Origin of the sequence: Novosphingobium clariflavum (assembly GCF_026420865.1) — a bacterium.
GTDB lineage: Bacteria > Pseudomonadota > Alphaproteobacteria > Sphingomonadales > Sphingomonadaceae > Novosphingobium > Novosphingobium clariflavum.
In genome coordinates this window covers 288358-346028 of sequence record NZ_JAPCWC010000001.1, presented here as the reverse complement: position 1 = coordinate 346028, position 57671 = coordinate 288358, and the positions used below count along the sequence as shown (strand labels likewise).

Annotated in this window: 47 protein-coding genes (2 of these 47 only partly in view); 19 read left to right on the top strand and 28 right to left on the bottom strand. The window is 66.7% G+C overall.

Features of this window, described 5'->3' with window-relative positions; genetic code table 11:
• The 4 genes from OKA11_RS01375 to OKA11_RS01360 form a co-directional block, all read right to left on the bottom strand.
• Positions 1 to 406, bottom strand: the 5' portion of a protein-coding gene (locus OKA11_RS01375) for a GNAT family N-acetyltransferase (protein WP_267218440.1). 131 nt of this gene lie to the left of the window's left edge; only the first 406 of its 537 coding nucleotides appear in the window; its start codon is at positions 404 to 406; the stop codon falls past the left edge of the window.
• Positions 403 to 816, bottom strand: coding sequence for an arsenate reductase (glutaredoxin) (arsC, locus tag OKA11_RS01370; protein ID WP_267218439.1), 414 nt, complete (start codon positions 814 to 816; stop codon positions 403 to 405). Before arsC ends, OKA11_RS01375 begins: the two co-directional genes overlap by 4 nt.
• A gap of 10 nt (positions 817 to 826) precedes the next feature.
• Positions 827 to 1156 carry an ArsR/SmtB family transcription factor gene (locus OKA11_RS01365; RefSeq protein WP_267218438.1) on the bottom strand — a complete coding sequence of 110 codons (330 nt, stop codon included), beginning with the start codon at positions 1154 to 1156 and terminating at the stop codon, positions 827 to 829.
• Positions 1157 to 1246: 90 nt separating this feature from the next.
• Positions 1247 to 2239 (bottom strand): LacI family DNA-binding transcriptional regulator, encoded by a 993-nt coding sequence (locus OKA11_RS01360; protein WP_267218437.1) that lies wholly within the window; start codon positions 2237 to 2239, stop codon positions 1247 to 1249.
• Positions 2240 to 2604: 365 nt separating this feature from the next.
• On the opposite strand from OKA11_RS01360, the gene OKA11_RS01355 reads away from it, so the two are divergent.
• On the top strand, positions 2605 to 3900 hold the full coding sequence (locus OKA11_RS01355; RefSeq protein ID WP_267218436.1) for a sugar MFS transporter: 1296 nt from the start codon (positions 2605 to 2607) through the stop codon (positions 3898 to 3900).
• A gap of 56 nt (positions 3901 to 3956) precedes the next feature.
• Here the strand turns inward: OKA11_RS01355 and OKA11_RS01350 are convergent, their stop codons facing one another.
• Positions 3957 to 5297, bottom strand: a complete 1341-nt coding sequence (locus OKA11_RS01350; protein WP_267218435.1) for a metal-dependent hydrolase family protein — start codon at positions 5295 to 5297, stop codon at positions 3957 to 3959.
• A 103-nt stretch (positions 5298 to 5400) separates the two neighbouring features.
• Positions 5401 to 7302, bottom strand: coding sequence for a putative bifunctional diguanylate cyclase/phosphodiesterase (locus OKA11_RS01345; protein ID WP_267218433.1), 1902 nt, complete (start codon positions 7300 to 7302; stop codon positions 5401 to 5403).
• Positions 7303 to 7672: 370 nt separating this feature from the next.
• On the opposite strand from OKA11_RS01345, the gene OKA11_RS01340 reads away from it, so the two are divergent.
• From OKA11_RS01340 to OKA11_RS01315, 6 genes are all read left to right on the top strand, one after another.
• Entirely contained in the window at positions 7673 to 8089 is a 417-nt protein-coding gene (locus OKA11_RS01340; protein WP_267218431.1) for a hypothetical protein, read from the top strand.
• Complete coding sequence (locus tag OKA11_RS01335) at positions 8089 to 8826, top strand: cellulose synthase operon protein YhjQ/BcsQ (protein ID WP_267218430.1); 738 nt, start codon at positions 8089 to 8091, stop codon at positions 8824 to 8826. Before OKA11_RS01340 ends, OKA11_RS01335 begins: the two co-directional genes overlap by 1 nt.
• Positions 8823 to 13307, top strand: coding sequence for a UDP-forming cellulose synthase catalytic subunit (gene bcsA, locus OKA11_RS01330; protein WP_267218429.1), 4485 nt, complete (start codon positions 8823 to 8825; stop codon positions 13305 to 13307). The genes OKA11_RS01335 and bcsA overlap by 4 nt, the downstream gene beginning before the upstream one ends.
• A complete protein-coding gene (locus OKA11_RS01325) occupies positions 13304 to 16759 on the top strand; it encodes a cellulose biosynthesis protein BcsC (RefSeq protein ID WP_267218428.1) in 3456 nt (1151 codons plus the stop codon). The genes bcsA and OKA11_RS01325 overlap by 4 nt, the downstream gene beginning before the upstream one ends.
• A complete protein-coding gene (gene bcsD, locus OKA11_RS01320; protein ID WP_267218427.1) occupies positions 16756 to 17217 on the top strand; it encodes a cellulose biosynthesis protein BcsD in 462 nt (153 codons plus the stop codon). The genes OKA11_RS01325 and bcsD overlap by 4 nt, the downstream gene beginning before the upstream one ends.
• Before the next feature lie 78 nt (positions 17218 to 17295).
• Positions 17296 to 18360, top strand: coding sequence for a glycosyl hydrolase family 8 (locus OKA11_RS01315; protein ID WP_267218426.1), 1065 nt, complete (start codon positions 17296 to 17298; stop codon positions 18358 to 18360).
• Between the two features lie 92 nt (positions 18361 to 18452).
• On the opposite strand, the gene OKA11_RS01310 is transcribed toward OKA11_RS01315, so the two are convergent.
• A complete protein-coding gene (locus tag OKA11_RS01310) occupies positions 18453 to 19091 on the bottom strand; it encodes a hypothetical protein (protein WP_267218425.1) in 639 nt (212 codons plus the stop codon).
• Here OKA11_RS01310 and OKA11_RS01305 point away from each other — a divergent pair.
• The gene (locus tag OKA11_RS01305; RefSeq protein WP_267218424.1) at positions 19090 to 19587 is read left to right on the top strand and encodes a TetR/AcrR family transcriptional regulator; all 498 of its coding nucleotides are present in this window, start codon (positions 19090 to 19092) and stop codon (positions 19585 to 19587) included. The two genes, OKA11_RS01310 and OKA11_RS01305, sit on opposite strands and share 2 nt — an antisense overlap.
• On the opposite strand, the gene OKA11_RS01300 is transcribed toward OKA11_RS01305, so the two are convergent.
• The 5 genes from OKA11_RS01300 to OKA11_RS01280 form a co-directional block, all read right to left on the bottom strand.
• A complete protein-coding gene (locus OKA11_RS01300) occupies positions 19571 to 20281 on the bottom strand; it encodes a TetR/AcrR family transcriptional regulator (RefSeq protein WP_267218423.1) in 711 nt (236 codons plus the stop codon). The genes OKA11_RS01305 and OKA11_RS01300 overlap by 17 nt on opposite strands.
• A gap of 172 nt (positions 20282 to 20453) precedes the next feature.
• Positions 20454 to 22988: a TonB-dependent receptor gene (locus OKA11_RS01295; RefSeq protein ID WP_267218421.1), complete on the bottom strand. Its 2535-nt coding sequence runs from the start codon at positions 22986 to 22988 to the stop codon at positions 20454 to 20456.
• A complete protein-coding gene (locus tag OKA11_RS01290; protein WP_267218420.1) occupies positions 22981 to 23133 on the bottom strand; it encodes a hypothetical protein in 153 nt (50 codons plus the stop codon). Before OKA11_RS01290 ends, OKA11_RS01295 begins: the two co-directional genes overlap by 8 nt.
• Positions 23134 to 23170: 37 nt before the next feature.
• On the bottom strand, positions 23171 to 24763 hold the full coding sequence (locus OKA11_RS01285) for a cytochrome P450 (RefSeq protein ID WP_267218419.1): 1593 nt from the start codon (positions 24761 to 24763) through the stop codon (positions 23171 to 23173).
• 55 nt (positions 24764 to 24818) lie between these two features.
• Complete coding sequence (locus tag OKA11_RS01280; RefSeq protein ID WP_267218418.1) at positions 24819 to 25136, bottom strand: 2Fe-2S iron-sulfur cluster-binding protein; 318 nt, start codon at positions 25134 to 25136, stop codon at positions 24819 to 24821.
• Positions 25137 to 25633: 497 nt separating this feature from the next.
• Here OKA11_RS01280 and OKA11_RS01275 point away from each other — a divergent pair, with 497 nt between their 5' ends.
• The 5 genes from OKA11_RS01275 to OKA11_RS01255 all read left to right on the top strand — a co-directional run bounded on the left by OKA11_RS01275 (position 25634) and on the right by OKA11_RS01255 (position 34317).
• Positions 25634 to 29110: a glycosyl hydrolase gene (locus OKA11_RS01275; RefSeq protein ID WP_267218417.1), complete on the top strand. Its 3477-nt coding sequence runs from the start codon at positions 25634 to 25636 to the stop codon at positions 29108 to 29110.
• 63 nt (positions 29111 to 29173) lie between these two features.
• Positions 29174 to 30274, top strand: a complete 1101-nt coding sequence (locus OKA11_RS01270; protein ID WP_267218416.1) for a glycoside hydrolase family 2 protein — start codon at positions 29174 to 29176, stop codon at positions 30272 to 30274.
• A gap of 14 nt (positions 30275 to 30288) precedes the next feature.
• Positions 30289 to 31902 carry a glycoside hydrolase family 2 TIM barrel-domain containing protein gene (locus OKA11_RS01265; protein ID WP_267218415.1) on the top strand — a complete coding sequence of 538 codons (1614 nt, stop codon included), beginning with the start codon at positions 30289 to 30291 and terminating at the stop codon, positions 31900 to 31902.
• 50 nt (positions 31903 to 31952) lie between these two features.
• Positions 31953 to 33458: a GH39 family glycosyl hydrolase gene (locus OKA11_RS01260; protein ID WP_267218414.1), complete on the top strand. Its 1506-nt coding sequence runs from the start codon at positions 31953 to 31955 to the stop codon at positions 33456 to 33458.
• 58 nt (positions 33459 to 33516) lie between these two features.
• The gene (locus OKA11_RS01255) at positions 33517 to 34317 is read left to right on the top strand and encodes a FadR/GntR family transcriptional regulator (RefSeq protein WP_267218412.1); all 801 of its coding nucleotides are present in this window, start codon (positions 33517 to 33519) and stop codon (positions 34315 to 34317) included.
• A 67-nt stretch (positions 34318 to 34384) separates the two neighbouring features.
• On the opposite strand, the gene OKA11_RS01250 is transcribed toward OKA11_RS01255, so the two are convergent.
• Positions 34385 to 35197, bottom strand: a complete 813-nt coding sequence (locus tag OKA11_RS01250) for an SDR family NAD(P)-dependent oxidoreductase (RefSeq protein WP_267218411.1) — start codon at positions 35195 to 35197, stop codon at positions 34385 to 34387.
• A gap of 211 nt (positions 35198 to 35408) precedes the next feature.
• Here OKA11_RS01250 and OKA11_RS01245 point away from each other — a divergent pair, with 211 nt between their 5' ends.
• From OKA11_RS01245 to OKA11_RS01220, 6 genes are all read left to right on the top strand, one after another.
• On the top strand, positions 35409 to 36161 hold the full coding sequence (locus OKA11_RS01245) for an SDR family NAD(P)-dependent oxidoreductase (RefSeq protein ID WP_267218410.1): 753 nt from the start codon (positions 35409 to 35411) through the stop codon (positions 36159 to 36161).
• A 61-nt stretch (positions 36162 to 36222) separates the two neighbouring features.
• A complete protein-coding gene (locus OKA11_RS01240; RefSeq protein WP_267218409.1) occupies positions 36223 to 37272 on the top strand; it encodes an NAD(P)H-dependent amine dehydrogenase family protein in 1050 nt (349 codons plus the stop codon).
• A gap of 108 nt (positions 37273 to 37380) precedes the next feature.
• Complete coding sequence (locus tag OKA11_RS01235; RefSeq protein ID WP_267218408.1) at positions 37381 to 39345, top strand: TolB family protein; 1965 nt, start codon at positions 37381 to 37383, stop codon at positions 39343 to 39345.
• A gap of 148 nt (positions 39346 to 39493) precedes the next feature.
• Positions 39494 to 40111 carry a YceI family protein gene (locus OKA11_RS01230; protein WP_267218407.1) on the top strand — a complete coding sequence of 206 codons (618 nt, stop codon included), beginning with the start codon at positions 39494 to 39496 and terminating at the stop codon, positions 40109 to 40111.
• 87 nt (positions 40112 to 40198) lie between these two features.
• Positions 40199 to 41200, top strand: a complete 1002-nt coding sequence (locus OKA11_RS01225; protein ID WP_267218406.1) for a glutathione S-transferase family protein — start codon at positions 40199 to 40201, stop codon at positions 41198 to 41200.
• Positions 41197 to 41811 carry an alpha/beta hydrolase gene (locus OKA11_RS01220; protein WP_267218405.1) on the top strand — a complete coding sequence of 205 codons (615 nt, stop codon included), beginning with the start codon at positions 41197 to 41199 and terminating at the stop codon, positions 41809 to 41811. The genes OKA11_RS01225 and OKA11_RS01220 overlap by 4 nt, the downstream gene beginning before the upstream one ends.
• 5 nt (positions 41812 to 41816) lie before the next feature.
• Here the strand turns inward: OKA11_RS01220 and OKA11_RS01215 are convergent, their stop codons facing one another.
• The 15 genes from OKA11_RS01215 to OKA11_RS01145 all read right to left on the bottom strand — a co-directional run.
• Positions 41817 to 42710: a bestrophin family protein gene (locus OKA11_RS01215; protein ID WP_267218404.1), complete on the bottom strand. Its 894-nt coding sequence runs from the start codon at positions 42708 to 42710 to the stop codon at positions 41817 to 41819.
• A 9-nt stretch (positions 42711 to 42719) separates the two neighbouring features.
• Positions 42720 to 43091, bottom strand: coding sequence for a gamma-glutamylcyclotransferase family protein (locus OKA11_RS01210; protein ID WP_267218403.1), 372 nt, complete (start codon positions 43089 to 43091; stop codon positions 42720 to 42722).
• A gap of 10 nt (positions 43092 to 43101) precedes the next feature.
• Positions 43102 to 44511 carry an aldehyde dehydrogenase family protein gene (locus OKA11_RS01205; RefSeq protein WP_267218402.1) on the bottom strand — a complete coding sequence of 470 codons (1410 nt, stop codon included), beginning with the start codon at positions 44509 to 44511 and terminating at the stop codon, positions 43102 to 43104.
• A 181-nt stretch (positions 44512 to 44692) separates the two neighbouring features.
• Positions 44693 to 45622 carry a Vgb family protein gene (locus tag OKA11_RS01200; protein ID WP_267218401.1) on the bottom strand — a complete coding sequence of 310 codons (930 nt, stop codon included), beginning with the start codon at positions 45620 to 45622 and terminating at the stop codon, positions 44693 to 44695.
• A 28-nt stretch (positions 45623 to 45650) separates the two neighbouring features.
• Positions 45651 to 47420: an allophanate hydrolase gene (gene atzF, locus OKA11_RS01195; RefSeq protein ID WP_267218400.1), complete on the bottom strand. Its 1770-nt coding sequence runs from the start codon at positions 47418 to 47420 to the stop codon at positions 45651 to 45653.
• Positions 47417 to 51013, bottom strand: coding sequence for an urea carboxylase (gene uca / locus OKA11_RS01190; RefSeq protein ID WP_267218399.1), 3597 nt, complete (start codon positions 51011 to 51013; stop codon positions 47417 to 47419). The genes atzF and uca overlap by 4 nt, the downstream gene beginning before the upstream one ends.
• Positions 51010 to 51645, bottom strand: a complete 636-nt coding sequence (locus OKA11_RS01185) for an urea amidolyase associated protein UAAP2 (protein ID WP_267218398.1) — start codon at positions 51643 to 51645, stop codon at positions 51010 to 51012. Before OKA11_RS01185 ends, uca begins: the two co-directional genes overlap by 4 nt.
• Positions 51646 to 51659: 14 nt before the next feature.
• Complete coding sequence (locus tag OKA11_RS01180) at positions 51660 to 52484, bottom strand: urea amidolyase associated protein UAAP1 (RefSeq protein ID WP_267218397.1); 825 nt, start codon at positions 52482 to 52484, stop codon at positions 51660 to 51662.
• Positions 52484 to 52957: a CopG family ribbon-helix-helix protein gene (locus OKA11_RS01175; protein ID WP_207080276.1), complete on the bottom strand. Its 474-nt coding sequence runs from the start codon at positions 52955 to 52957 to the stop codon at positions 52484 to 52486. The genes OKA11_RS01180 and OKA11_RS01175 overlap by 1 nt, the downstream gene beginning before the upstream one ends.
• Before the next feature lie 27 nt (positions 52958 to 52984).
• Entirely contained in the window at positions 52985 to 53752 is a 768-nt protein-coding gene (locus tag OKA11_RS01170) for an ATP-binding cassette domain-containing protein (RefSeq protein ID WP_267218396.1), read from the bottom strand.
• On the bottom strand, positions 53749 to 54564 hold the full coding sequence (locus tag OKA11_RS01165; protein WP_267218395.1) for an ABC transporter permease: 816 nt from the start codon (positions 54562 to 54564) through the stop codon (positions 53749 to 53751). Before OKA11_RS01165 ends, OKA11_RS01170 begins: the two co-directional genes overlap by 4 nt.
• Before the next feature lie 40 nt (positions 54565 to 54604).
• Positions 54605 to 55684 carry a putative urea ABC transporter substrate-binding protein gene (locus OKA11_RS01160; RefSeq protein WP_267218394.1) on the bottom strand — a complete coding sequence of 360 codons (1080 nt, stop codon included), beginning with the start codon at positions 55682 to 55684 and terminating at the stop codon, positions 54605 to 54607.
• A 121-nt stretch (positions 55685 to 55805) separates the two neighbouring features.
• Positions 55806 to 56279, bottom strand: coding sequence for a CopG family ribbon-helix-helix protein (locus OKA11_RS01155; protein ID WP_379489413.1), 474 nt, complete (start codon positions 56277 to 56279; stop codon positions 55806 to 55808).
• 259 nt (positions 56280 to 56538) lie between these two features.
• On the bottom strand, positions 56539 to 56835 hold the full coding sequence (locus tag OKA11_RS01150) for a putative quinol monooxygenase (protein ID WP_267218392.1): 297 nt from the start codon (positions 56833 to 56835) through the stop codon (positions 56539 to 56541).
• A gap of 79 nt (positions 56836 to 56914) precedes the next feature.
• Positions 56915 to 57671, bottom strand: partial view of a type 1 glutamine amidotransferase domain-containing protein gene (locus OKA11_RS01145; protein ID WP_267218391.1) — the 3' portion only. Its footprint extends 35 nt past the window's final position; the window shows 757 of its 792 coding nt (coding positions 36-792); its start codon lies beyond the right edge, outside the window; its stop codon occupies positions 56915 to 56917.

The window sequence follows — 57671 nt, the reverse complement described above, 5'->3', positions numbered from 1 at the left end:
ATGCCGCGTGCAGCGCGACCGAAGCAGGCTCGCCGCCGCCGATGACCGCGACCATGCAGCGAAAGCCGTGGGCCTCGGCCGCCGCCAGCAACCCTTTCAGCAAGGCCTTGCCGATACCGCCGCCACGCCGGTCATGGGCCACGTAGATGCTGTCCTCGCAGGCATAGGCATAAGCGGGCCGGTCACGGAACTGCGTGGCATAGGCATAGCCGACCAGTTCGGACCCGTAGCTGGCGACGAGAAAGGGCCAGCCGCGCGCGGTGATGGCCAGGATCTTCGCCTCGGTTTCGGCGACGCCCGGAGGCACCACGTCATACGTCGCAGTGCCATGACGGACGTGATGGGCGTAGATCTCGGCGATCGCCGCGGCGTCGGTGCGCCGTGCCGGGCGAAGCGACGGCGTCATTGCCCCGGGGTTCCCACGATCTCGCCGTCTTCCTTTACGAAAGCGGGTAGCGCCCCGGCGGGGAGCAGATCGAGCACCATTTCGGAAGGCCGGCACAGTTTCACCCCGAGCGGAGCGACAACCAGCGGGCGGTTGATCAGGATCGGATGCTCCATCATCGCATCGATGAGCGCGTCATCCGCAAGGCTCTCGTCGCCCAGCCCCAACTGCGCGAATGGCGTGCCCTTCTCGCGCAGCAGCGTGCGCGGGGTGATGCCGGCCCGCGCGATGAGCTGGACCAGCAGTTCGCGGCTCGGCGGTGTCTTCAGGTACTCGACGACATGCGGTTCGATACCGGCGCTGCGGATCATGGCGACGGTGTTTCGCGAGGTGCCGCAGTCGGGATTATGATAGATCACGATATCGGTCATGGTCGCCTCTTCAACAGCAGGTGAGTTCGGCCAGCAGCGGTGCGCAAAGCTCGGTGCGGCCCTCGCAGCAATCCCGGGCCAGGTAGACCAGCAAGGCCCGTAGCGCATCGATGTCGGCGCGCTGGATCTGTTGGCGCCCCTGCTTGCGTGATTGCACCAGACCGGCTTTCGCGAGGATCGCGAGATGGCTGGAAAAGGTGCTCTGGCTCAGCTGCGAAGCGTCAACCAGGGCGCCGGTCGCGAGGCCGTCCGGCTCATTGCGGACCAGCAGGCGAAAGGCCTCGAGCCGGGTCGGGTGAGCCAGCGCGGCCAGCATGGAGAGCGCGGATTCGGTATCCATGCATCGTGATTATTCGATGCATGGTGCAAGGTCAATAAACCATCGACTAATCTCGATGCCTTGTCTGCCCTCCGCCCGTCACCGTCACCGTCACCGTCGCGGTGCAGGGCCGGTGCTTTCGCGCCGCACGAGTTCGAAGCGGAACTCGGGGGCCTCGTCGACGTCACCCACCAGCGCATCGACCAGTGCCCTGCCCATCTCTTCCAGCGGCTGGCGCACCGTGGTGAGCGGCGGCCAGGTGGTGGCGCTGGCAGAGGTATCGTCAAAGCCGACGATCGAGAGATCCGCGGGTACTTTAAGTCCGCGCCGATGGGCGCAGGTCATCACCCCGAGCGCCATCGCATCGTTGGTGGCAAAGATCGCCGTGGGGGGCGGATCCTGGGCGAGCAGTTGTCCCGCCGCCTGCTCACCCGAGGCAAAGTCGAAATCGCCGGCGACAAACATCGGGTCGATCGCAAGCCCACTCGCGGCGCTCAACCCGTCGCGAAAACCCTCGACGCGGGCCTGTGCCGCCCGGTGACCGGCAGGCGGCGTGATCACGCCGATGCGGCGGTGCCCGAGTTCGATCAGATGGTCGGCGATCATGCGCCCGGCCGCCCGTTCCGGCGTCGGGATGTTGAAGCTTTGCGCCATGATCGAGCCGGCAAGCCGCGCACAGGACAGATTGAGTTCGGACAGATGCTGGAGCAGCGCCTTGTCGTCTGACAGCGGCGGGGCCAGGAACACGCCGTCGGGCCGCAACGCGGCGACGAGGCGGTCGAGAATCTCGAAGCGTTCCGGCCCGTCCAGCGGCATCGGCTCGACGACGAGGTGATAGCCAAGTTCGCGGCAGCGGTTGGCCGCACCGACCTGGAGGGCCGACGTATAGCCTGGGGTCGGATTGTTGTAGAGAAACGCCAGCATGAAGGAGCGCCCCCCCGCCAGCCGCCGCGCCGACTGATTGGGTCGATAGCCAAGACGTTCGATCGCCCCGGTCACCCGGCTGCGCAGGTCCTCGCTGACGTTCGGAGCCTTGTTGACAACGCGGGACACGGTCTTGATGGAAACGCCGGCTGCGGCGGCAACGTCACGAATACTGGCCATCCGCTACCTGTGGCACATTCGCGTCGTCCTGAGAATGGGCTCCGGTGATCGAGACGGGCTTGATCACCGTGCCGATGCAGGCTAGAAGCGCGGTACAACGTTGTCATCTCCTCCAAAACCGACAGCGTTGGCACCCGGGTGCAGGTCTCGCGCAAGCGATGCCTGCACCCGGATGACAACAACAAGAACGATATGGGAGAACGAAGCCGGACGCCGGCAAGGCAGCGCCTGGAGGGGCGATCCACGCGGCGGCTCATCCGGGGGCATCCGGCAGCGACGCAGGCTATCGGCCAATCCCATAAGTTCCTGAAACGTAGTCCTGAAACGCGCGTCCCACGCGCCCGGCAGCAACAGGTCGAGCCCTCATGGCCCTTACATCCGCTATCCCGCAGAGCGAATCGAACGACGAAGTGCCAGGTGGCTACGTCGATGCGCCTGAACTGCGCTATTTCGTCATGGCGCTGTTCTTCATTTTCGGCGGCATCACCAGCCTGAACGATGTCATCATCCCCAAGCTCAAGGAGCTGTTCACGCTGAGCTACACGCAGGCGATGCTGGTGCAGTTCTGCTTCTTCACCGCCTATGCGGTGATCGGCATTCCCGGCGCTATGCTGGTGCGCAAGGTCGGCTACATGCGCGGCGCGGTCGCCGGGCTGGCGATCATGATCCTGGGCTGCCTCGCCTTCATTCCGGCGTCGCAGACGGCAACCTACTGGCTGTTCCTGGCCGCCTATTTCGTGCTGGCGGCGGGCGTGGTCATCGTCCAAGTCGTCGCCAACCCGCTGATCAGCCTGCTGGGCAAGCCGGAAACGACCAGTTCGCGGCTGACCTTCGCGCAGGCCTTCAACTCGCTCGGCACGACGCTCTTCCCCATCGCCGGTTCGGTGCTGATCCTGGGCAGCCTTGCCAAGGTCTCCGCCCATGACCTCACCGGCGAAGCGCTGGATGCCTATCGCCGCGCGGAAAGCCAGGCGATCGTCCATGGTTACCTCGGCATTGCCCTTGCCCTCGCGCTGGTCGCCCTCGCGGTCTGGACCTTCCGCAATCGCCTGCCCCCCGAACAGCACGGCGATCACAACGGCTTTGCCGGTTTCGACCTGTTGAAGCGCCCGCGCTTTTCCTATGGCGCGCTTTGCATCTTCCTCTACGTCGGCGCCGAAGTCTCGATCGGTTCGCTGATCGTCAGCTATCTCATGCAGCCCCACGTCATGGCACTGCCCGAACAGTCCGCCGGCAAGCTGATCGGCCTCTACTGGGGCGGTGCGATGGTCGGGCGCTTTGTCGGCTCGGCGGTGCTGCGGGTGCTCAACCCGGCGCTGGTCCTAACCTTCAACGCGGCCATGGCGATCGTCCTGCTGGCGCTTTCGGTAACTACGGCGGGCCATGTCTCGGGCTACGCGCTGCTGGCGGTCGGCCTGATGAATTCGATCATGTTCCCGACGATCTTCAGCCTCGCCTGCGAAAAGCTGGGCGCCCGCGCGGCAGATGGCTCGGGCATCATCAATGTCGCGATCTGCGGCGGCGCGCTGGTGCCGCTGGCGACCGGCGCCATTGCCGACCTGACCGGCGGCAATCTCGGCATCGCGCTGCTGCTGCCCGCACTCTGCTACGGCGTGATTGCCGGTTTCGGTATCGTTGCCCGGCGTCCTGCCTCCGCCTGATCCGATAGCCTGTCCATCGATCCCCGGTCGCCGTGCGGCAACCGGGGATCCTGCGATCAGATCTGCGGCTGTCCGGCGGACTTGACGATCGCGCCGCCCTTCATGACGAAGCCGACGTGCTCCAGCACCTTCACATCGCTGAGCGGATCGCCGTCCACCGCGATGACGTCGGCATAGCGCCCCGCCTGAAGGGTGCCGACATCCGCGCTGCCCAGAAGGTCCGCGGCATTGCCGGTCGCGGTCTTGATCGCATCCATCGGCGTCATCCCGGCCGCGACCAGCAGCGCGAATTCCTGGGCATTCTCGCCGTGGCTCGAAAGACCGAAGGTATCCGTCCCGAACGCGATCCTGACACCGGCCGCGTAGGCATCGTGAAGGTTGCGGCGCAGCAGGGGCGCGATCGTCAGCGCCTTTTCGGCGGTCGAGGGGTTGAGCTGCTCGGGGTGCTCCCTGGCCCGCTGGTAGACCCGCTCGCCGACCAGCATCGTGGGCACCAGATAGGCCCCGTGCTGCTTGAACAGCTTGTAGCTGGCAGCATCGGCATAGGAACCGTGCTCGATGGAATCGACGCCCAGCGCGATGGTGTGATCGATGGCGTCCTTGCCGTGGGCATGGGCCGCGACCTTCATGCCCAGCGCATGGGCAGTATCGATCACCGCCTTGATCTCGTCGTCGGTCATCAGCTGGTGACGCGGGTCGTCGCCGATCGACATGACCCCGCCCGAGGGCATGATCTTGATGAAGTCCGCCCCTTCCCGCTTCAGCCGGCGCACGGCCAGGCGCGCGGCATCGGGACTGTCGATCACGTTGTCGCTGACATGCGGGATGTCGGCGAACTCGGGACGCAGGCCGTTGACCGCGTCGCCGTGGCCGCCGGTCGGGCCGAGCGGGGTTCCGGCCACCCACATGCGCGGGCCCGGCACCACTCCGTCCTCGATCGACTTCTTGAGCGCGACGACAACTTGCGTGTCGGCCCCGCAATCGCGAACCGAAGTGAACCCGGCCAGCAACGTGTTGCGGGTGAAGACGGTGGCCTCGATGGCGTCCTCGTAATTGGTCCGGGTGACGCTGTTGCGGATCGGGTCTCCGGCGTGCCAGCCAGCGGTGATGTGATCGTGCGTGTCGATCAGGCCGGGCAGGACGGTCTTGTCCGAGAGGTCAACCACGTCGGCGCCTGCGGGCGTGACAAAACCGGGCTGGATCGCGGTGATGCGCTGGTCGGTGATGAGGATCGACACGTTCTGGCGCGGCGCCGCGCCGGTGCCGTCGATCAGCCGCCCGGCGTGGATCACCACTTCGCGGGCATCGGCAGTGCCGATCGCGCAGGTTACGCAGGCCAGCGCCAGCAGACTGCACGAGAGTTTCGTCGCGCGGCTTGAGAGTGTTTTCCGATTCATCGTGCAGCCCCCTGAAATAGTGCGAAAACACGGTCGCCCGGCGCTTCGCTGCAGTCAATTCGTTTTCGGGCAACTGCCGTCGATCGTCCCCACTTTGTGTTCGTCAGGCGATCCGTGCGTCGATCTCGGCCAGTGCGGCGGGACGTGCCAGGCAATAGCCCTGCCCGTAGCGGAACCCCAGTTCGCGCGCCGCTTCCAGCTGGCCCTCGGTTTCCACCCCCTCGATCACGCATTCCAGCGACATCGAGTGCGCCAGCGACAGGATCCCCCGGACGACCCGCCGCCCCGCCGGATCCTCGATCCGTCCGGTGAAGGTCTTGTCGATCTTCAGGATGTCGAGCGGCAGTTCCTGCAGCGAATTGAAACTGGAAAAACCGGTGCCGAAATCATCCAGCGCGATCTTGGCGCCGGACGCGCGCAGGCGGTCGATCTCGCGCACTGCCGTTGCGAAGCTCGAGATCAGGGCTGTTTCGGTGATTTCGAAGATGAACCGCCTGCCCGGTTGCCCGCTGCTGGTCATGGCATCGAGGATGGCGTCGACCGTCTCCGGATTGGCAAGGTCTCCCGCGGAAAGGTTGAACGAAACCCTGAGGTGCGCGGGCAACTGCGCACAAGCGGCAATCGCGCGGTCGAACAGCGCGAGCGTGACGACGCGCAGGATGCCGAGCTTCTCGGCCGCCGCGACCAGGGTTTCCGGCGGAACCGGCCCTGCGACCGGAGAGGTCCAGCGGGCCAGCGCTTCGACGCAGACGGCGGCCTTGCTCTGGATGTCGTAGATCGGCTGGAATACCAGCGCGATCTCCTGAGCGAGATCGGCCGTTTGCAACGCGGATTCGACCAGCTGATCGGCGCGGATGAGCTGCTCGAACAGGTGGGAGAATTTCACGCAGTGGCCGCGTTGGTGCCGTTTGGCGTGATAGAGCGCAAAGTCGGCGCGGTCGAACAGCTTGTTGGCATCGCTCCCCGAGAGCGGATAGGCGGCGACGCCGCCGGAGGCGCCGACTGCGATCTGCATGCCGTCCAGCGGAACCGGCTCCTGCACCACGCGGCAGACCCCTTGCATGAAGTCGCAGGCCTCGTCGATTTCGGCCTGGATGATGAAGCCGAATTCATCGCCCCCCAGTCTTGCGACACTGACGCCCGGTTCGTGCGCCTTGCACAGGGCGACCAGACGATCCCCGATCATCGCCAGCAGCCTGTCCCCCTGGGCATGGCCGTGGGTGTCGTTGACGGGCTTGAAGCCATCCAGATCCAGCAATCCGATCGAAAAGCGGGTCTGCGATGTCGCCTCGCGCAGCAGGGCCTCGAGCTCCTCGAAGAACCGGCGCCGGTTCGGCAATTGGGTCAGTGCGTCGATACGTGCCAGGCGCGCACTTTCGGCTTCCAGGCGCTCCGCCCGGCGCTGGCCGATGATCAGGGCGCTGCGCGATTCCTCCAGACTGACGAACGAGGCGAAGCAATCGCGCACGACAAACAGGATAAGGATGGTGATCAGGCCGGTCGAACAGGCGATGGACAACCGCTCCTCGCTGCCCTGCTTCACGCAATAGAGCGTGAACATGCCGATCGCGAGCACCGAGATCGCCACCGCAGCCTGGGGCAGATAGGTGAGGCAGAAGATGCATCCCAGCAAAGTGGCGGCAATGAACAGCATCACGTGGCCCTGCTGGGCCGCCGTGCCGTACTGATCGAGTGCCAGTGCCCAGACCAGGAAGACCAGCGTCATGGTGATGCCGAGCACGGTCGTGCGGCGCATGATGGCGCGCGCCTGATCGCCGGTGATGGCGGCGGGGTCGATCGGACGGGTCCAGGCGTAGATCCGCTGAAGACAGGCGAGCACCAGCACGGATGCGACCACCACTGTCAGGTAGAGCGGTGCAACGTGACGGTGCGTATAGGCGAGCGCTGCCGCGTTTACCGCCAGCACGCCGTACAGCGGCGGGATATGTCGCCGAAGGCGCAGGAATTGCGCCACCGGCAGGTCGGGCAGGCCTTCCTTGTCCACGTCTTGATCCTCTGACGTCAAATCTTCGTTATAGGCAGATTGTTCCCGAATGCGGACGCGCTGCTGAATTTGATGCGTCCTTTCATAAAAATAAGACAACATCCCTAATCGCCGGACAAGCAAAGTGAACGAACACAGCAAATCTTCAAAAATAGCGGTGTATTTACTTGGAAATACAGGAATAAATCGCCGGAACTCACTCGAATTGGAGTGCTTGATTGACCGCCCCCGCGCACAATGCGATCGGCGGTGGAATGCCGCAATGCACCACGAAATGCGCGGATTTTGTCGAAAACGCTTTGCAGCGTGATTTTACAGTATATTAACCACTTTTAATCAGTATGGCGGAAGAGACTGGGGACCTGGCACCATGCGGATTGATGCAAGAAACCTTCTGGACCGGTTGGGCCGAAGCGATTTCAGTTACAAGGAATTCGAGGATCGGTTTACCGATCTGGAGCTCTGGCCGATCCTGGAGGCCTTGCTGCGCGATCCGCGCCTGCAGGCGCTGGATCAGCCCGCTCTGCAGGTTGCCAAGTCTGCCACGCGCGGCAACGGCGAAGCTCCTGCCCCGGACGAGCGGGTGCCGGAAGCGCCCAAGGAACAGATCCAGGTCCTCTTCAGCCGCTACGAACACGGCTCCGAACCGGCAGCGAAAGCCTCCGCCCCCGCGCCTCACCCCGCCGATTCGTCGGGCGACGTCCGGGCGCTGCTGCGCCGCCTCTCGGCCGCCGTCGAGACGGAAGGCGCCGCCACCGGCACTGCTCCGCGCGAAGGAGACGCCTGATGCCCGTCATTCTCTGCCACGGACCCAAGGGCGGCACCGGCACGACCTTTGTCGCCGCGCACCTCGCGATGGGGCTGTCCGCCGAAGGTGCCGACGTCACCGTGCTGACGTTTGCAGCGCGCGATACGATGCCGCTTCATTTCGGCCTGTCGCAGGCGATCAGCCTTCCTTCGCTGACCGCGCCTGCCGACGAGGCGGTGCTGGTCGGCGGCATCAACTTGCGCCACTGGACCCGTTCTGCCGACGATGCCGACCTGCTGCCGATGCTGAACGATCTCGGCTATCTCTCGCCCGGCAAGGACCGGGTCATGGTGCTGGACGTTCCGTCAGGCGACTGGCGCGCCGCACGGCGCATCGCCCAGGCTGCCTGCGCCCACGTCTGCCCCCTGACCGTGCAGCCCGACAGCCTGGCCCTGCTCCCGCAGATGTTCGACGAAGCCGGGACCGACGGCCTGTCGCGCACGGCCTTTGTCATCAACGCGCTTGACGAGACCCGCCGCCTGTCCCGCCACGGCGCCGCTTTCGTGCGCGAGCTGGCCGGCCAGCGGCTGGTGGGCCGCATCCGCTCCGACGAAGCGGTGCCCGAGGCGATGGCGATGCTGCAACCGCTGTCCCGCTACGCCCCGGCCAGTGCCGCGCTCAGCGATGTGCGCGCGATTTCGGGCAAGCTGGTCGACGCGCTTCATTCCACCGATCCGGTCTGGATCGCCCCCTCCGCGGCGAGCCGCGCTGCATGACGGGTAGGGTTCTGCAGCGGGGAGTACTGCGGTATCTCGTGATCGCACTGGTCGTGATGATCGCGGCGCTGGTCGTGAGCGTACCGCTCGACAACAACGCGCAGTGGATCTTCGCGGCCGTCGCGGTCGGCGGAACCTTGCTCATGCGGCGCTGGCCGGGCCGGAAGGGCGCGCTGGCGCTGGGTCTTCTGGCACTGCTGATGTCGACCCGCTACATGTTCTGGCGCACGACCCAGACCTTGGCCTTCGGCACCTTGCCCGAATTTCTGCTGGGCGGCGGGCTCTATCTCGCCGAACTCTACGCCTGGGTGATCCTGGCGCTTGGCTTCCTCCAGACCAGCTGGCCGCTCGACCGTCCGGTGATCGAGCCCAACGGCCCTTCCGAGGAATGGCCCACGGTCGATATCTACATCCCGACCTACAACGAAAGCCTCGACATCGTGCGCAACACGGTGTTCGCGGCGATGGATCTGGACTATCCGGCCGACCGCTACCGCGTCTTTATCCTCGATGACGGCAAGCGCGCGGAATTCCGCGCCTTTGCGCGTGAAGCAGGCTGCGGCTACATCACCCGCGACAACAACCTGCACGCCAAGGCGGGCAATCTCAACGCGGCGATGACGAAGACCGACGGCGAGCTCATCGCCATCTTCGACTGCGACCACGTGCCGACCCGCGCCTTCCTCCAGCTCACCGTCGGCTGGTTCCAGAAGGACCCGCGCCTGGCCCTGCTGCAGACGCCGCACCACATGTATTCGCCCGATCCGGTCCAGCGCAACCTCGCCGGGGTGATCGACGACATGGCAGGCGAAGGCGACTTGTTCTACGGCCCGGTGCAGGGCGGCAACGACTTGTGGAACGCGGCCTTCTTCTGCGGCTCCTGCGCGATCATCCGCCGCGAAGCGCTGATGGAAACCAATGGCTTCGCCGGCGAGACGGTGACCGAGGACGCCCACACCGCGCTCAAGCTGCAACGCACCGGCTGGAACACCGCCTACATCAGCGCGCGGCTTTCCGCCGGGCTCGCCACCGAGCGCCTCGTCCTGCACGTCGGCCAGCGCATCCGCTGGGCGCGCGGAATGACGCAGATCCTGCGCATCGACAATCCGCTGTTCGGCCCCGGCCTCACCTGGCAGCAGCGCCTCTGCTACCTCAACGCGATGCTGCACTTCCAGTATCCGCTGCCGCGCATCGCCTTCCTGACCAGTCCGCTTGCCTACCTGATCTTCGGCCTCAACATCATCCAGGCCTCGGCCTCGCTGATCTTCGCCTATGCCCTGCCGCACCTGTTCTGCGCCTCGGCCTCGAACTTGCGCACGCAAGGGGCGGACCGGCGACCGTTCTGGGGCGAGGTCTACGAGACCATTCTGGCCTTCCACCTCGTCAAGCCGACCTTGATGACATGGTTCCAGCCCCGCAAGGGCAAGTTCAACGTCACCGACAAGGGCAGCCTGCTCGATCGCACCTATTTCGACTGGGCGATCGTCAAGCCTCACCTCATCACCATCGGCCTGCTGCTCGCCGGGATCGCGCTGGCCGTGATCAAATGGGCGTTTTTCCCCTACATGTTCAACGTCCAGACCGACACGCTGGTGCTGAACATCTCGTGGGCCGTGTTCAGTCTCGTGATCCTGATCGCCGCCGTTTCGGTGGCGCGCGAAACCCGCCAGGCGCGCAAGGACATCCGCATTCCCGTGGAGCTGCCGGTAACGGCCTACCTCGCATCGGGGCACGTGCTGGAAACGCGCACCCTCGACATCTCGATGGGCGGCGCCGCCCTTGCCCTGCCGCAAGGACGACCGGCGGGAGACAATGCCGTGCGCCACATCACCATGGCGATGGGCGACGAAGTCCTGTCGATCCCGGTGGAAACCCTGCGCACGACCGGCGACCGCGCCTTCGTGCGCTTCCAGCAGCTTGACGTCCTGGCCGGACGCCACCTCGTGCGCGCCGTGATGGGCCGTGCCGATGCCTGGCAACCGGCCTCGCCGCACGTCCAGGTGACCGGCCTGCGTTCGCTGGCCGACATCATCATCGTCGACATGGTGACCATTAAACGTATGCTTCGCCTCAATTTTGCCGAACGCCGCGCCATGCGCCGGGAAGCCGAGCTTGCCGCCCTCATCGCGCCTTCGGCCTCCGTCGCGGCCACGCCCGCCGCCCCTGCCCCGGTTTCGCCGTCGCCAACCCGCAAGGCGCGGGTCATCAGCCTCGGCAAGGCAGCCGCGCTGGCCTGCGCACTCGCGCTCGGTCTGGCGACGATCGTGCTCGGCTCGCGCGAGGTGCATGCCGCGCCCGTTCCCGCAAAGCCAGCTGCCGCTGCGGCAGGCGATGAAGCCGGGGCCGCACCCGCGGCCGGCACCATCGCGGAGCGGCTGACGCTCAAGGACATGCGCATCACCAGCCCGATCCGCCTCCAGGGAACCCAGGGGGAAATCGGCATACCGTTCGGCATGCGTCAGGACCGTGTGGTGACTTCGGCGGCCATGACCCTGCAGATGGCCTGGTCGCCGATGATGCTCGACAACATGAGCCATCTTGTGGTGATCCTCAACGGCGAGGCGGTGCAGACAATTCCGCTCTCCCGTGCCGATGCGGGCGGCCGCGCGCTGCGCATCGCAATCAACCCCGCGCTGTTCCTGCCGGGCGACAACCAGCTCAACTTGCGCCTGGTCGGCCACTACGCGAGCGACTGCGAGGATCCGTTCAACTCGGTACTCTGGGCGAATATCAGCAACGTGCGCTCGTGGATCGATTTCCAGTATCAGCCGCTGCCCTTTGCGCCTGACCTTGCGCGCATGCCCCTGCCCTTCTTCGACAAGGGGCAGAACCTGCCGCTGACGGTGCCCTTCGTGTTTGCCGGCCAGCCCCGCAAGGGCGAACTGGAAGCGGCCGCGGCCACCGCCTCCTGGCTGGGCTCGCTCGCCAGCTACCGGGGCTTCTCGTTCAAGCCGGTCTTCGGCGCCTTGCCCAAGGGCAACGCCGTGGTCTTCCTCAAGCAGGGCCAGTCAATCCCCGGCCTCGCCATCGCACCGCCCAGCGGCGCTTCGGCCGCCGTCGTGCGCAACCCGGCCGATCCTTCGGGCACCCTGCTGGTCCTGATGGGCCGCAGCGACGGCGAATTGCGCCTCGCCGCCGGTGCCGTCGCGCTGGGGCGCGGCGTGTTCGGCGGCCAGCGCATGACCTTCGACGACGTGCGCATCCCGGCCTGGAAGCGCTACGGCGCGCTGCGCTGGATCACGACAGACCGGCCGGTGAAGCTGGGCGAGATCATGCCCGCCTACGCGCTTCAGGGCATGGGCTTCCGTCCCGGGCCGCTGAGCACCAGCTTCCGCGTCGCGCCCGACCTGTTCTTCTGGCCGCGCGAAGGCGGGAAGCTGAGCCTGGGCTATCGCTATCCGGTTGCCCAATGGCTCGACAAGCGCGCCTCGCGTCTCGACGTCTCGCTCAACGGCCAGTACCTCAAGTCGCTGCCGATGGGCTCCACCTGGTGGAGCGCGCTGCTCGGCGCCAACGGCGTGCGCAGCCAGGATTCCACGGCGACGCTGCCGCTGCCGCGCTACAACCTGTTCGGCCAGAACGAACTGACGTTCGACTACAACATGGTCATTGCCGACAAGAAGAAGTGCACCGGCACCCTGCCCGAAAACGTGCGCACTTCGCTTGATCCGGACAGCACGATCGACTTCTCCAGCGCCTACCACGCGATCATGATGCCCGATCTCGCCACGTTCGCGGGGGCCGGTTTCCCCTTTACGGTGGCGCCGGACCTTGCCGAGACGACCGTCGTGATGGCCGATGCCCCCTCGGCGGCAACGGTCGAGGCGTTCCTCGGGCTGATGGGCCGCTTCGGCGATTCCACCGGCGTGCCGGTAACGGCGATCACCATCACCTCCAGCGTCGATCCCTCGCGGCTCGACAGCCAGGACCTGCTGGTGATCGGCGGCTCGCAGCTCGCCGGCGGCAGCCTGTTCGACAGCGCCCCGGTGCGTTTCGTGAACGGTCATCTCCAGGTCTCGGAACGCTCGCCGCTGCAATACGTCACCTCGCTCTTCGGGGGCATGCGCAGTGACGATCCCGCCGACGCGGCACCGATGGTCTACAACGCCCGGGGCTTTTCCGGCATCGTCAGCTTCCGCTCGCCTTACGCCTCGGACCGCACGGTCGTTGCCGTGCTGGCCGATGATCCCTCGGCCCTTCCCGGCCTCGTCGACGGCATGGCCGACGTGAAGTTCAACGCCTCGATCCAGGGTGATCTCGCGGTCACCAAGGGCGACGGCATGGCCAGCTTCGCGATCGGCGACCGTTACTGGACCGGCTCGCTGCCGGTCTGGATGAAGCTGGCCTACTGGTTCAGCCAGCGCCCGATGCTGATGGCGATCTTCGCGCTTGCCCTTGCCGTGCTGCTGGCAGGGCCTGCCTATCTCTACTTCCGCGGCCAGGCTGCCCGCCGCCTCGGCAATACGGACGACACCGCATGACCGTAGCCCGCAAACCCCTGCGCCTGGCCTGCCTGGCGCTGCTCCTCGCCTCGACCGGGGCGGAAGTGGTGAGCGTGGGGGTCGCCTCGGCGCAGGATAGCGGCGTCGCCGCGCTGCTGCAGCAGGCCCGCTACTGGCGCTCCAAGGGGCGCGAGGATCTGGCCCAGCAGGCCTTGCGCCGTGCCCGCGCGCTCGATCCCAACAATCCGGCAGTGGTCCAGGCGATGAACGGCGGCGGCAAGGCGGCTCCCCGGCCCGCCGCTCCGGTTGCGGCAAAGCCCGCCGCCGCGGCCTCTGCCAAACCCGCTGAGCCGCGTCAGACCGGCAATGCGGCCTCGGCATCGCGGTCCGGCCCAAGACCAGCCAATCCCGCACCGGCCAAACCCGCGCCCTCCTCCGCCAGCAACCGCGCCGGACAGGCCCGCGTGGCCGGTTTCGCAGCCATTGAGAAGGGCGACCTCGACGGCGCGGCAAGCCAGTTCCAGCGCGCACTCGCGGTCAATCCGCGCGATGCCGATGCCCTTGGCGGCCTTGGCATCGTGCGCCTGCGCCAGAGCCGCTTTGCGGAATCGGCCGATCTGCTGGGGCAGGCCTCGCGCCTCGGCCGCGCCGAACAATGGAGCAGCGGCCTTGCGGCAGCGCGCTTCTTCGCCGGCCTTGGCGAGGCCCGCGACGCCCTGGCGCGCGGCGATCTGACGGCGGCACAGACCACTGCCGAAGCCCTGGTCCACTCCGGTTATCCGCAGTCCGGCCCGGCGGTCGAACTGCTCGCCAACATCTACGAGCAGCAGGGCCGCCATGCCGATGCCGCCGAACTCTATCGGCAGGCCGGGCAAACCGGAAACGCGAGCAGTGCCGACGACAAGCGCCTGCAGGTCAGCGCGGCGCGCAGCCGCGCGCTTGCCGCCGCCGCTGCCGGTGACGATCTGGGCGCCACGCGCGAGTTCCAGAACGGCCTTGTCGCCGATCCCGAGGATCCGTGGATCCGCTACGAATTCGCCGAGTTCAACATCAAGCGCGGCCGGGTCCCGGAAGCCGAGGCCTTGCTGCGCTCATTGGTGTCCAAGGGCAAGCCCGACGCGCTTTATGCCGCCGCGCTGCTCAACGCCGACCTCGACCGCCCGGCCGAGGCCAGCCGTCTCATCGACATGATCCCGGAAACCCAGCGCACGGCCCAGATGCGCAGTTTCGCGGTGGGCGTGAAGACCGACGAGGCCATCGCCCGTGCCAAGGCCATGGGCGCTTCCGGCCAGAGCGCGCAGGCTCTCGCCTCCTTGCGCCAGCTCGGCTCGATGAGCGGCATCCCGGTGGGCAAGCAGGCGGCGATCGCCAATGCGCTCTACGACCTCGGCGATACCGCCGGTGCCGCTGCCGTCGCGGAAAATGCGACGCGCGGCAATGCCACCAGCATCGAAGACTATGAAGGGCTGATCGGCACGCTGGCCCGCGTCGGCCGCGACGATCTTGCCCGCGACATGCTGCAACGCGCCGGATCGCTGGCCGGCGGCTCGGCGGACAGCCAGCGCGCCTATGCCCGGATGAACGGGGCGCTGATGGTCTCGCAGGCCGACCGCGCCCGGCTCGAGGGGCGTTTTGCCGAATCCTTCGATATCCTGCAATCTGCCTGGAGCGCCGCGCCCGACAACATGGACGTGCTGGCCGGGCTGGCCCGCCTCTACCAGAGCGGCCGGATGCCGGCACGCGCGGCGCAGGCCTGGCAGCTGGTGCTCGCGCGCAAGCCGGGGGACCGCGACGCCCTGCTCGGACTGGCCGACACCGCGCAGGCGGCAGGCGACGACGACCTTTCACGCAAGGCGCAGAACGACGTGCTGCGGGGCTTCCCCCAGGACTACGAAGTGCGCATGACCATCGCGCGCATCGAACAATCGCGCGGGAACAACCGTGCCGCGGCGCGCTACCTCAAGGAAGCGCGTGCGCTCTACACCGCGCGCCAGGGCGGCACCTCGATCGACGGTCTGGCAGGCGGCAATCCCTTTGCCGCGATGAGCCCAGCCGGCGGCGCCAATCCGTTCCGCAACCAGGCCGTAGCGGCGCCGCAGGCGGTCAATCCGTTTGCCCTGGGCTCCGGCACCCGCCTGCCTTCGGCCGCGTCGCCGGCCTATGCGCCTGCCCAGACTTATGCCGCCGCGCCCTATCAGGCCCCGCCCTATCAGGCCCCTGCGGCAAGCGGCGCAGGAGCCATCCCGGCAGGCGGAACGATCGCCTATTCCGCGCCTTACATGTCCGAGCCGGCCGCGGCTGACGCGTCGAGCGCCTATCCCGCCGATCCCGTCATGGCCCAGATCCAGTCCCAGCTCGCCACCCTGACGCAGGAAACCGGCCCCCGTGTCGATGTCGATACCGGCTACCGGCAGCGTTCGGGCGAAAAGGGGCTGAGCCGCCTCGACGAGATCAAGGGTTCCGTCCGCTTCTCCACCGACGTTCCGACCGGCCGCGTCTATGCCAAGGCCGAGGCAACCGTGCTCGACGCCGGCTCGCCCAGCAAGTCCGGGCAGGCGCGGTTCGGCCAGAATGCCACGATCGAGGCCGACAACATCGTCGCCCAGACGGAGGCGCAGTTCGATGGCCCCGGCAGCGTCAATGCCTCGGGCGTGGCCTTCTCGGCTGGCTATGAAAGCGATTTTGCCCAGGCCGAAGTCGGCACCACGCCGATCGGCATGGGCAAGACCAAGGTCACCTTCCGCGGCGCCGTCACTCCTGAAGTGAGCCCCGGCTTCCGGGTGAGCGCGGTCGCCGAACGCAAGCCGGTGACCGACAGCGTGCTCTCTTATGCCGGCGTCGTCGATCCGGTCAGCAAGGAGCGCTGGGGTCAGGTCCTGCGCACTGGCTTCGGCGGCGGCCTGTCCTACGACCGCGATGGCAGCGGCGTCTATGGCGAGGGGCGCTACTACCGGTTCACCGGGACCAGGGTCGTGCGCAATGACGGCTTCGAGGCCAATGTCGGCGGTTACCTGCGGGCTTATGCCAGCCCGCATTCTTCGCTCACCGTCGGGCTCAACGTCAATTACCAGGACTACGACAAGAGCCAGAACTACTTCACCTGGGGCAACGGCGGCTATTTCAGCCCGCAAAGCTTCATCTCCGTGGGCTTCCCGGTCAACTACACCCTGAATAACGACCGGTTCGACATGCGCGCCTCGTTCACCCCCGGCTTCCAGAGCTACAGCCAGGATGCCAGCCCGCTCTATCCCACGGATGCGGAGCTGCAGGGGCACCTCGACGATGCCAAGGCGGACGATAACGATGTCCGCTCCTACTACGACGAGAGCAGCAAGACCGGCTTCGCGCTCTCCGCGCTGCTGTCGCTTTATTACAAGATATCGCCAACAACACGGATCGGGGGCGAAACAAGCTATAATACCTTCGGAACCTATAACGAGTTCCGTAGCTTGTTCAGCGTCAGGCAGAACTTCGGGAACACGGGCAGATGAAGTTCCAGTCATTTCCACCACCCAGACACGATACCGACGTTTCCGGCATCGGCGGCGTCGCCTTGCTGGCCACGCTTACCGCCGCGGAGATCGGCGAAAGCGCTCCGCCGGCGCAGGCGCGGGCGTTCTTTTCCTCGGTGGGCAGGCGCGTCGCCGCGCTCGTCCCGCTGGATGACGTCAGCGACGTCGGCGTGCTGGAAACCCGCATCAATGCCTATTGGCGCGATCTGGACTGGGGCCAGATCGAACTCGTCGTGGGTGAGGATGCGATCGTCGTGCGCCATGCCCGCTTGCCGGAACCGGTGGTGCCGGACATGCGTCATGCCTGGCAGGCGATGCTTCTGGGCATTCTCGAAGGCGCCTACGACGCCTGGTTCCGTGCGCTGGGCAGCGGCGCGGCGCTGACGACCCGGGCGCTTTGGAAGGATGACATCATGGAAGTGCGTCACGGTCGGTAAATCTTTTGGCGTTTATGGGTTTCCGGCCCAGGCAAACGACGCCGAAGTCGTGACAGTCGCAAGGATGTGAAGACCAGAATGACACGCCATACCCGGACCGAACCGTTTGCGGCCTTGCCCGCCCTCGATCGCCGGAAGTTCACGCTCGGCGCGATGCTGGCGCTGACCGCTGCCTGCAACGGCGGCGCGCAAAGCCGCGATCCGGCGCGGGGGACCTCGCGTATGCTGACCTGGACCGCCTATCGCGACACGTACCTGATGGCCGATGGCCGCATCATCGACACCGGCAACAAGGGTGTCAGCCATAGCGAAGGCCAGAGCTATGGCCTGATCTTTGCCTACAACGCCAATGATCGCGACAGTTTCGAGCGGATCGCCCGCTGGACGCAGGAGCAGTTGTCGCGCAAGGACATCGCCCTCCACTGCTGGCGCTACGATCCCGCCGCCGCCGACCCGGTGGCGGACAAGAACAACGCCACCGACGGCGACCTTGTCATCGCCTGGGCGCTGCACCTGGCGGGAAAACGGTGGAACCGGCCGGACTACATCGCGCGCGCCGCAGAGATCCGCGCCGCCATTCGCAGCCACTGCGTGATCGAACGCTACGGGCGCCATCTGCTGCTGCCTGGCCTGGAGGGTTTTGTCACCGGCGGCGGCGTCACGCTTAACCCGTCCTACTTCGTGTGGCCCGCGCTTGACGCTTTCGCGCGCATCGACGGCGCCGGAGTATGGGGACCGGTGATCGATGACTGTGCCCAGTTGCTGGGCCTTGCCCGCTTCGGAGCGCGCCATCTTCCCTGTGACTGGATGACCATCAGCGGCCCTGCCCAGCTTGCCCCGGCCAGCGACAAGCCGCCCCGCTTCGGATACGATGCGATCCGTGTGCCGCTTTACGCCGCATTGGGCAATCGCAAGGTCCTGGCAGCCGACATCGCGGCCTATTGGCGCGCCTGCCTTGCCGGTGGCAGGCCGATCCCGGCATGGGTCGACGTCGTCACCGGCGAGGAAGCGAACTACGCCCTCTCGAACGGCGGTGCGGCAGTGGCCGGTCTGCTTCTCGGCACCGCGCAGCCCGCCGCGCTCGACAACGACTACTATGCCGCATCCCTGCAACTGCTGGCGAAACTGCCGACCGGCCTGTAGCCACCCCGGCGGCCTGTTACGGAGTTCGGGCCGTTGTAGGGGGCCGCTGCCGAAGTTGGAGCCGCCACGGCGGGCGGCTCCCGTGATCGCGCTTACTTGGATGCGGGGATCTTCGCCAGATCGGCATCGATCTTGGCCAGGACATCGTCGGTGACGGTGTCAGCCGAATAGGACTGGATCTGCTTCAGGGTCATGCCCCGCGCCATTTCGATCTGCGGGTTGCTGACGAGATCGGGAAGATACTTCTGGAGGATCGCCTTGGTGGCCGGGTTGTCGAGCAGGGTGCCGATCGAACTGTCCGACGTCGAAAAGGCGGGGGCCGTTGCGGCCGCTGCAGTCCCTGCGGAAACCACCGAAAGCGGTGCGGCGACGAGGGCCATGGTTCCGGCGATCAGAATTTGACGAAGCATACTTGCAATCCTCTCTTCAATGGTATCGGCCTGATCGCCTGCGATCAGCCCGCCTGTTCTTGTGCGGCCCTGAACGTCAATCGCCCAGTTTGCTGGCCAATATTCCGGCTCAGCCCAGCCGGTCAGGGCGACCGGCCAGGCTGGACAGGCTAGCGCTTGCGCAAACCGTCCTTTTTGCGTCACACACGATCCGATGGCCGAAACCAAAAAACCGAATCGCGCTTCAGGCGATACTGTATCGCATAAATCCGAGCCGCTGGCATCATCAAGATCGACCCACGCCCGTGCCTTGCGGTCGGGCAAGGCGCTGCAGGAAGCCATGCTGCAACTCCTCCAGCGCAAGCCCTTCGACCAGATCACCGTGCGCGATATCTGCGCCGAGGCAAAGGTCCATTACGCCACCTTCTTCCGGCATCACGAAACGAAGGAATCGCTGCTCGACGCCATTGCCAAGGACGAGATCGCCCGGCTCAATCAGTTGGCGATCTCGATCCGCAATGCCGAAAGCTACGAAGCCGGTTTCGAGGGCCTGTGCGCCTATGTGGCAGAACACCGCGAACTCTGGGCGATCCTGCTCAACGGCGGCGCCGGCGGCGCCATGCGGGAGGAATGGCTGCGGGTCTCGATGGAAGTGGCCAAGGGCGAACAGCCGATCAACGCCTGGCTGCCCACCGAACTGGGAACGATCTGCGCCGCCTCGCTGATTGCCGAGACTCTGGCCTGGTGGGTGGGCCAGCCCGAAGACGCCTACAGCGTCTCGCACATCGCCCGCATTCTTTACCGGCTGCTGTCCACCTCGATCATGGCGCCGGATTGAAGGGACTGCGCCCGGTCGAAAGATCGCAGGTGCGATTCCGCGCGAGATCGAGCGTCAGCAGGCGCTCGATCGGCCTCAGGACCCGGGCCAGCGGGTCATGCTGCGGCGCGCCGGCTGCCAGATCGATCACCGGCGCCATGTACTGCGCCGCAAGGATCATGCTGAGGATCGAAAAGGCCGCAAATTTCGGGACGCCAAGATCGGAATTGCCGAAACGCTCGGCGTCATGGATGATCGGCAGCAGCGAGGCGAGAAACGGGCTCCAGACCTTGTCGAGCAGGTAGTCCTGCCGTTCTCCCGGTTCGGACATTTCACCGATGAACAGCGGCGCCAGTTCCGGAATCTCGAGGGTGAGCTCAACGAAGTGGCGAAGCGCGGCGCTGGCCCTGTCGGGAAACGGCTGCGCCGTGGCGAACGCGCTGTCCATCGCCGCGCAGGCTTGATCGACACGCAGGCCCAGCTCATCCACGAGCGCCTTCCACAGGCCGAGTTTCGAGCCGTAGCGATAGAGGATCAGGGTCGGGGCGATACCGATCGAGGCTGCCAGTTCACGCAGCCCCACGGCCTCGAACCCCCGCCGTGAAAAGGCCGCGAGTGCGCTGCGTTCCAGACGGTGCAGGTCAGGCCCCTGCCCTTTCTTCGGGCGGGCCCGTTCCCGCCTGGTGGCCGTGCCATCTTCCTGCTTCGTCATCATCAGGAGCGCCCCTGTACTCGCCCGGCCAGGGGCCGCACGAAAAATCGGTGCATGCAGGCCGGAAGGGCCGGGGCGGAACACCCCCCGGCCCTCCCTTTCACAGCAACCTCAGCGCGGTTTCCGCTCCGACCGCATCGCATCCGCCAGGGGCTGCGAATCTCAGGATCCATCCCTAGCGCGAGCCGAACGCAACGCGGAACGTCACGCCGAATTCACGCGGTGCGGTCACCGCGACACCGGCATAGCGGCTGCTGTAGACCGTCGATCCGATGCCCGCGACGCTGTAGGTCGGCGGGCTGAGATAGACGTCGGTTACCGAGGTGAACTGCGCAAGATCGTCCTGGCTCAGCAGCTTGGTCGTGTCGAAGATGTTCTTCGCGTAGACCGAGACTTCCCATCCGCCATCCTGGGCGCGCAGGCCGCCGAACAGGTTGAGCAATCCATAGGCCTTGACGTTGTCATAGGGATTGTTCGGGTCGGTCCTGGACTTGCCCTTCCAGCTGAACAGTCCGCGCAGGTAACCATCGACATCGTTGTTCAGGGGCAGCGTGTATTCGGCCCTGAACACGCCCGACCATTCCGGCTGGAAGGTCGCCGACTGTCCGCCGCCCGCGCATTCCGCCACCCGCTCGCCGCCATAGGCCTGCTGCATCTGCGCCAGCGTCGGCGTGACCGTATCGGGAATACCGTCGGAGCCGACCGCGCCGCTCTGGTTGTTCAGCGCGTCGGTGCAAGCCAGCAGCGCGTTGCCGATGCGGCTGCGTGCGAAGTTGACCGTTGCCCCGAGATTCCAGCGCGGCGTCGGCGTGAAGGCGAGTTCTGCCTCGACGCCATTGACCTTGATCGGCACCGCGCTGACGAAGTTGAAGTTGCCGATCGTCGGCGCACCGGCCGAGTTGATGTTGATGTAGGCGATCCCTGCCCCGCCCGCGCGGTAGGGGTAGTTCTTGTAGTCCTGATGGTACGCGGTCAGGTTGAACTGCAACTTGCGGTCGAACCAATCCGACTTGAAGCCGATCTCGTAGGACTTCGAACTTTCCGAAGGCAGCGCGATATGGGCGATCTCGTTCGCGGTGTAGTCCGCATGGGTGAAATTGCCGATCGCCACGACCGGCGGACGCCAGGAACTGCCCGTGGAGGCGTAGACCATGAGGTCCGGCGTGAAGCGATGCTTGATGCTGGCGCTGTAGATCGTGGCGTTCTCGTTGACGTCCGACTGGGTGCCGTTCTGGCGCGTGCAGTTGCCCGCCGCGTACATTTCGGGCGTACAGCTGATGAACAGGCCATCGCGGTTGTCGGTAAAGTGGATGCGCCGCAATCCGCCCGACAGTTCCGTCGCTTCGGTGAGGTGGAAGGTCACGTTGCCGAAGAAGGAATCTTCCGTCGGCGTCCCCTTGGCAACGTAGATCGGGGTGTCCGTCACGCTCGGCGCGGCGATCGGGAAGCCGAGTCCGGCAAGGCGCAACTGGGTTATGCTGAGATCGTCGAGGTTGGTCTGCGAGGGCACCGCATAGTGGAAGTACCCGGCGACGTAGTCGAACAGCCCGGCAACGCGGTCAAGGTTCTGCAGACGCACTTCATGGCTGCTGGTCGTGCCCTTGGTGTCCGCGATCTGCGCGATGGCGAGATCCGGGAAGAAGTTCGCTAGGTCGCGCACGCCGTAGCTATGGTACTTCTGCGAGGTCGCCGAACCCACGTAGATCAGGCGCTGGCCGAGGACATCGACTTCGGCATTCCAGTTGTAGAACTGGAACTTCTGCGAGGTCGTGCTCGGCCGTGATTGCACCGAGAGGCGATCGCTCAGGCCGATCTCGCCGTAATCCGGCGCGCCTGCGGGGGGCACATACTCGGGATCGTACTGGCTGACGGAACGCACCTGGTCGAACCGCGTGCCATTGTTCTGCATGCCTTCGTAGAGGAAGCCGAGACGCAGCCACTGCGTCGGTTCGAACCGCACCGCGGCACGGATGGCGTTGGTCTCGCTGCTCGGCTTCACGTCGCTGTTGATGCTGGTGACGCGGTTGCCGCGATCGAAGCTGTGGAGGCCGGCCACGCGGATGCCAAGCACATCGGAAATGATCGGAATGTTGAGCGCGCCGTTGATGTTGATGGCCGAAGCCGAGGCCAGCGTGCCGGCCATGTAGCCGCCCGCTTCCACCAGATCCGGCTGGCGCGTGGTCGCGGTGATCGAACCCGACGGCGTCGACCGCCCGCGCAGGGTGCCCTGCGGACCGCGCAGCACTTCGATCTGGCCAACGTCGTACATCGTCTGCATGACGAAGTTCGAGGGAACCGGCGCGTCGTTGCGATAGTACTGGATCGTGCCGTTCTCGGCGCTGACGTTGACGTCGTGGTTGACGCCGCGGATCGAGGACGAGGTGCCGATGCCGTTCGCGTTGGGCGTGAGCTGGAGACCCGGCACCACCGCATTGATGTCGGTGAAGTTGCGGATGTTCAGCTTGGCGATCGAATCCGCCGTCACCGCGTTCACAACCAGCGGCACATCCTGAAGGCTCTCGTCGCGGCGGCGCGCCTGGACGATGATTTCGGTCACGACCGAAGCATCGCCGGGGCCGCCGGCATTGGCAGTGGCATTGGCATTCGCGGTGGCGGCGCCGTTGGTGCTTTCCGCCTCCTGGGCCAGCGCGGGACTGGCCATGGCCAGCGCACTCACGCCAGCAAGTATGAACGCGTTTTGTCTACGCATCGAATCCTCTCCCGATATGATTTTTCTTGTCGGAATTTGTGCGCCACTGTGTCGCATCGGTCAATCCACCAGGCTGGATTGGCTTGCCCGTTTCGCCGGGGCGAAGTTTTCGTGTCGCCTTCGGCATGGGGCCGGTGGAAGCCATGCAGGATTCCTCCGGCCCGGAACGGTGGGCGGCCGGTTCAGGCCGCCGGCAGAACGGCGAGGTCGCGGTCGACGGCTTCGAGCGTCTCGTTGGTGAACTGGCCCGGCGCGAACTTCTGGATCGCCCGCAGCGTCATCGACTTGGCCATGCCGATTCGCTTGTCGGTGGTGATGCCGGGGAAGTGCTGTTCAAGCACGGCCTTCGCACCGGGATCGGCAAGGAGCACGGCAAGCTTGGTCCCGCCGGTCGAGTAACCGGACGAAGCGACCGGCGCGGGTGCCTCAGGCGCGACCGGCGCGGCGGCTGCTTCGGTCTTCTGGATCACCGAGGGGCGCGTCGACGAGAGGTCAACGCCTTCGGCCGGCGTAAGCTTGAGGTGCAGTTCCGACAGGCCGCGGATGATGAAGCTCGGCTCGAAGTTGAGCTTGCGGGCACCGCGTGGGCCATGCACCGCGGGATCGAGATCGATGTCGGACGTGTACTGCAGCAGCTTTTCGAGAATGATGCGCACTTCCACGCGGGCGAGCGGCGCGCCCGCGCAGGTGTGCGCGCTGCGTCCGAACGCGACATGTTCGCGAATCTTCGGACGGTCGAGCTTGAACGCCTGCGGGTCTTCCCAGCGCGCCGGATCGCGGTTGGCAGCGGCGATCGAGAGCATGATCTTCGTACCGGCCGGAACGGCCAGATCGCCGATCCGGGTATCGCGCCGCGCAAGGCGAGCAGTCTGCTTGGTCGAACCTTCGAGGCGCAGGACTTCCTCGATCAGTGCCGGAATGAGCTTGGGATCGGCGCGCAGCCGGTCCTGCAGCCCCGGCTGATCGACGATGTAGCGCACCGCGTTGCCCAGCAGCTTGGCACTGGTGTCCTGCCCCGCCCCGAACATGAACATGCCCAGCTTGATGATGGCCATCTCGTCTGGAAGCGTACCGTCGGGATAGAGCGCGTTGGACAGTTCGGAGAGGATGTCCTCGCGCGGATTGGCGCGGCGATCGGCCACATATTGCGCGAAGTAGCCGCCCATGATCATGAACGGGTGGTCTTCGGCATTGAGGTCGAGTTCGCCGTCGAGATTGCCGGGCGGCGGCGCGTTCTCGATGATGTCCATGAACTTCTGGCGATCCTCGGCGGGAATGCCCAGGAGATCGGCGATAACCAGCGTGACGAAGGGCGTCGCGATTGTCCTGACCAATTCCACGCCGCCATTGGCCACCGCGTCGCGCACCAGTTCGTCCGAGAAGGCCTGGATGAACGCCTCGTTGGCCTTGAGGCGCGAGGGCGTGAACAGGCGGTTGACGAGCGATCGCAGTTGCAGGTGCGGATTGTCATCGAGATTGACCAGCAGGTCACCGCCGTGAAACGCGTCGCGGTGCGCCTCGATCTGGTCGGTGATGTCGGATCCGTGCGGCGTGAACGGCAGCGGGGCAGAGGCGCCCTGCAGGCCGATAATTGCCGAGAAGTCATCCGAATTGCGCATGATCTCAAGGGTTTCCTCGAAACCCATGACCATCAGATAGTCCTTGCCCTGAGGCTGGTAGACCTGGCCCTTGCTCCGTACCGCCTCGAAATAGGCATAAGGATCGACAAGGATCTCATGGTCGGTGAAATAGTCCCGATCGGCCAGTTCCGTCATTTTTCCCACTCCTGCTGCCTGGCCGCTCTGTCGGCGGGCAAGCGATATGTCTGATTCAGTCTTCGGGCGCGATCCGCACGCGCAGTCCGTCAAGCGCGTCGGTGATTGGCAGCTGGCATGAAAGGCGCGATTGGCCGCCGCGATGGCTCGACGAATCGAGAAGGTCGTTCTCGTCCTCGCTCATCGCCGCCAATGCCTCGGCCGGACCGCCTTCGACGTGGACGTGGCAGGTCGCGCACGAGCAGCAGCCGCCGCACAGCGCCAGCAACTCGTCAAAGCCCGCGTCACGGATCACTTCCATGACCGTCTGTCCGGTCCTGGCCTCGAGCAGCCTTTCTTCGCCGGACACGCCTATTACGGTAATCGATGCCATTTCTCGCCCTCTTCCAGGTTCCGGCCTCTTGCGGGCCTGCTGCGCCGCGCAAGGCCGCAGCGAATTTTATGCGATACAGTGTCGCATACCGCGACAGGGCGGATACCGTCAACCGTGAAGAGGTCGATGCCAGCGCTCCCCGGCCGACGCGAATGCGCGGATGGGACGCGCCAACGGCTCGATTCTGCGCGTCCGGGCGAGCCACACGGAGCCGCCCTGCCGCCTCGACGCCGCCACGGCACCTCGCGATGATCGCTTGATCGCTGCGGCGTTATCCGTAGCCACGCCTCCCCGTTCGGAGACGTTGCAGGCGCAATGCGGCATGACTTGGCTTATTGCATTGACCACGATGGTCGGGATTGGCCTGACCGACTTGACAGCGCTTACCGGCAACAATAGGCGACATTGTGTCGCACAAAGAGGCGATTTCGGGAGAATGGCCAGGCGCGACTCGAGCAGGCGCGGCTGCGGATGCGATTGGCGGACAGATGACATCCATGGCGAAGAACGGGCAATTTCGGACAAAGTCGGTGCTGGCCAGGCTGGCGCTGTCGTTATCGGTTGCCGCTGTTTCGGGACAGGTCTGCGCCCAGGCCGGATCCCCGGCCACCCCCGATCAGGCCGGATCCCCGGCCACGCCCGATCAGGCTGACTCGCTTGCAGGACAGTTCCGCGACCCGCCGATGGAAGCACGTCCGCGGGTCTGGTGGCACTGGATCAACGGCAACATCACCGAGGACGGGCTGCTCAAGGACCTCGCCTGGATGAAGCGGATCGGCATCGGCGGCGCGCAGGCATTCGACGTCAATCTCCAGAGCCCCCAGATCGTCGACCAGCGACTGGTCTACATGACGCCCGCCTGGAAGTCCGCCTTCAAGGCCGCAGCGCGCGAGGCGGACCGCCTTGGCATCGAATTGGCGATTGCCTCATCGCCGGGCTGGTCCGAGACCGGCGGCCCCTGGGTAACGCCCGCCGACGGCATGAAGAAGCTGGTGTGGAGCGAAACGACGGTAAACGGCGGCCGGCGCCTCGCCCGTCCGCTGCCCATGCCGCCCTCGGTGACCGGTCCGTACCAGTCGATCGCGGCGACTTCGGGCACCAACTCGACGATCAACGAAAAGGCGCCCGACGTTCCCGCGCCGTTCTACCGCGATGCGGTGGTCGTCGCGGTGCCCGCACAAGCGGCCCTTGGGGACGGCGCCGCAGCAACATTTTCGACCGGCGAAGGACAGCCGATCGCTGCCGCAGCGCTGACGGACGGCGACCTCGAAACCGGTGCCGACCTGCCGAAAGTCGCCAAAAAACCGACACTTCTCATCGCCCGCTATCCGGCGGCCCGGACGATCCGGGCGCTGACCCTGTTCGTGCCCGGCGGCGCGGGCAAGTTCATCGGCGCCAATCTCAAGGCCAGCCTGGAAGCGCAAACCGCAGCCGGGCAGTGGACAACCGTCACCGACATTCCGCTCGGACGCGTGCCGACGACCCGCAGTTTCGCGCCGGTGACGGCACAGGCCTTCCGCATCGTCTTCCAGGACGCCAGCAGCCTGCCGAACTTCGCCCCGCCGCCTGCGGGCGTCGACCTTTCGGCGCTTGCGGCGGGCTTTTCCGGCGGCAAGCCGGCGACCTCGATCCGGGTCGCCGAATTCGCGCTGTCCGCCGAGGAGCGCGTCAACCGCGCCGAGGCCAAGGCCGGTTTCGACATCGTGCCGGACTATTACGCGCTCGACGCCGGTCTTGCCAATTCCGCCGGCGTGGCGCCGGACCGGATCATCGACCTGACCGCACGCCTCAACGCCGACGGCACGGTCGACTGGACGCCGCCGCCGGGGCGCTGGCGCATCATCCGCTTTGGCTATTCGCTTGTCGGCACGATGAACCATCCCGCTCCGCTGGAGGCGACCGGGCTCGAAGTGGACAAGTACGACGGCGAAGCCGTGCGCCGCTACATGGACCACTATCTGGCGACCTATCGCGAGACGGTGGGCGCGAACCTCCTCGGCGCCAGGGGCGTGCGCGCCATCCTCACCGACAGCATCGAGGTCGGCGCGGCGAACTGGACGCCGCGGATGGTGGCCCAGTTCAAGCGCCTGCGCGGCTATGATCCGGTCCCCTGGATGGCCGCGCTGACCGGGACGATCGTCGGTTCGCGGCAGGACAGCGAGCGTTTCCTGCATGATTTCCGGCAGACTCTGGCCGATCTGCTGGCCAGCGAGCACTACGGCACGGTTGCCCGCGCAGCGCACGACAACGGGCTACTCGTCTACGGCGAAGCGCTGGAGGATCACCGCCCGCAGCTTGGCGACGACATCGCCATGCGCCGCTGGACGGACGTGCCGATGGCGGCGATGTGGGCGTTCCAGCGTGACCGGGGCCCCAAGCCGACCTACCTTGCCGACATGAAGGGCGCGGCATCGGTCGCCCACCTTTACGGGCAGCGAACCGTCGCGGCGGAATCGCTGACCTCGATGCTGTCGCCCTGGGCCTTTGGGCCGGGCGATCTCAAGCGGATGATCGATCTCGCCTTCGCCACGGGCATCAACCGCCCGGTCATCCATACCTCCGTGCATGTGCCGGTGGACGACCGGAAACCGGGCCTGCGGCTGTCGATCTTCGGTCAGGATTTCAACCGCAACGAAGCCTGGGGCGAACTGGCGCGGCCTTGGATGGACTACGTCGCGCGCAATTCGCTGATGCTCCAGCAGGGCGTCAACCGGGCCGACCTTGCCTATTTCTACGGCGAGGAAGCCCCGCTGACCGGGCTGTTCGGCGACAAGCCGGTCAGCGGGGTTCCGGCCGGGACCGCGTTCGACTTCGTGAACGCCGATGCCCTGATCGATGCGCTGGCCAATGACGGCGGCGATCTGGTGACGGCGGGCGGGGCACGATACCGCGCATTGTACCTCGGCGGCACCGCCGGGAGGATGAGCCTTCGCGTCCTGGCGCGCATCGCCGAGCTTGTGGAGGCGGGAGCGACCGTCATCGGCATGCCGCCGCAAAGCGATCCCGGCCTTGGCGCCGACCCGGCCCGCTACCGCTCGCTGGTGCAGAAACTGTGGCCGGGAGCGGCGGTCAATCCGGTCGGCCGGGGCCGGGTGATCGCGACCGGCGATCTGGCCGCAGGTCTGGCGCAGGCTGGTATTCCGGCCGATTTCACCTTCTCGGGCGGGGAGCCGGGGGCCGTGCTGCCCTTCGTCCACCGCAAGCTGGCGGACGGGGACAGCTACTTCATCTCCAATCAGTCGAACCGGGCCGAGACGATCACCGCGCATTTCCGTGTCGCGGGCAAGGAAGCCGAACTCTGGCATGCCGACACCGGCCGCTCGGAACCGGTGAGCTTCACGGTCGCCCAAGGGGTGACCTCGGTTCCTCTCACGCTCGGCCCGGACGAGGCGGTGCACGTGGTGTTCCGCAAGGACAGTGCGGCCAGTTCCCGCACCGTCGCGCCGGTCGGGCTGCGCGAAGCGGCGGTCCTTGGCGGGGCCTGGGACGTCGCTTTCGAGCCGGGACGCGGCGCGCCGCCGCAAGTCCGGCTTGGCGAACTGGCGCCGCTCAACGCGAACGCCGATCCCGCGATCCGCTATTTCTCCGGGATCGCCACCTATACCAGGCAATTCACGGCGCCGCGCGGGTGGAAGAAAGGCATGCCGCTGCTGCTCGATCTCGGCGAGGCGCGCGAAGTCGCCGAAGTCCGCGTCAACGGACAGCTGGCCGGATACGGCTGGCACCAGCCTTACCGCATCGACATCGGCGCGCAGACGCGCCCCGGCCGCAACCGCCTGACGATCCGCGTGGCGAACCTGTGGATCAACCGGCTGATCGGCGACGCCCAGCCCAGCAACGCACAGGCCGGCGATGCACAGGGCGGCGCCGCAAAAGTGACCTGGACCGCCACGGCGACCTACCGGAAGGACGCGCCGCTGCGCCCGTCCGGCCTGCTGGGCCCCGTGCGCCTGCTGGAACAACGCCGGGACTGAACCGGGAAGCGATCGATCGGCGGGCATGGGCCCTGCAAAAACGACAAAAAGGGAGAGTGGCACGTGGGCGATTTCAAGCGGGTACTGACAGGCCTGATGCTGGGGTCGGCAATCGCCGCCACCGCCCTTTCCCCCGCCGCCGTGGCGCAGGCAGGCGCCCAGGCAGCCCCCCCGGCAGGCACCCAGCCAGCCAACCAGCCGGGAACCGGGCGAGCGGCCATCGACCTGTCGCAGGGCTGGCGCTTCCACTTCGGCGATGCTCCGGCGGCGGTCACCGACACCGGCTTCGACGATCGGGACTGGGAGCCGGTCTCGGTCCCGCACAGCTGGAACCGGATCGGCGCCTATAGCCTGAAGCGCGGCAGCGAGACCGACAACCGGCAGGGCCTGGGCTGGTACCGCCTGCAGGTCGATGCCCCCAAGGCCAGGCCGGGCGAGCGCCAGTACCTCGATTTCGCCGCCGTCAGCAAACTTGCCGAAGTCTGGGTCAACGGCCGTCATGTCGGCACCCACAAGGGCGCGTTTGCCCGCTTCCGGCTCGACGTCACCGATGCCTGGAAACCGGGCCAGCGCAACCTCGTGGTGGTGAGCGCGGACAACAGCAAGGTCGAGCCGGGCAGTTCCACGTCCGAAGTGCTGCCCCTTTCGGGCGACTTCTTCGTCCATGGCGGGATCTACCGCGAGGTGGCGCTGCTCCAGCTTCCCGCCGCGTCCATCGATCCGCTCGATTACGGCGGCCCGGGCGTCTACGCGCGTGCGACGCGGATTTCGGCTGAAAGCGCGACCGTCGAGGTGCGCACCCGGCTGCGCAATGCGGGCCCGGCGCCGCGCAGCCTCACCCTCGCGACCGAGATCCGCGACGCGCGCGGCAAGGTCGTCGCCCGCACCGTCCAGCCCGTTACCCTCGCGAGCGGAACCGGCGAGCAGCGCGCGGCGCTCGACCTGCCCCGTCCCCATCGCTGGGACGGACGGGCCGATCCCTACCTCTATTCGGTCACCGCCACCCTTGCGGACGGCAAGGCGGTGCTGGACCGTGTATCGCAGCCGCTGGGCCTTCGCACCTTCCGGTTTGACGCCGACAAGGGGTTTTTCCTGAACGAGCGGCATGTGAAGCTGCGCGGTGTCTCGCGCCATCAGACGCGCTCGGCTCGGGCTGGGCCCTGACGCCCGCGCAGCACATGGCGCTGGTCAAGGAACTCGGTGCCAACACCATCCGGCAGGCCCATTACCAGCACGCCGATGCCTGGTCCGATCTGGCCGACAAGGCTGGCATGGTGGTCTGGGCCGAGCTGCCTTACGTGACCACCCCCAGCATCACCGGCGGCAAGGGCTCGGATGCGCTCTGGGCCAATGCCGAGCAGCAACTGCGCGAGCAGATCCGGCAGAACTACAACCACCCCGCGATCCTGATGTGGTCGGTCGGCAACGAAGTGGATTCGGCCAAGGGCTTCGGCCAGAAAGGCGCGCCGCCGGAGCCGCAGGCCCTGCTTGCGCACCTCAATGCCATCGCCCGGCAGGAGGACCCTGATCGCCCGACCACTTTCGCCGATTGCTGCGAAGGGCTGACGCTGATCCAGACCGCCGGAGAGAAGCTGGCCGGAAGCACCGACCTGATCGGCTACAACCGCTACTACGGCTGGTATTATCCAAACCCCCTGCAGGTCCGCCAGGACCTGGGCAACACGCTCGACAAGCTCCACCGCGAGCATCCCGGGCTGCCGCTCTCGCTCACCGAATACGGCGCGGGCGGCGCGATCAGCCAGCACAGCGACGACGTGCGCAGCGGTTATGTCAATTTTGTCGGCCGTCCTCATCCCGAAGAGTACCAGGCATGGGTCCACGAGCAGTCCTGGCCGAGCCTCGCCGCCCGCGATTTCGTGTTTGCCAGCTGGGTCTGGGCGATGTTCGACTTTGGCAGCGACCTGCGTGACGAAGGCGACGCGGTCGACCTCAACGACAAGGGGCTGATCACGGCCGACCGCAAGACCCGCAAGGATGCCTTCTGGTTCTACAAGGTGGCCTGGAGCGACAGCCCTGCCCTGCACTTTGCCGGAACGCGGTATCTGGACCGCGCCTATCCGGTGATGGACGTCAAGGCCTATGCCACCGCCCCGTCCGCGCGCCTGACGATCAACGGAAAGCCGGTCGGCGAAGCGCCCTGCCGGGACTTTGTCTGCGAATGGAAAGACGTGGCGCTGCGGCCCGGCGCCAATGCCGCGGTGGTCACGGCCACCCAGGGCGGCAAGACCCTGACCGACCGCGCCACCTGGAACGGGCCCGACGTGGAGCGCAGCGGACTGCGCATCAATGCGGGTAGCCTGGCCGGTCTTGAACTGCCGGGTCTTGAACTAGCTGGCGGGCAGCACGGCAGCCGCCACTTCGGTTCGGACACGTTCGTGACGGGCGGCAAGCCGGTCGTGCTCAATCTCGTCGGTTTCGGCGGGCGCTCGATGGCGCCGATCCGCACGGTGGATGCAGCCGACCCGGCGCTGTTCGACTACTGGCGCGACGGGGATGCCTATAGCTACGACATTCCCCTGCCGAACGGCAGCTGGACAGTGACGCTGCACCTCTTCGAACCGCGCAAGACCGCCTCGTCCGATCAGGCCCTCACCGTCACCGCGAACGGCCAGACGGTGATCCAGGGCCTCAACATCGCCAGGGCCGCCGGGGCGCCGCTCAAGGAACTGCTCCGCAGCTTCCCGGTCACCGTCCGCGACGGTCGCCTCAAGCTCGACTTCTCCAGCGTGTCGGGCAACGCCGCGCTGGCCGGAATCGAGATCGCCCATTGAATCCCGCCCATCACGAAATACCGGAGAGACTGCCCATGTTGGATCGACGCATGTTTCTGGCATCAGGCGCCGCCGCCGCGGCATTGTCGGCCAGCGGGGCACGGGCCGCCGCCCTCGCCGGCGAAACGGTGCGGGTCGATACCCGCACGGTTGCGGGCGCCCTGCCCCACGTCTGGGAGGAATGCGTCGGATCGGACCGCGCGGCGATCACCATGCGCGAGGAGTGGCGGCAGGATATGCGGCTCGCCGTGGCGGAGGCGGGCATCAAGCGCGCACGCTTCCACGGCATCTTCAACGACGAACTGGGCGTGTTCGGCAAGAGCGTCCTCGAGATGCGCCGCGGCGGCGGCCCGAACTGGCTGAACGTCTACCGCGTCTACGACGGCCTGCTCGAGCTTGGCGTATCGCCCTATGTGGAACTGAGCTTCATGCCCGGCAAGCTCGCCTCCGGCAAAACCCAGTTCGGCTTTTACGGCGGCAACATCACGCCGCCCAGCTCCGACGCCGAATTTGCGGGCTTCATCAGGTCCTTCACCGCCGCGATGGTCGATCGCTACGGGCTGGAGGCCGTGCGCAGCTGGCCCTTCGAGGTGTGGAACGAACCCAACCTCTCGTTCTTCTGGACCGCCGACAAGCAGCGCTATTTCGACATGTACAAGGCAGTCGCGGTCGCGATCAAGTCGGTCGACCCGCAGATCAAGGTCGGCGGCCCCGCCACCTCCAAGACCGCGTGGATCGGCGATTTCGCCGAGTGGTGCGCGGCCAACAACGCGCCGGTCGACTTCTTCGCCACCCATGTCTACGCCGGTGACAACCAGGACGAGGTCTTCGGCAAGGGCAGCCCGCGCCGCAGCGTCAATGCCGTCATTCCCGACGCGCTTGCCGCGGCCCGGCGCACGATCGATGCCGGGCCGTTCGCCGGCAAGCCGATGTGGCTGTCCGAATGGTCGTCCGACAGCCCGGCGATGATCGCCCACGTCATCGCGGGCGGCATGGCGCACTGCGCGGGCATGTCGCAATGGACGCTGAGCGGCATGTACGAGGAACTGGGCGTCGACGACTACATGCTGAAGGAAGGCTCGATGGGCTGGAGCATGATGATCGACGGCATCGCCAAGCCTTCCTTCAACACCTACCGGCTGCTGCACCGGCTCGGCACCGAGCGCCTCGCCGCGCAGGGCCCGGCGCTGGCCGCGAAGGACAGGCGAGGACGGATCAGTGCGCTCGTGTGGAATCTCGCCGAAGTCGATCAGCCCGGCGGCATTCCCGGCATGACCTCCGAACGCAAGATCGTCGGCGGTGCCAGGCGCGTGACCGTGCAGTTCGACGGGGTAAAGGGCGGCCGGACCGCGCAGGTGCACTATGTCGACTGGGAGCGCGGCTCGCCGATGCCGGCTTGGCGGGCGATGGGCTCCCCCCAGTACCCCTCGAGCGCGCAGATCGGGCAGTTGCGGCAGGTCTCGCGGCCGCTGGTGGAAACACGCCGCCTCGGCGCCGACGCCTCGCTCACGCTCGACCTGCCCGCCGAAGGGATCGCCCTGGTCGAGATCGCCTGATCGCATGGCAGGGCGTCCAGGCAATATTGGTCCGACCATAACGGCAAGGCAGGAAGCTATGGCAGGTATCGCGGGTGCAAAGCCGCTCATCGGGCTGGATGCGGCAGGCGACGAGGAGGGCAGGCTCTACCGCCGGGTGGTGAAGGCGCTGATCGCCGAACTCCAGTCCGGCACCTATGCGGTGGGCGATCGCATGCCCGCGGAACGCGACATCGCGGCCGGCATGGGCGTGAGCAGGCCGGTCGTGCGCGAGGCGATGCTGGCGATGGAAGTGCTGGGCCTGGTCGAGGCGCGCCTGGGGGCGGGCACGTTCGTGATCCGGCTGCCCGGCGACGTCGACCGCGAGCCCGAGTTCACCGTCAGCCCCTTCGAACTCATCGAGGCGCGGCTGCTGATCGAAGGCGAGGCCGCGGCTCTGGCCGCCCGCCACATCACCGACGAGGAACTCCGGCGACTGGAGCAGCTCGTCGCCGCGATCGCGCTGGAGAACGCCGATGCGCGCGGCGGCGAGAATGCGGACCAGGCCTTCCACATGACGATCGCCCGCGCCGGCAGGAACAGTGCCATCGTCCGGACCGTCGAACAGCTCTGGACCTTGCGCTCCACTTCGCCGGAATGCCGCCTGCTGCTCGAACAGGCGCGCACCGCCAACGTCAAACCGGTGGTGGCGGAGCACCGCGCCATCCTCGCCGCGCTGCAGCAGCGCGATCCGGCCGCCGCCCGCGCGGCCATGCACGCGCACCTCGATGCGGTGCTCCAGCACCTGCTCTTCGCGGTAGAGGAGCAGGCCGTCGCCGCCGCGCGCCAGTCGGTCGCCGCCACGCGGGCCCGTTTCCTGCGCCCGGGTACAGGCGTCTAGAGGCCGCCCGGGAGCATTGTCCCAGGCGCGCCCTCAGGCGCCCCCCCAGGCGCGCCCCCGCCAACCGTCAGGCCGCCATTCCGCCTTCGAGCAGCAAAGTGCTGCCGGTCATGAACATCGCCATGTCCGAGGCGCAGAACAGGATTGCCCGGGCAATGTCGTCGGCCACCCCGACCCGTCCGACGCGGCTGCCGCCGATGCCGGGGATCGGGCAGTTCCGGATGGTTTCCTCGTCCCATTCGGCGATGAACATGGTCTTCTCGGTGAGCGAGAAACCCGGAGCGACCCCCAGCACGCGGATGCCGTGCCCGCCCAGTTCGATCGCCAGCTGCTTGGTCAGGCCGACAACGCCGTGCTTCGAACTGCAATAGGCAGCCTGCCCTTCGGAAATGCCGCGCACGCCGGCCAGCGAGGCGACATTGACGATCACCCCGCCCTGCCCCCGCGCGATCATCCGCCCCGCCGCTTCCCTGGCGCCGACAAAGGTGCCGCGCAGATTGATCGCCAGGACGGTATCGAACTCCTCGACGTCGAGGTCGAGCAGCGGCTGAAACGACGGGATCCCGGCATTGTTGACCCAGATGTCGAGCGTGCCGAAGCGGCTCTCGGCAAGGTCGGCGGCTGCCACGATCGACGCCGGATCACCGGCGTCGAGGCGGATCGAGACGACATCGACGCCGAAACGCTCGGCCAGTTCGCGGGCCGTGGCGGCGGCGGCCTCTTCATCGATATCGGCGATCAGCACCGACGCGCCGGCTTCGGCAAGCCGCCGCGCCGCGGCCTTGCCCAGCCCCCACGCCGCCCCGGTGACAACCGCGCCCCGGCCCTTCAGCGAGATCAGCTGATCGAGCGAGCGATCCGAAACGTCTGGCACTGGCATCCCCATTTCTCCTGTTGTTCTCGGGCCCCGGCCATCGCCGCAATGTCGAATCGCGGCGCGCGGATCCCCTCGCTGGCTTGCCTATATCCAGGCTGGACAGCTGGCAAGTTGTGCGCCACATTATCGCACAAACTGGCGTGACCGAACAGGATCCGCCGCACATGAAAAGGCGCCGGCCCCATTTTGCCGAGCGCCCAACGGGAGAGAAGATATGGGTTCCAATCGTGTCGTCGTCGTCACCGGCGGGGCATCGGGCATCGGTCTCGGCGTGTCGCGACTGTTTGCCGCCAAGGGCCATCCGGTCGCCATGCTCGACGTTCAGGACGAAGCGCTGGAACGCGAAAGCGCGGCGCTGCGGGCGCAAGGTGCACGCATCCTTGCCCGCAAGGTCGACGTGGCCGACCGCGCCAGCGTGGAGGCGGCCTATGCCGCCATCCGCGAAGAGCTCGGCCCGATCGCGATCGTGGTCGCCAATGCCGGGATTTCCGAGGGCATCGGCTTCCTCGACGTCACCGCGCAGACCTGGCAGCGCATGATCGACATCAACCTGACCGGCGTGTTCAACACCGTGCAGGCCGCCCTGCCGGACATGGTCGCGGCAAGCTGGGGACGCATCATCACCATCTCGTCGCAGGCAGGCCAATCCGGCGCCGCGGACCGCGCCCACTATGCCGCCGCCAAGGCCGGGGTGATCGGCCTGACCCGCTCGCTGGCCCGCGAATTTGCCGCCAGCGGCATCACTGTGAACACCATCCCCCCCTCGGTGGTGGCAACGCCCATGGCCGAAGCCGGGATCGCGGCCGGAACCTTCCCGCCGCTGGAAATCATCTCCCAGCACATCCCGATCCCGCGTCCCGGCACCCCGGACGACATCGCGGCGGCCTGCGAATATCTCGCCTCGGACGGCGCCAGCTACGTCACCGGCCAGGTCCTTGCCGTCAATGGCGGCATGTTCATCGGATAAGGGCCCCGCAGGCAGCCCCGGGCGCGTTCTCGCGCCCTGCATCCATCCTTGGAGAGATGTCATGAACCAGCCGTCATCGGCGCAGAAACTGCGCGTCGTGCAATGGGCCACCGGAACCGTCGGCGCCGCGGCCATGCGCGCGGTCCTCACCCACCCCGGCCTGGAACTGGTCGGGGTCAAGGTCTACTCGCCTGCCAAGGAAGGCCAGGATGCCGGTACGCTGTGCGGACTGCCCGAAACCGGGGTCACCGCGGTGCGCGACCTTGCCGCGGTCCTGGCGCTGAAGCCGGACTGCGTGCTCTACATGCCCGAGCAGACCGACTTCAACGATGTCTGCGCCTTGCTGGAAAACGGCATCAACATCGCGACGACGCGGGCCGAGTTCTTCCATCCCGCCAGCATGGACCCGGCGATCCGCGCCCGCATCGAGTCCGCCTGCGCGGCGGGCGGTGCCACCCTGCACAGTTCCGGCAGCAGCCCCGGCTTCATCACCGAGGCCTTGCCCCTGGTGCTGCTGTCACTGGCGCGGCGGCTGGACCTTCTCACCATCGACGAATTCGCCAACTGCATCGACGGCTGTTCGGAGGAAATGCTACTGGGCATCATGGGCTTCGGCGATAGTCCCGAGGCTTTTGCCGAGCGCCCCTTCCAAGAACGCGATTCGGTGTTCAACCATGCGCTGAGCGCGCTTGCAGAGGCGGTGGGCATCGACATCGACCGTTTCGAGGTCTCCGGCGAAGTCGCCCTCGCGGCGGAACCGGTGCTGCTCCACAAGACCACCATTCCGGCAGGCTCGGTGGCCGGCCAGAGGATGGTGACGACCGGCCTGCGCGAAGGCAGACCGGTCCTGCGGTTCCGCTGCAACTGGTTCGTGACCGAGCGGCTCGAACCGGCCTGGGATCTGCGCAGCGACGGCTGGCGGGTGACGGTGGAAGGTGACACGCCGCTCGACATCAGCATCGGTTTTCCGATCCCGCCCGCCGAACGGCAGGCCACGCTGCCCAACCTGACAGCCCACCGCCCGGTCAATGCGATTGCCGCGATCTGCGCCGCGCGGCCGGGCATCCTCACGGTTGCCGAACTGCCGCAAGTGCTTGCCCGCTTGGGCTGACCGCTTCGCGCCCAGATCGCTTCCCGCGAGCCCCCCAGCACCCAGCCCGCCAGCCCGCACCCGTCCGTCGCTGCGCCGCCGGATGGACCAATTTCGAGAAGAACCGTCATGTCCCGATCCGCACGCATCCCCCTCGTTCTGGCCAGTCTTGGCACCGCGCTCGCGCCGCTTGGCGCATTTTCCGCACCGGCAGCGGGCACAGCGGTGCCCGCGCCCCCCAAACCCGAACGGGTGACCGTCTCCGCGCTCCCCCTCCCCCCCACCGCGCCGTCCGAAGCCGCGGGGGCCTGCACGAAGCTGGTCAACCCGCGCGGGACCGGCTGCATGACCGCCGCCGACGACGGGATTGTCGAAGGCCCGGCCTACATGGGCGATGGGCGGCACGTGCTGCTCACCGTCCAGTTTGCGGGCGCTGCCGCCGGGGATCCGACCCACGACGGGCCGCAGGTGATCGCGGTCCGCACCGACGGCACCGTCTTTTCGAACGGCGATGGCTGGAAATGCATCACCTGCGGGGTTCCGGCAGAGGCGCGCCGCGATGCCAACCCGGCCAGCACCAACGAGCATGGACGCACCGTGCCGGCCGGAGCACCGTGGCTGAGTCTGGATCATCCCCAGGCTTTCCCCGGCGGCACCAGAATGATCGCGGGAACCAACGTCGTCGATTGCGGACGATACCGGCTTGCCGACGAGCGCTGCACGCCCGATCGCATCCGCATCTATCCGATCCGCTGGAACACCAGCGCGGACGGCTCCGGCCCCGGGGGCTCGATGCGCGAGCTGCGGCTCAATCCCGATGGCCGCCATCTGATGTGGAGCCACATGATCGCGACGGGGCCCGACATCGACCAGCACGGGTTGGTCGGCACGCTGCGCTTCAACCCCGCGCCGCGCAGCGGGCTGCCGCTGGTCCCGCGCTACGAACTCGGCGACGTCCAGGTGCTGACCAATGGCCGCTCCCCCGAATTTGCCGCCTTTCGCGAAGATCCCAAAAGGCCGGGCGTGCTGATCCACAACCCGGTCAAGGGCGCGATCGGCGAAGCCCGGGGCTGGACCCGCGACGGCCGCAACGCGGTCGGCATGGGCATTCCCGAATCCGGCAACGTCGACATGTTCATCACCGACCTGCAATCCGGCCATTCGCACCGGCTGACATCGGCCCCCGGCTATGCCGATCCGATCCTGATGTCACCCGACGACAAGTGGCTCGTGGTCTTCGACAACCGCACCGTCGAGCGCCACATGTACTACGGCGCCATGCAGGGCATCCCGCCACTGACCGACGAACTGACGCGCATGGTCATGCTCAGCGCGCGGTATGGCTATCGCAACGGCATGCGCCGCTTCTTCCAGCCGATCCTGATCGACCGCTGGGGCGACCGGGGCACGTATCGCGGGCAGCAGCTCAATGCCGGAAACGGCGCGCCGGGCAGCGCTAGCGATCCCGACTGGAACGCCCGCGCCGATCCGGCCTGGTCGCCCGACGGGACGGACGTCGTCTACTGGCAGGCGCAAGTGATCTCGCCCGATTGCGGCGGCGCCAATCCGCTCCCCTGCCCGGCCTCCAGCGAACCGGGCGGACGGCGGACCCGGCTCATGATTGCGCGCCTGCCCGATCGGACCGCGCTGCCGCTTGGCCGCAAGGCGGCGCCGGGGGCCATTGCCGTGCCCTGGGGAACCCCCTACCGGGCCGGCGATCCGATGCCGAGGCGCTACCCGTCCGCCCCGGCCGGCCGCTTCACGATGGACGGGTGGAAGGGCGGCAAGGCCGAAGTGGAGATCCGCAAGACTGCGAGCGGGCGCATTTCCTTCGTGTCGGCCCGCTACGCGGGCTTCACCGACGACGGCGCCCATGTGATCGACGGCACCGAAAGCGCACAGCTCGTCATGAAGGACGGGCGCGCCCGGATCGTCTGGCACTCGGACCTGCGGGCGAGCGGGGCCCAGACCGGCACCAAGAAGACCACCGAACCCGGCGGTTTTGTCATCAGCCCGCTGGGCGAACCGCTGGACGGCGATCTTGTCACCACCATCGACGGCAAGACATACCGCAAGCCCGCGCCCGGCACCTGAGCTCGCAGCCGAACGGGACCGGCGCAGGCGGGCGCCGCGCCGGTTCCATTTCGTACCCTCAGTTGAAAGTCATGAAACATAAAGACGGATTATCCGGGCAATCGGGCGCGCCTATAGACGGCGGCAACCCCATCTCAGGAGCATCCCCTTGAAAGCCCTTCCCTTTGCCGCTTCGCTCGCCCTGCTCGTTCCCGTACTGGCCGCGCCCGCATTCCTGTCCGCCGCAGCCCCCGTCGCCCCCGAAACCATCGAGGCCGGCAGCTACAAGGTCGAAAGCAACCACACGCTGACCCAGTTTGCGGTGAACCACTTCGGCTTCAACGACTTCTTCGGCACGATCCCCGGCGCCACCGGCTCGCTCTCGCTCGATCCCAAGGCGCTGGGCAATGCCAAGCTGGACGTCTCGCTGCCGGTCGCGCGCATCTCCACCACCAATGCGACGCTCGATTCCGAGCTGGTGAGCGCCGACTGGTTCGACGCCGCCACCTACCCCACCATCCGCTTCGTCTCGCAGAAGGTGGAGCGCACCGGCGCCCGCACCGCCCGCATCACCGGCACGGTGACGATGCACGGCGTCAGCAAGCCGCTGGTGCTCGATGCCACCTTCGGCGGCGCCGGCGTCAACCCGATGGACAAGGCCTACACGATCGGCTTCGCCGCCACCGGCACGCTCAAGCGCTCGGACTTCGGCGTGAGCAAGTACGTGCCTGCCGTCAGCGACGAAGTGCAGATCCGCATCACCGCCGCCTTCGAAAAGGTCGGCTGATCGCCTGAACCGGGAGGGACCGCCAAGGCCCCTCCCGCCTCCCGCCTCCCGCCTCCCATCTCCCACCTCCCATCGCAAGGATCCTCCATGCTGGTCGACGGCAAGTGGACGGCGGACTGGCAGCCGGTCCAGTCCACCGACGAAAAGGGCGGTTTTGTCCGCCAGGTCTCCGGCTTCCGCAACTGGGTCACGACCGACGGCGCGGCGGGCCCCACCGGCACCGGCGGCTTCCGTGCCGAGGCAGGGCGCTATCACCTCTATGTCGCGCTGATCTGCCCCTGGGCCTCGCGCACCCTGATCGCCCGCACGCTCAAGGGCCTGGAAGAGGTGGTCAGCGTCAGCGTGGTCGAACCGATGCTGACCGAGGAAGGCTGGCGTTTCGGCGACTATCCCGGCAGCGACCGCGACCCGGTCCACGGCGCGCTCTACATGCACGAGATCTACACCCGCGCCGATCCCCGCTATACCGGCCGCGCGACGGTTCCGGTGCTGTGGGACCGCGAGACCGATACCATCGTCAACAACGAATCCGCCGACATCCTGCGCATGTTCAATTCCGGCTTCGGCGCCCTCGCCAGCGACCGGTTCGACCTCTGCCCGGCGGACCTGCGCGAGGCGATCGACGCCCTCAACGACGAGATCTATCCCCGCCTCAACAACGGCGTCTATCGCTGCGGGTTCGCGACGACGCAGCTGGCCTACGAGGAAGCCTTCGGCGACGTGTTCGGCGCGCTCGAGGATCTCGAACAGCGGCTGGCCGAGGGCGGTCCCTACCTGTTCGGCAGCCGGGTGACCGAAACCGACCTGCGCCTGTTCGTGACGCTGGTGCGCTTCGATGCGGCCTATCACGGCCTGTTCAAGTGCAACTTGCGCCGTATCGCCGACTATCCCGCGCTTTCGGCATACCAGACGCGCATGCTGGAGCTTCCCGGCCTGCGCGAAACCGTCAGCATCGATCACATCAAGCGCGGCTACTATTCGATCAAGGCGCTCAATCCCAACGGGATCGTGCCCCTCGGCCCGCAGCTTGCCGACTTCCCCCCACCGAACACCGCGCCGAAAACCGCCCCGGAGCAGACCTCATCGTGAGCACGTCCCTTGTCATCCTGCTCCACGGCGTCGGCAGCAACGGCGCCGACCTGGCCGGGCTCGGCCAGCTCTGGCGGCAGCAATTGCCCGAAGCGCGGTTCGTGTCCCCCGACGCGCCCTTCGCGTTCGACGGCGGCGGGGCGGGACGGCAGTGGTTCAGCCTTGCCGGCGTCACCGCCGACAACCGCCCGGCCCGTGTCGAGGCGGCCCGCGCCGCCTTCGACGGCGTGATCGCCCCGATCGTTGCCGCGCAGGGCTTCGAGGACCGGCTGGACCGCGTCGCGCTGGTCGGCTTTTCGCAAGGCACCATCATGGCGCTCGACGCGGTCGTCTCTGGTCGCTGGCCGGTGGCCGCACTGCTGGGCTATTCGGGCCGACTGGCGTCGCCCGGGCCGCTCGAGCCATCACCGCAAACGCGTGTTGCCCTGATCCACGGCGGCAGCGATCCGGTGATCCCGCCTGCCGAAACCACCGATGCCGCCGCGCGGCTTTCGGCCCTCGGCATCGCGGCCGACAGCACGATCCTGCCGGGCCTGGGCCACACCATCAGCCGTGAAGGCGCGGAAATCGGCGCCGCCTTCCTCGCCGCAGCGCTCGCCCCGACCGGCTGACGCCGTCAGCGCAGGACATCGCCTTCGGGTGCGAGCGGGGGCGGCAGGTCCGCCTCGCCCAGGATCGCCAGCATCTCGCGCTCGATGGTCCGCGCCATGGCATCGAGCGGCAGGTCGTTGGGTTCGAGGCCGAACGGATCTTCCAGCTGGTCGCCCAGCGCATCGAGCCCGAAGAACGTGTAGCTGACCAGCAGCACCGGCAGTAGGGTCCACCAGCCCAGCGTGCCCGCCAGCGCAAACGGCAGGGCCAGGCAGAAGATATAGGCCGTGCGGTGCAGCAGCAGCGAGTAGCTGAACGGCACCGGGGTCAGCGCGATGCGCTCGCAGCCCGCCTGCACCTGGGCCATGAGGTGCAGTTGTTCCTCGATCAGCGAATGGTGGATCGGCGCGATACGGCCCTCGCGCATCAGCGTGAGGCAGTGCTGGCCGATCCCGTGGAGCAGGGCGTCGGTCGGGTTCACCGCCGTCACCGGGGCGCCCTCGCAGTGGCGGGCAATGGCGGCCGGTTCATCGCCTCCGCGCAGCCGCGCGGCGAGCCCTGCGGCAAAACCGGCGGCGCCCGTCAGCACCAGGCGGCGCTCCGCCTCGTCGAGGATCGAGACGCGCCGGGCCAGCGAGCGGCAGGCAATCACCAGCGATCCCCAGAGCTTGCGCCCTTCCCACCAGCGGTCGTAGCAGGCGTTGTTGCGGAAGCTCATGAAGATCGACAGGGCAATGCCGATCAGCGTGAAGGGAATGGCGCTGATCTGCGCGAACAGGCCCGGACGCGCCTCGGCCGCAAGCACCGCGGCGATGGCAATCAGCGCGATGACCGCCAGCCGTCCCGCGATCCGGGGCAGGATCGACCCGCTGAGTGCGAAGGCGACTTCCCACAGGCCGGGCTTGGGCCGGACGATCACGGCGCCGCCCTATCCGCGCGCGCTGACGGGATCGCCATAGACGAACGCCACCCAGCCCGAGCGCAGGGTCACCGGATGGCGGATATAGTCCACCTCGTAGTCGTCGGCGCGGGCGAGTTCCTCGGCGGTGAGGCGGAAGACCACGCCTTCCACGGCATCCTCGGGATCGTCGCTGCGCTCGACCATCGGGTGCCAGCGCTTGCCGCTCTTGGCGATGACGTCGGGATCGGTGATCTCGATCAGCCGGCTGCGCCAGCCGGCCATGGCATCCGGCTCGCCTTCGAGCAGCCGCCCGAACAGCGCCTGCTGCACTTCGCTCTGGCGCAGGGTGCCATAGGAAAAGACGAGGATATCCTTCACGCGTTCCACTTTTTCACTCACGCCCGATTACTCACACCAGCGCCATGTTGACGATGCGGGGCTGGGTGAAATCCTCCATGCCCTCGACGCCCTGCTGGCGGCCGATGCCCGATTGTTTTGCCCCGCCGAAGGGTACGTCCCACGGCAGGTCGAGATGACGGTTGACCCAGACCGTGCCGCACTCGACCCGTGAGGCGACCGCAAGGCCGCGCTCGGCGTCGCCCGTCCAGATGCTGGCGGCAAGGCCGTATTCGCTGGCGTTGACTTGCGCAACCGCCGCGTCGAGATCGTCGTAGGCCTGCACCGGCAGGACCGGGCCGAACTGCTCCTCGCGCACCAGGCGGGCATCGTCGGGCAGGTCGCGCACGATGGTCGGCGCGATGAAAAAGCCCTCGCCCGGAACCGGGGCGCCGCCGGCAACGATGGTGCCCTGCTCGCGCGCCTCGGCAATGTAGGCCTGCACTTTCTCGAACTGGGTGCGGTTCTGGATCGGGCCGATGGTGGTGCCCTGCACCATGCCGTCGCCGATCACCGCCGCGCGGGCCAGTTCGGCAAGCGCGTCGCACAGCGCATCGACCTTGCCGCGCGGGACATAGACCCGCTTGATGGCAAGGCAGACCTGGCCGGAATTGGTCGTCGCGCCCGAGTAGATATGCGGGGCGATCGTGGCGATGTCGGCATCGTCGAGCACCAGCGCGGCGTCGTTGCCGCCGAGTTCGAGCGTGAAGCGCTTGAGGGTGTCGGCCGCGCTGGCCAGCACTTTCCTGCCGGTCGGGGTGGAGCCGGTGAAGCTGACATGGGCGACGCCGGGATGACGGCTGAGCAGCGCGCCCAGGTCGTTGGCGTCGGTGAGGGTCTGGAACACCCCGGCGGGCAGCACCGAGGCGGCGACTTCGCCCAGCAGCAGCGTTGCCAGCGGGGTCGACGGGGCGGGCTTGGCGATGAGGACATTGCCGGTGACCAGCGCCGGCGCCATCTTCACGGCGAGCAGCAGCAACGGGTAGTTCCACGGCGTGATCGCCGCGACCACGCCCAGCGGATAGCGCTGCTCGACGATGCGCTCCTGCGCGGTTTCCCGCAGGACACGCGGCTCCAGCTGCTGCTGCGCGTAGTAGGCGAAGGCGGAAACACTGGCGGCCACTTCGCCGCGCGCCTGATCGAGCGGCTTGCCCTGCTCCAGCGTCAGGATGCGCGCGAAATCCTCGGCCCGCACCTCGATCGCGGCGGCCAGACGCTCCAGAAATGCGCCGCGCTCGGCATAGCCCAGCGCCGCCCAGACCGGAAATGCCCGGCGGGCAGCGGCAATGGCCTGCTCGGCCTGCGCTTCGTCGGCACGCGGCGCCTGCGCGAAGACGCGCCCGGTCGCCGGGTTGACGACTTCAAGCGTCGAAGCGCCCGGCACAAGCGTGCCGCCGATGAGAAGTTGGTAGTCCATGCGCATAACCTCGGGGGGCCGACAGAGGGGCCCGCAGGCGCATGCGCCAAAAGCCGGGCGGCGGCAACCCCGCAGGCTCGGTTGTCCGCCCACAACCTGCAAAACTGCGCCGGATCCCATTGCCGCTTCGGCAAAAATCGCGCCAATGGGACGCTCAGGTCATGCTCAGCCCCGCTTCAGGGCTGTTCTACTTCCCGAAAAGGACGGACTTGGGCCACCATGTCAGCGTGTGCTGGTCGTGCGCCGTGGTCCAGAGCCCCTCAGCCGTATACCGCAGCGCCCCGCTGCCGGCGGCCTTGCCAGCGCGCCTTTCGACCGTCATCGTCGCCGGATCGATGGCGACAAAGACCTGATCGTCGGTCGTGCGCAGCCAGACCTTGCCGCCGCCGGTATCGATATCGCCCCACTTGAGGTTGGCGCCCACCTTGATGCGGCCGGTAACGGTGACGCTGGCGGGATCGATCCGAGCGACCGTGCCGTCACCCTGTTCCTGCACCCAGACGCCGCCTTCCCCGGCGGCCAGGAAGCCCGGTTCCTTGCCCAGCGGCACCTTGCCGACGACGCTGTTGGTGGCCGGATCGATGCGCTGCAAGGTCTGCTGCGTGGCGCTCACTGCCCAGAGCGAGCCGAGTCCGAACGAGAGATACCAGGTGCCCGGATCGACCGTTACCGAACTCGCCACGGCATTGGTGGCAGGATCGATCCGCGCGATCCTGCCGGCCGCGTCGCTGGCGACCCAGATCGAACCCGCCCCGGCCACGACGTTCAACTCGCCCGCCGGATTGGCAATGCCGGTGGGGATCGTCGCGAGCAGCTTGGCGGTCTTCACGTCGATGCGCTTGACCGCGCCTTCCTTGCAATCCGCCACCCACAGCGAGCCCTCGGCAATCGCCATGGCGCCGCAGGGGCGGGTCATCGGCACTTCGGCGAGCTTGCCGTCGCGCGACCATTGCTCGACCTTGCCGCGATTGGTGGCCCAGACGGTCTTGCCGTCCACCGCCAGGAAATCCGCGAAGCCCGGCACCTCGATGACCTGCTCTTGCTGAGCATGGGCGGTGGCCGAAATCGTCGCAAAAGCACCGGCTGCCGCCAGAGCCATCAATCCGAACTTGCGCATGTTTCCCCCTTCGGGCTTGGCGACAGGATCAGGCAGCGCGGGCGATGAAGGCGCGCCAGCCGCCGAGGCTGGTGATGTCTTCGGCCCCCGTGATCGCGCGCGGTTCGGCCACGAAGCCTTTCACGCTGGAGCCATCGGCCAGCGTCACCGTGCCGATGGCGAGCGGCGCGGGCACTTCGACGACGAAGCTGCCGAATTCGGCCACGCCCAGTTCGTAGACTTCGACGGCGATCGGCGCACCGTCCTCGCTATGGATCAGCGCGGGCTTGGGCGGCACGCTGTCGGCCATGGCGTAGAGGCGGTAGCTGGGCGCGGTCTCGAAAGCGCCGACGAACTTGGCATCGCGCGAGGTCAGCTGCCAGTGGAGCGGCATGTCCTTGAGATGGGCACCGACGACGGCGAGTTTCACAGTCTGCATCTTTCCCTCCAGATCGAGTGATGGCGGCGGCGGAAGATCCGCGACCGAAAGGTAGGCGTCGGCCACGTCCAGCAGGGCGCGGTCGGTGTCGGCAGGGCCGATCAGGGTGATCCCGAAGCCCGTGGCATTGGCGCGAATGCCTGCGGGCACGGCCAGCGCGGCCATGTCGAGCAGGTTCACGAAATTGGTGTAGAGCCCGAGATTGCTGTTGAGCGCGACCGGTGCCGCCAGCAGTTCGGACACCCGGTAGGTCGTCCCCGTGGTCGGGAAGGCCATCATGTCGATGTCCCCCCACAGCAGGTCCGCATGACGCTTGATCGCGGCAAGGCGGTACATGCCATTGAACAGCTCCACCGCGCTGACATCCGCGCCGGGCTCGACGATGGAGCGCACGGTCGGGTCGATGGCATCGGGGTTTGCCGCCAAGAGCGCCGCGACCGCGGCGGTACGCTCGGCCACCCAGGGACCGCCGTAAAGCAGCTGGGCGGCCTCCAGCAGCGGGGCGAGGTCGATCTCGACGAGTTCGCCAAGCTGCGCGAGGTTTTCCAGCGCGCGGTCGTAGAGGAATTCGGATTCGGCATCGCCGAACCACACGCGCTGCGCGCGGCGCGGCACGCCGATGCGCTTGCTGCCGAGCGGCTTATCGGCCAGCGGCTTCGAATAAGCATCGGCCTCGTCGAACGCCGCCACGACGCTGTCGACCAGCCGCGCGTCGGCTGTATCGTCGGTGAAGACAGTGATGCAGTCGAGCGTGCGGCAGGCCGGGACGAGGCCTTGCGTGCTCCAGCGGCCCTTGGTGGGCTTGAAGCCGATCAGGTGGTTGAACGCTGCGGGAACGCGGCCCGAACCGGCAGTATCGGTGCCCAGCGCAAAGGCCACCAGCCCCGCCGCGACGGTGACCGACGAGCCAGAACTTGACCCGCCGCTGACATAGGCAAGGTTGGAGGCATTGCGCGGAATGCCGTAAGGGCTGCGGGTGCCGACAAGGCCGGTGGCGAACTGATCGAGGTTGGTCTTGCCGATGCAGAGCGCGCCCGCTGCCAGCAGCCGCGCGACCACCGTTGCCGAGGCATCGGGGCGATAGGCGAAGTCCGGGCAGGCCGCCGTGGTATCGAGGCCCTCGACATCGATATTGTCCTTCACCGCGAAGGGCACGCCCGCCAGCGGCAGGCTTTCCCCGGCGGCCACGCGGGCATCGATGGCGCGGGCAGCGGCGAGAAGATCCTCGCGCGCCGCGCGGCTGATCCAGATCTGCGGCTGAACGGCATCGTATGCCTCGACCCTTGCAAGGGTATCCTCGGCCACGGCCAGCGCGCTGGTGCGGCCCGCGTTGACGGCAGCGGCGATTTCCGTCGCGCTCAAACGATCTGGCCCGCTCATGCGTGCTGCCTCAGCGCAAGCATCGGGGCGCCGGGTTGCAGCGACTGCCCTTCACGCATGTAGAGAACTTCGACCGTGCCCCGGCCGGGGCTTTCCACCGGACATTCCATTTTCATAGCCTCGATCACGGCGATCTTGTCGCCCGCTTCCACCACGTCGCCCGCGGAGACGAGCAGCATCGAGACGACACCGCCGTAGGGCGCCTCGACCAGATTGGAGCCGTCCGGCACCTCGATCACCGCTTCCGCCGCCACTTCGGCTTCGGCGGCATCGGCGGCGTGATCGAACTCGCCCCGGCGATGCCAGTCGGCGCGTTCCTCGTCGAAGGCGGCCTGTCGCTTTGCCTCGAATTCGGCGATGCCCTCGGCATTCTCGGCGAGATAGGCGCGGTAGTCGGCCAGGCGGAATTCGGACGGCTCGATGCGGATCGAGCGGCGCCCCGCTGGGAATTCGCGGCGCCAGTCGGCCAGTTCGTCGGCGCTGACGGGATAGAAGCGGATCTGGTCGAAGAAGCGCAGCAGCCAGGGTTTGCCTTCGGTAAAGGCGTCGGTCTGGCGGTACGTGTTCCAGACCTGCAGCGTGCGCCCGAAGAGCTGGTAGCCGCCCGGCCCTTCCATGCCGTAGATGCACATGTAGGCGCCGCCGATGCCCACCACGTTGGGCGGGGTCCAGGTGCGGGCGGGGTTGTACTTGGTGGTGACCAGCCGGTGACGCGGATCGACCGGGGTGGCCACCGGTGCGCCCAGATAGACGTCGCCAAGGCCCATCACGAGGTAGTTCGCCTCGAAGATCAGGTTCTCCACCGCATCGGCATCGGCAAGGCCGTTGATGCGGCGAATGAACTCGATGTTGTCCGGGCACCAGGGCGCATCGTCGCGCACAGTGGCCATGTACTTCTCGATCGTCTCGATCGTCGCCGGATCGCGCCAGCTCAGCGGCAGGTGGACGATGCGCGAAGGGATCGCGAAGTCCTCCAGATCGCCCAGCCGCTCTTCCGCCGCGATCAGCATGGCGAGCGCGGCCTTCTGGTCCATCGCCTGCCCGTCGAAGTGCAGCTGGAGCGAGCGGATACCGGGCACCACGTCGATGATGCCGGGCAGCGCGAGCCGCTCCAGCTCGGTCATCAGCGCATGGACGCGGATGCGCAGCTCGATGTCGAGCACGATCGGGCCGTATTCGACCAGGATGTTGCGGTCGCCCTGCTGGCGGTAGACCGTGCGCGGACGGCCCGGACCTTCGGGGATTTCGGCAAGGATGGGCGAAAGCGTCTCGACCGGCCGTGCCGGCGACGAGGCCGGAACTGCGCCGGTTTCGACAAGACCGCGCTGCATGGCATCGGCCTCGGTCGCATCCGCGATGTTCACCGGCACGAAGCGCAGCTTGTCGCCCGGCGTCAGCTGGCCGATCTTCCAGCGGTCAGCGGCGATCACCACGAACGGGCAGACGAAGCCGCCAAGCGAGGGACCGTCGGGCCCGAGGATGATCGGCATGTCGCCGGTGAAGTCCACCGCGCCGATGGCGTAGGGGTTGTCGTGGATGTTCGAGGGGTGAAGCCCCGCCTCGCCGCCATCGGTGCGGGCCCAGCGCGGCTTGGGACCGATCAGGCGCACGCCGGTGCGGTTGGAGTTGTAGTGGACCTTCCATTCCGCCGCGAGGAAGGTCTCGACGTCATCGCCGGTGAAGAAGTCCGGCGCACCGTGCGGGCCGTAGAGCACACGCAGGGTCCAATCGGTCGAGATTTCGGGCAGGACCACTTCGGGCAGCGGCGCAGCGGTGGCGTCACCCGCCAGATGCAGCGTATCACCCGCGAGCAGACGGCGCGCGGCGTGGCCGCCGAACTGGCCGAGTTCGAAGGTGCTGCGGCTGCCGAGGTAAGGCGCGATATCGAACCCGCCCGCGAACAGCACATAGCCGCGCATGCCGCCGCTCGATGCCCGGCCCATCGCCAGCGTCTGGCCCGCCTGCACATCGGTGGGAATGCCGAGCGGCACCGCAGCGCCATCGAGCGTCGCGCCGAAGTCCGCACCCATGAGGCAGATGCGCGCCGCCGCCACGAAGGACAGCGTCGGGCCGGTCACGGTCGCTTCCAGACCGGCCGTGCCTTCCGGATTGCCGAGCAGACGGTTGCCGAGGCGGAACGACTGATCGTCCATCGGCCCCGAAGGCGGTACGCCCACGGCCCAGAGGTGCTGGCGGCCCGGCCAGTCCTGCACGGTCGTCGCCGTGCCGCCGCTGACCACGCGGATCGAATTGGGGTGATAGGTCACACCGTCCAGCACGCGGGTCGAGACCTCGCCGCTGGTGAAGGCGGGGGTGCGCACCACGTCGCGCAGCCAGCGCAAATTGGTCTCGATCCCGTCGACACGGCTGGCGTCGAGCGCCTTCTGCGCCGCTTCGACCGCCTCTTCGCGGCTCGGTGCGTGGACGATCAGCTTAGCCAGCATCGGATCGTACCAGGCGCTGACCGTGCTGCCTGCCGAGCACCATGTCTCGACGCGGATATCGGCGGGGAATTCCAGCGCCGTCAGCGTGCCCGAGGTCGGACGGTAATCGAGCGAAGGGTCTTCCGCATAGAGGCGCATCTGCACCGAATGGCCCTGCGGCTTCGGCGTCTCGCGGTCGAGGAAGGCGTAATCGCCCGCCGCGCCGCGCACCATCCATTCGACGAGATCGATGCCCATCACCATTTCGGTGACGCCGTGCTCGACCTGAAGGCGGGTGTTCATCTCGAGGAAGAAGAACTCGGCGCGGTCGGCATCGTAGAGGAACTCCACCGTCCCGGCCGAGCGGTAATTCGCGGCTTCGCCCAGACGGACGGCGGCGGCAAACAATTCGCTGCGCACGGATTCCGGCAGCAGCGGTGCGGGCGCTTCCTCGACCACTTTCTGGTTGCGACGCTGGAGCGAGCAGTCGCGCTCTCCCAGAGCCATGACGCGGCCCTGCCCGTCGCCGAAAAGCTGGACTTCGATGTGGCGCGCACGGCCGATGTAGCGTTCAAGGAAGACCCCGGCGTCGCCGAAGTTGCTCTGCCCCTGCCGCTTCACGGCGGCGAAGCCTTCGCGCAGGGCCGCCTCGTCCTCGCAGACGCGCATGCCGATGCCGCCGCCGCCCGCGGTGGCCTTGAGCATGACCGGATAACCGATCTTCGCGGCGGCGCCGACGGCCTCTTCCTCGTCGGTGAGCAGGTCGGTGCCCGGCGCCAGCGGCACGTCATGAGCCGAGGCCAGCGCGCGGGCGCTATGCTTGAGGCCGAACGTGCGGATATTGTCGGTGGTCGGGCCGACGAAGACGATCCCCGCTGCGGCACAGGCCTCGGCAAATTCGACATTCTCGGCCAGGAAGCCGTAGCCGGGATGGATCGCCCCGGCCCCGGTCTTCTTCGCCGCTGCGAGAATGGCGGGGATGTTGAGGTAGCTGTCGGAAGCCTTGGCGCCGCCGATGCAGACCGCCTCGTCCGCCTCGGAAACGTGATTGGAGCCTTCGTCCGCCTCGGAATAGACCGCCACGGACTTCAGGCCCATGCGGCGCAGCGTGCGGATGATGCGGGTGGCGATCGCGCCTCGGTTGGCGATCAGGACCGTGTCGAAGCTCATGCGGTGACAATCATCCGGACGGGGGTGGGGTTGAAACCGTTGCAGGGGTTGTTGACCTGCGGGCAGTTGGAAACGACGACGACGACGTCCATTTCCGCCCGCAGGTCCACAGTCAGGCCCGGCGCCGATATTCCATCGACGATGCCCAGCGACCCGTCCGGTTCGACCGGTACGTTCATGAAGAAGTTGATGTTGGAGACGATGTCCCGCTTGCCGCGCCCTTCGGTGAGGTTGGCTTCAAGGAAGTTCTCGACGCAGGCGTGCTCGGCCTTGGTGTGGTGGCCATAGCGCAGCGTGTTGGACTCGCAGGAGCAGGCACCGCCGATAGTGTCGTGGTATTCGACCGAAGTGGCGGCAATGGTCATCATCGGCCGGCCTTCATTGGAGAGCAGCCTGGTGCCGGCCCGCAGGAACAGGTTGCCTTGCGCGGAGACGGTATCCTGCGCGCTGTAGCGCTCGGCATCGTCCTCAGCCGAATAGAGCAGGAAATCGACGGCCTGGTTGCCTTCGAGATCGACGATGCGCAGCGTCTGTCCCGCCGCGACATGGTGCAGCCAGGGCGCGCGGGCCGGTACGACGACATCGTGGATCACGCTGCCGTCAAGGCCGGACATGTGGGGATCGGTGCTCATAATCCGGTGTCCTTTCAGCGGCGGAAGTAATCTTCGACGTTCTTGAAGGCGCGCAGGCCTTCGGGCGTGGCGGTGCGGACGGGATCGTTCTCGCCCGTCACTGCGCCGCGCCAGGCCGAGACGCGCAGCGGCGTCACCGACCAGTCCTCGCGCGGGTCCAGCACGTGGGGCACGTTGGCGATCACCACGATCACGTCCATCTCGGCGCGCAGGATCACGCTGCGGCCAGCCTCGTAAGGGCCAACGAGCGGGGTGATGGTGCCGTCGGCCTCGATCCGCGTGCCCTTGAACAGCGTCACGCAAGGATGCACGTCGCGGCGGCCGAGGCCGTGCTTCGCACTGCCCAGCAGGAAACGGTCACGGCCGTTGGGGTAAAGGCCGCTGTTGCTGCCATCGCCGTACTTGGCGGCATTGGTGGCCGCGTTCGAGGTGCCGCAGAACGTGTCATGCGTGCCCGCATCGTCTGCGAGGATGCTGAACAGCACCCGGCCCATGTCCGACAGCAGCAGCTTGCCTTCGCCGAGATAGGCGTTCCACTGCACCTTTACGGTATCGGCCACGTTGAGCCGTTCGGTCGGCATCTCGGCGTTGAACACCAGCAGCGAGGCGCAGGCATCGCCGCGCAGGTCGATCAGCCGCAGCCGGGTGCCGCGCGAAAGCCGCCGCGTGGCATAGCCGCCCGCAGCAATGGTCTCTTCCCAGACATGATCGCCGGGGGTGACGCCCATCGGCAGGTCGTCCGCCACCGGGGGCAGCACCGGCATGCTTTCGGCCACGGTGCCTTCCATGCTGCGTGCATGATCGCGGGCGGCCAGCGGGTTCGCGAGGACTTCGGACATCAGTGCGCTCCGTTCGAATGGGGGTGGCCGTCCTGCTCGTGGAGCGGCGGCAGAAGAGCGGTGGTGGTGACGAGTTCCAGCTGCTGCACGCCGCGGACCCGCCGGATGGCATCGCACAGTTCCTTCAGCCGCACGGCCGGGCCCTGGACGAGAAGAACTTCAAGCGACTGGTCATCCTCCAGTACGACATGCTGCGAGGAGATCACTTCCTTCAGATAACTGGCCTGGGTCTGTGACAGCAGATGGCGCACGCGGCCTTTTTCGCTGCGGTAAACGAGGGTGATGGTGCCCGCGAGCGTCTCGTCCGGGTGAACCAGCGAACCGTGTTCGGCAAGCGCGTGGCGGATCAGTTCGGCGATCAGCTGCGAACGGGACGGCAGGCCCCGTTCCGCAACCATCGTGTCGAGCTGTCTGAAGAGGTCTGCCGGGAGGCTCATGCTGAGCCGCGCCAGGCTTGCGGATTCGGAGCTCATATGCACCTCCTTCCAGTTATTACCTATTCAGTCAATGGTAATACTGACGCGCTCATCGGGAATATGCACGATGCGGTCCTTCAGCGGCAGGTCGTAGACCGCCGTGGCACCGAAACGGTGCGGCGCGTGCGGATCGTGGCGACGCTTGTCGAGCGCCAGAACCCGGGTTCCGAGGCTGAAGGCCTCGCGGATGTCATGGGTGACCATGACGATGGTCAGCCCGTAATCGCTCCACAAACGGCGGATCAGCGTGTGCATGTCCGCACGGATGCCGGGATCGAGCGCGCCGAACGGCTCGTCGAGCAGGAGGATGCGCGGGCGCTTCACCAGCGCCTGCGCGATGGCCAGCCGTTGCTGCATGCCGCCCGACATCTGCGCGGGATAAAGGTCGAGACTATCGCCAAGGCCGACTGCCTTCAGCATCTCCACCGCTTCCTCGCGGGCAGCGCGGCGACGGGCACCGAACAGCCGCGTGGCAATGGGCGACTTCTCGCATTCCATGCCCAGCATCGTGTTGCGCAGCGCCGACAGGTGCGGAAACACCGAATAGCGCTGGAAGACGATGCCGCGATCCGGCCCGCACTCGGCACGGAGCGGGGTTCCGTCCATCAGGATCTCGCCCTGGGTCGGGGCTTCCTGTCCGAGGATCAGGCGCAGAAAACTGCTCTTGCCCGCACCTGAGGGGCCGACGATGGAAACGAAGGAGCCGGCCTCGATGTCGAGCGTGAGTTTCTCGATGACGATCCTGTCGCCGTACTCGACCCAGACGTCCTTGAAACTGAGTAGCGTGTTCAATGGTTTTCTCCGTGTGCCCACGGGAACAACCGCTTGCTGAGGACCGTCAGCACCACGTCCATCACGATGGCCAGCACCGCGATCCAGGCGACGTAGGGAATGATCACGTCCATCGAAAGATAGCGGCGAACCAGGAAGATGCGGTAGCCGAGGCCCACGTCCGACGCGATCGCCTCGGCCGAGATGAGGAACACCCACGCCGGCCCTAGCGCCAGTCGCAGGGCGTGGAGCAGCCGAGGCATCGCCTGCGGCAAGGCCACGCGGATCATCACCTGCCAGCTGCTGGCCCCCAGTGTCTGGGCCTTGATGATCTGCTCCCTTGGCAGCGAGGCGACATGGGCGGCGATGTCGCGGATCATGACCGGCGCGATGCCGATGACGATCAGCGCCACTTTTGCCGTTTCGCCCAGTCCCAGCGCGATGAACAGGATCGGCAGGAGCGCGATCGGCGGGATCACCGCGATGCCCGTCACCAGCGGCCCGAACGTGGCCCTGACCGGCGGAAGCACACCCAGCGCAAGGCCGACCATCAGCGCCATCAGCGTCGAGATGCCGAGCCCGATACCAAGCCGCTGAAGGCTGGCGAGCGTGTCGGCCCAGAACACCAGTTGCCCGGAAAGCTGATCCGGCACGAACATCAGCGCCGACATGCTCTCGGCCATGCTGGAGGGCAGCGGCAGGATCTTGTCCGCCGGGTTCACGGCATGGCGGTTCGCCGCGAGGACAAGGTAGGCCAGGACCAGCAGCAGGATCGGCAGCGATCCCAGAAGCACACGGTCCCCTCGCCGGACTTGACGATTTACCCAACGCATAGCGGTCTTTTCACCTCGAGGATGCGAAAGTGCGAGACTCTCAGAGCTTGCCTTCGGCGGCCATCTTCATGAAGCTGTCGTCGAAGCGCAGCGTCACGTGCTGCGGGTCGCCAAGGGTCTTGCCGCCGGGGAAGGACATGCCCACCGCATCGGCGGACGCGGCGCCCTTGAACAGCCCCTTGGAAAAGCTGAAATCGCGCACGCGGGTCATCGTGGTGACGAGCGCAGGCGATTCCGTTGCGGCGACGGCGGCCTTCGGATCGGCGTAGAGGTAGGTGGTGGCAAGCTGGCCATCGAAAGCTTCAGGCGTCGATCCGGCCAGCTTCGCCATGGCCGCGCGCGCCGCCTTGCCCTCGGCATCCTGGCGCTTCATCAGCGCCACGGTTTCGTACCAGATACCGGCGAGCGCCTTGCCGAGCTTCGGATTGGCCTTCAGCGTCGCGGTGTCCACCGCCAGCAGATCGAGGATTTCGCCCGGAATATTGGCCGAGCTGAACACTTCCTTCGCGCCCAGCTGCCCCTTCATCACCGAAAGCTGCGGGTTCCACGCGACGGCTGCGGTCACGTCGGGGCTGGCGAAGGCGCCGACGATATCGGCGTCGGCCGTGTTCACGGTCTTGACGTCGTTGAGCGCCATTCCGGCCGAAGCGAGACCGCGGGCGAGCAGGTAGTGCGACACCGACAGCTCGACCAGATTGATCTGCTTGCCCTTGAGCGACTTCAGATCGCCGCCGCCCTTGAGCATGATACCGTCGTTACCGTTGGAGTAATCGCCGACGATGATCGCGCTGGTATCCTTGCCGCCCGCTGCCGGAATGGTCAGGGCGTCCATGTTGGCGACGGTAACGCCGTCCAGCTTGCCGGCAGTGTATTGATTGACCGATTCAACGTAGTCGTTCACCTGGACCACGTTGATCTTGAGGCCGTACTTGTCCGCCCACTTCTTCACGATGCCCGCCTGCTGGGCATAGGGCCAGGGCATCCAGCCGGCGTAGATCGACCATCCGATGTTGAACTCCGTGCGCGCCTTGGGCGCTTCGCCGGATTGCGAGCAGGCTGCGGTAAGAAGCACGCCCGCCAGCAATGCGGCCTTGGATATTCTGCGGATCGATACGATCATGACTCGGGTCCCCTTTCGCAGTGCAGCATTGCCGCGATTCGAAAGGTTGTCCATCGAAAATTATTACGTGATAGCGATTCTGTAATAACCCTCGCGCATCCGACCAGATTGGACTGCCCGATCAGGCCGTCGCTTCGCTTTTCACCTTGTGCCCGCGTGCGGCAAGGACTGGCCCGTCATGCACCGCGTCCTGCTCATGCAGAGGCGGCAGGAGCGCGGTGGTCGTCACCAGTTGCAGTTGGTGAACACCGCGAATGCTGCGCAGCGCATCGCACAGTTCCTTGAGCCGGGTCGCCGGTCCCTGCACCAGCAGGACTTCGAGGGACTGGTCATCCTCGAGGAAGACGTGCTGCGAGGAAATCACTTCCTTGAGGTAATCGGCCTGGCTCTGTGCCAGTTGCTGGCGTACCCGCCCTTTGTCACCGCGATAGACGATCGTGATCGTACCGGCGAGCATCTCTTCGGGCCGGGTGAGAGCCTCATGCTCAGCCAGCGCATGGCGGATCAGTTCGGAAATCAATTGCGAGCGAGAGGGCAGGCCGCGCTCTTCCACCATTGCATCAAGCTGGCGGAAAAGATCGGCAGGCAAGCTCATGCTGAGCCGGGCAAGACTGGCGGGATCGGCGCTCAAACTGCATCCCTTTCAACGATCATCGGTAACCTCGATTTCGAAACGTCCGGGTTCCAGCCTGCACTACGCGAAGAAATCGGCCGTACAGGGCGAGTACCGGGGGGCGAACGTCAAGAAACCCGCCCTACTCCAAGGGCCCGCAACATGACAGTCAAATCCTTGCTCTGCCGATAAGCCTCCGCCCCGTCGAAAATTGCCCCGACGACATTTTTCGGGCCGGCCCTCAGGCAACCGCAACCGGATCAAGCGTCAGGGCGCTGCGATCGGCAAGCGCGTTGATCCGGTCCAGATAATTCTGGAAGTGCGCGCTCGCCCGATGGGCCTCCACCGCCGCGCGATCCACATAGAGTTCGTCCAGCACAAAGCGTTCAGGCGTGGTCTGGTCCACCCAAAGGTCATAACGCAGATTGCCCGGTTCGTCCCGGCTGGCCGCTACCATACCGTCGAGCAAGGCCCGCAGGTCCGCCTGCCTGCCCGGCCTGGCGGTGAGAATTGCCATGATCTTCACGGTATCGGTCATTGTTTCTGTCCTTGCTGCCGGCCAGTCCGGCTGGCCGGTCCGGATGACCGGCGAAGCGCTTCGCCGGTCATCCACTGGCTCATGCATTCGCGCGACCAAGAGCCTCGATCAAGGCCTTGGCGACACCGTGGTCTGATCCCGGGTTCTGACCGGTGATCAGTTCACGATCGGTGACGACATGGGGTGCGAAGTCGACCGGGGTGACGATCACGCTACCGCCCGCGATGCCCAGCGCCTGCGGCATCTCGAAATGCATCTTTGCCTTGAAGACATGCTCCTCGACAAAAGCCTCTTCCGACGCCGAGAATATCGTCATCCGGTAGCCCGTGTAAGGCCAGTCCCCCGCCAGCTTGCGGGCACCTGCCTCATCGCCGGCGATCAGCGCCGCACGGAATGCAGGGGCCTGCGCCATCGCCGCGATCAGTGCGATCGGACCGTGGCACAGCAGCGCGGTAGGCTTGGACGCACGATGGAAATGACGCAGGATCGCACCGGCATCGGCATCCTGCATGAGATCGACAACCGGAGCGTGCCCGCCCGGCACAAAAAGTCCCGCAAATTGGTCGAGCCCCTGTTCGATCACCGCGCCCAGGCTGAGAACCGCGTTCATCGAAGGATCGCTCTCATAGAAAGCCCTGGCCCGCTCATGGGCGGCCACGTCATCACCGAAATGCATTGGCGAATCCGAAACCGGGTCAATGGTCGGCTTGCCGCCGTCCGGCGTTGCCAGAACGATCTCGTAGCCGGCGGCGATCAGCGCCATGACCGGCACAACGGTTTCGTTGAGATACTGGCCGATGTCGGCGTAGCCACCTTGCACTTCGACCCGCGTGGCG

Excerpts from the sequence above, each read along its gene's own strand:
- arsC (WP_267218439.1), bottom strand. The coding sequence starts at position 816 with ATGACCGATATCGTGATCTATCATAATCCCGACTGCGGCACCTCGCGA.
- OKA11_RS01365 (WP_267218438.1), bottom strand. The coding sequence starts at position 1,156 with ATGGATACCGAATCCGCGCTCTCCATGCTGGCCGCGCTGGCTCACCCG.
- OKA11_RS01360 (WP_267218437.1), bottom strand. The coding sequence starts at position 2,239 with ATGGCCAGTATTCGTGACGTTGCCGCCGCAGCCGGCGTTTCCATCAAG.
- OKA11_RS01355 (WP_267218436.1), top strand. The coding sequence starts at position 2,605 with ATGGCCCTTACATCCGCTATCCCGCAGAGCGAATCGAACGACGAAGTG.
- OKA11_RS01350 (WP_267218435.1), bottom strand. The coding sequence starts at position 5,297 with ATGAATCGGAAAACACTCTCAAGCCGCGCGACGAAACTCTCGTGCAGT.
- OKA11_RS01340 (WP_267218431.1), top strand. The coding sequence starts at position 7,673 with ATGCGGATTGATGCAAGAAACCTTCTGGACCGGTTGGGCCGAAGCGAT.
- OKA11_RS01335 (WP_267218430.1), top strand. The coding sequence starts at position 8,089 with ATGCCCGTCATTCTCTGCCACGGACCCAAGGGCGGCACCGGCACGACC.
- bcsA (WP_267218429.1), top strand. The coding sequence starts at position 8,823 with ATGACGGGTAGGGTTCTGCAGCGGGGAGTACTGCGGTATCTCGTGATC.
- OKA11_RS01325 (WP_267218428.1), top strand. The coding sequence starts at position 13,304 with ATGACCGTAGCCCGCAAACCCCTGCGCCTGGCCTGCCTGGCGCTGCTC.
- bcsD (WP_267218427.1), top strand. The coding sequence starts at position 16,756 with ATGAAGTTCCAGTCATTTCCACCACCCAGACACGATACCGACGTTTCC.
- OKA11_RS01315 (WP_267218426.1), top strand. The coding sequence starts at position 17,296 with ATGACACGCCATACCCGGACCGAACCGTTTGCGGCCTTGCCCGCCCTC.
- OKA11_RS01305 (WP_267218424.1), top strand. The coding sequence starts at position 19,090 with ATGCTGCAACTCCTCCAGCGCAAGCCCTTCGACCAGATCACCGTGCGC.
- OKA11_RS01310 (WP_267218425.1), bottom strand. The coding sequence starts at position 19,091 with ATGGCTTCCTGCAGCGCCTTGCCCGACCGCAAGGCACGGGCGTGGGTC.
- OKA11_RS01300 (WP_267218423.1), bottom strand. The coding sequence starts at position 20,281 with ATGATGACGAAGCAGGAAGATGGCACGGCCACCAGGCGGGAACGGGCC.
- OKA11_RS01295 (WP_267218421.1), bottom strand. The coding sequence starts at position 22,988 with ATGCGTAGACAAAACGCGTTCATACTTGCTGGCGTGAGTGCGCTGGCC.
- OKA11_RS01290 (WP_267218420.1), bottom strand. The coding sequence starts at position 23,133 with ATGGCTTCCACCGGCCCCATGCCGAAGGCGACACGAAAACTTCGCCCC.
- OKA11_RS01285 (WP_267218419.1), bottom strand. The coding sequence starts at position 24,763 with ATGACGGAACTGGCCGATCGGGACTATTTCACCGACCATGAGATCCTT.
- OKA11_RS01280 (WP_267218418.1), bottom strand. The coding sequence starts at position 25,136 with ATGGCATCGATTACCGTAATAGGCGTGTCCGGCGAAGAAAGGCTGCTC.
- OKA11_RS01275 (WP_267218417.1), top strand. The coding sequence starts at position 25,634 with ATGGCGAAGAACGGGCAATTTCGGACAAAGTCGGTGCTGGCCAGGCTG.
- OKA11_RS01265 (WP_267218415.1), top strand. The coding sequence starts at position 30,289 with ATGGCGCTGGTCAAGGAACTCGGTGCCAACACCATCCGGCAGGCCCAT.
- OKA11_RS01260 (WP_267218414.1), top strand. The coding sequence starts at position 31,953 with ATGTTTCTGGCATCAGGCGCCGCCGCCGCGGCATTGTCGGCCAGCGGG.
- OKA11_RS01255 (WP_267218412.1), top strand. The coding sequence starts at position 33,517 with ATGGCAGGTATCGCGGGTGCAAAGCCGCTCATCGGGCTGGATGCGGCA.
- OKA11_RS01250 (WP_267218411.1), bottom strand. The coding sequence starts at position 35,197 with ATGCCAGTGCCAGACGTTTCGGATCGCTCGCTCGATCAGCTGATCTCG.
- OKA11_RS01245 (WP_267218410.1), top strand. The coding sequence starts at position 35,409 with ATGGGTTCCAATCGTGTCGTCGTCGTCACCGGCGGGGCATCGGGCATC.
- OKA11_RS01240 (WP_267218409.1), top strand. The coding sequence starts at position 36,223 with ATGAACCAGCCGTCATCGGCGCAGAAACTGCGCGTCGTGCAATGGGCC.
- OKA11_RS01235 (WP_267218408.1), top strand. The coding sequence starts at position 37,381 with ATGTCCCGATCCGCACGCATCCCCCTCGTTCTGGCCAGTCTTGGCACC.
- OKA11_RS01225 (WP_267218406.1), top strand. The coding sequence starts at position 40,199 with ATGCTGGTCGACGGCAAGTGGACGGCGGACTGGCAGCCGGTCCAGTCC.
- OKA11_RS01205 (WP_267218402.1), bottom strand. The coding sequence starts at position 44,511 with ATGCGCATGGACTACCAACTTCTCATCGGCGGCACGCTTGTGCCGGGC.
- OKA11_RS01200 (WP_267218401.1), bottom strand. The coding sequence starts at position 45,622 with ATGCGCAAGTTCGGATTGATGGCTCTGGCGGCAGCCGGTGCTTTTGCG.
- atzF (WP_267218400.1), bottom strand. The coding sequence starts at position 47,420 with ATGAGCGGGCCAGATCGTTTGAGCGCGACGGAAATCGCCGCTGCCGTC.
- uca (WP_267218399.1), bottom strand. The coding sequence starts at position 51,013 with ATGAGCTTCGACACGGTCCTGATCGCCAACCGAGGCGCGATCGCCACC.
- OKA11_RS01185 (WP_267218398.1), bottom strand. The coding sequence starts at position 51,645 with ATGAGCACCGATCCCCACATGTCCGGCCTTGACGGCAGCGTGATCCAC.
- OKA11_RS01180 (WP_267218397.1), bottom strand. The coding sequence starts at position 52,484 with ATGTCCGAAGTCCTCGCGAACCCGCTGGCCGCCCGCGATCATGCACGC.
- OKA11_RS01175 (WP_207080276.1), bottom strand. The coding sequence starts at position 52,957 with ATGAGCTCCGAATCCGCAAGCCTGGCGCGGCTCAGCATGAGCCTCCCG.
- OKA11_RS01165 (WP_267218395.1), bottom strand. The coding sequence starts at position 54,564 with ATGCGTTGGGTAAATCGTCAAGTCCGGCGAGGGGACCGTGTGCTTCTG.
- OKA11_RS01160 (WP_267218394.1), bottom strand. The coding sequence starts at position 55,684 with ATGATCGTATCGATCCGCAGAATATCCAAGGCCGCATTGCTGGCGGGC.
- OKA11_RS01155 (WP_379489413.1), bottom strand. The coding sequence starts at position 56,279 with ATGAGCTTGCCTGCCGATCTTTTCCGCCAGCTTGATGCAATGGTGGAA.
- OKA11_RS01150 (WP_267218392.1), bottom strand. The coding sequence starts at position 56,835 with ATGACCGATACCGTGAAGATCATGGCAATTCTCACCGCCAGGCCGGGC.